General features: G+C 39.9%; 55 protein-coding genes and 5 tRNA genes (2 of these 60 running past the window's edge). 8 read left to right on the top strand and 52 right to left on the bottom strand.

Annotation, left to right across the window (positions count from 1 at the left end):
- Positions 1 to 65, bottom strand: partial view of an APC family permease gene (locus FF105_RS05290; RefSeq protein ID WP_010290819.1) — the 5' portion only. The gene continues 1,264 nt to the left of window position 1, outside the view; only the first 65 of its 1,329 coding nucleotides appear in the window; its start codon is at positions 63 to 65; the stop codon falls past the left edge of the window.
- A 138-nt stretch (positions 66 to 203) separates the two neighbouring features.
- Positions 204 to 1,220: a tryptophan--tRNA ligase gene (gene trpS, locus FF105_RS05285; protein ID WP_010290818.1), complete on the bottom strand. Its 1,017-nt coding sequence runs from the start codon at positions 1,218 to 1,220 to the stop codon at positions 204 to 206.
- Positions 1,221 to 1,493: 273 nt separating this feature from the next.
- Here trpS and hflX point away from each other — a divergent pair, with 273 nt between their 5' ends.
- Positions 1,494 to 2,774: a GTPase HflX gene (hflX, locus tag FF105_RS05280; protein WP_010290817.1), complete on the top strand. Its 1,281-nt coding sequence runs from the start codon at positions 1,494 to 1,496 to the stop codon at positions 2,772 to 2,774.
- A gap of 54 nt (positions 2,775 to 2,828) precedes the next feature.
- Here hflX and FF105_RS05275 read toward each other — a convergent pair.
- The 6 genes from FF105_RS05275 to FF105_RS05250 all read right to left on the bottom strand — a co-directional run bounded on the left by FF105_RS05275 (position 2,829) and on the right by FF105_RS05250 (position 8,312).
- Positions 2,829 to 2,902, bottom strand: a tRNA-Pro gene (locus tag FF105_RS05275).
- 46 nt (positions 2,903 to 2,948) lie between these two features.
- Positions 2,949 to 4,142 carry an MBL fold metallo-hydrolase gene (locus tag FF105_RS05270; RefSeq protein ID WP_010290816.1) on the bottom strand — a complete coding sequence of 398 codons (1,194 nt, stop codon included), beginning with the start codon at positions 4,140 to 4,142 and terminating at the stop codon, positions 2,949 to 2,951.
- Positions 4,142 to 5,431, bottom strand: a complete 1,290-nt coding sequence (locus tag FF105_RS05265) for an ABC transporter substrate-binding protein (protein WP_290046395.1) — start codon at positions 5,429 to 5,431, stop codon at positions 4,142 to 4,144. The genes FF105_RS05270 and FF105_RS05265 overlap by 1 nt, the downstream gene beginning before the upstream one ends.
- Before the next feature lie 113 nt (positions 5,432 to 5,544).
- Positions 5,545 to 6,366, bottom strand: a complete 822-nt coding sequence (locus FF105_RS05260; protein WP_010290812.1) for a carbohydrate ABC transporter permease — start codon at positions 6,364 to 6,366, stop codon at positions 5,545 to 5,547.
- A gap of 12 nt (positions 6,367 to 6,378) precedes the next feature.
- Positions 6,379 to 7,272 carry a carbohydrate ABC transporter permease gene (locus FF105_RS05255; protein WP_010290811.1) on the bottom strand — a complete coding sequence of 298 codons (894 nt, stop codon included), beginning with the start codon at positions 7,270 to 7,272 and terminating at the stop codon, positions 6,379 to 6,381.
- On the bottom strand, positions 7,272 to 8,312 hold the full coding sequence (locus tag FF105_RS05250) for an ABC transporter ATP-binding protein (protein WP_290046394.1): 1,041 nt from the start codon (positions 8,310 to 8,312) through the stop codon (positions 7,272 to 7,274). The genes FF105_RS05255 and FF105_RS05250 overlap by 1 nt, the downstream gene beginning before the upstream one ends.
- Before the next feature lie 355 nt (positions 8,313 to 8,667).
- Here FF105_RS05250 and FF105_RS05245 point away from each other — a divergent pair, with 355 nt between their 5' ends.
- Positions 8,668 to 11,163: a BspA family leucine-rich repeat surface protein gene (locus tag FF105_RS05245; RefSeq protein WP_290046393.1), complete on the top strand. Its 2,496-nt coding sequence runs from the start codon at positions 8,668 to 8,670 to the stop codon at positions 11,161 to 11,163.
- A gap of 477 nt (positions 11,164 to 11,640) precedes the next feature.
- On the opposite strand, the gene FF105_RS05240 is transcribed toward FF105_RS05245, so the two are convergent.
- Positions 11,641 to 11,713, bottom strand: a tRNA-Thr gene (locus tag FF105_RS05240).
- A 74-nt stretch (positions 11,714 to 11,787) separates the two neighbouring features.
- Positions 11,788 to 11,869: transfer RNA gene (locus tag FF105_RS05235), tRNA-Leu, on the bottom strand.
- Positions 11,870 to 11,979: 110 nt separating this feature from the next.
- Between FF105_RS05235 and FF105_RS05230 the strand changes: the two genes are divergently transcribed.
- Positions 11,980 to 12,330, top strand: a complete 351-nt coding sequence (locus tag FF105_RS05230; protein WP_031941234.1) for a bacteriocin immunity protein — start codon at positions 11,980 to 11,982, stop codon at positions 12,328 to 12,330.
- 83 nt (positions 12,331 to 12,413) lie between these two features.
- Here the strand turns inward: FF105_RS05230 and FF105_RS05225 are convergent, their stop codons facing one another.
- From FF105_RS05225 to mutY, 5 genes are all read right to left on the bottom strand, one after another.
- Positions 12,414 to 12,962 (bottom strand): hypothetical protein, encoded by a 549-nt coding sequence (locus FF105_RS05225; protein WP_290046392.1) that lies wholly within the window; start codon positions 12,960 to 12,962, stop codon positions 12,414 to 12,416.
- A gap of 130 nt (positions 12,963 to 13,092) precedes the next feature.
- Complete coding sequence (locus tag FF105_RS05220; protein ID WP_010290803.1) at positions 13,093 to 13,872, bottom strand: hypothetical protein; 780 nt, start codon at positions 13,870 to 13,872, stop codon at positions 13,093 to 13,095.
- A 204-nt stretch (positions 13,873 to 14,076) separates the two neighbouring features.
- On the bottom strand, positions 14,077 to 14,451 hold the full coding sequence (locus FF105_RS05215) for a DUF6508 domain-containing protein (RefSeq protein WP_010290801.1): 375 nt from the start codon (positions 14,449 to 14,451) through the stop codon (positions 14,077 to 14,079).
- Positions 14,452 to 14,481: 30 nt separating this feature from the next.
- The gene (locus FF105_RS05210) at positions 14,482 to 15,585 is read right to left on the bottom strand and encodes an AI-2E family transporter (RefSeq protein WP_010290798.1); all 1,104 of its coding nucleotides are present in this window, start codon (positions 15,583 to 15,585) and stop codon (positions 14,482 to 14,484) included.
- The gene (gene mutY, locus FF105_RS05205) at positions 15,563 to 16,597 is read right to left on the bottom strand and encodes an A/G-specific adenine glycosylase (RefSeq protein ID WP_010290796.1); all 1,035 of its coding nucleotides are present in this window, start codon (positions 16,595 to 16,597) and stop codon (positions 15,563 to 15,565) included. Before mutY ends, FF105_RS05210 begins: the two co-directional genes overlap by 23 nt.
- Before the next feature lie 90 nt (positions 16,598 to 16,687).
- Here mutY and FF105_RS05200 point away from each other — a divergent pair, with 90 nt between their 5' ends.
- The 3 genes from FF105_RS05200 (at position 16,688) to proC (ending at position 19,166) form a co-directional block, all read left to right on the top strand.
- The gene (locus FF105_RS05200) at positions 16,688 to 16,831 is read left to right on the top strand and encodes a hypothetical protein (protein ID WP_004913936.1); all 144 of its coding nucleotides are present in this window, start codon (positions 16,688 to 16,690) and stop codon (positions 16,829 to 16,831) included.
- Between the two features lie 104 nt (positions 16,832 to 16,935).
- Complete coding sequence (locus tag FF105_RS05195) at positions 16,936 to 18,339, top strand: MDR family MFS transporter (protein ID WP_290046391.1); 1,404 nt, start codon at positions 16,936 to 16,938, stop codon at positions 18,337 to 18,339.
- A gap of 59 nt (positions 18,340 to 18,398) precedes the next feature.
- The gene (gene proC, locus FF105_RS05190; RefSeq protein WP_010296072.1) at positions 18,399 to 19,166 is read left to right on the top strand and encodes a pyrroline-5-carboxylate reductase; all 768 of its coding nucleotides are present in this window, start codon (positions 18,399 to 18,401) and stop codon (positions 19,164 to 19,166) included.
- 106 nt (positions 19,167 to 19,272) lie between these two features.
- Here the strand turns inward: proC and FF105_RS05185 are convergent, their stop codons facing one another.
- The 30 genes from FF105_RS05185 to FF105_RS05040 all read right to left on the bottom strand — a co-directional run bounded on the left by FF105_RS05185 (position 19,273) and on the right by FF105_RS05040 (position 51,010).
- Positions 19,273 to 19,560 carry a bacteriocin immunity protein gene (locus FF105_RS05185; RefSeq protein WP_290046390.1) on the bottom strand — a complete coding sequence of 96 codons (288 nt, stop codon included), beginning with the start codon at positions 19,558 to 19,560 and terminating at the stop codon, positions 19,273 to 19,275.
- A gap of 178 nt (positions 19,561 to 19,738) precedes the next feature.
- Positions 19,739 to 19,810 (bottom strand) — tRNA-Glu (locus tag FF105_RS05180).
- Positions 19,811 to 19,874: 64 nt separating this feature from the next.
- Entirely contained in the window at positions 19,875 to 21,110 is a 1,236-nt protein-coding gene (locus FF105_RS05175; RefSeq protein WP_290046389.1) for an NADH-dependent flavin oxidoreductase, read from the bottom strand.
- 22 nt (positions 21,111 to 21,132) lie between these two features.
- Positions 21,133 to 21,822 carry a hypothetical protein gene (locus FF105_RS05170; protein WP_010291609.1) on the bottom strand — a complete coding sequence of 230 codons (690 nt, stop codon included), beginning with the start codon at positions 21,820 to 21,822 and terminating at the stop codon, positions 21,133 to 21,135.
- 55 nt (positions 21,823 to 21,877) lie between these two features.
- The gene (locus tag FF105_RS05165) at positions 21,878 to 22,477 is read right to left on the bottom strand and encodes a LysM peptidoglycan-binding domain-containing protein (RefSeq protein ID WP_010291611.1); all 600 of its coding nucleotides are present in this window, start codon (positions 22,475 to 22,477) and stop codon (positions 21,878 to 21,880) included.
- A gap of 205 nt (positions 22,478 to 22,682) precedes the next feature.
- The gene (locus FF105_RS05160) at positions 22,683 to 24,188 is read right to left on the bottom strand and encodes a bifunctional metallophosphatase/5'-nucleotidase (RefSeq protein ID WP_010291612.1); all 1,506 of its coding nucleotides are present in this window, start codon (positions 24,186 to 24,188) and stop codon (positions 22,683 to 22,685) included.
- Between the two features lie 48 nt (positions 24,189 to 24,236).
- Entirely contained in the window at positions 24,237 to 25,046 is an 810-nt protein-coding gene (phnE, locus tag FF105_RS05155; protein ID WP_010291613.1) for a phosphonate ABC transporter, permease protein PhnE, read from the bottom strand.
- A 10-nt stretch (positions 25,047 to 25,056) separates the two neighbouring features.
- Entirely contained in the window at positions 25,057 to 25,878 is an 822-nt protein-coding gene (gene phnE / locus FF105_RS05150; RefSeq protein ID WP_010291614.1) for a phosphonate ABC transporter, permease protein PhnE, read from the bottom strand.
- Positions 25,878 to 26,624, bottom strand: a complete 747-nt coding sequence (gene phnC / locus FF105_RS05145; protein WP_010291615.1) for a phosphonate ABC transporter ATP-binding protein — start codon at positions 26,622 to 26,624, stop codon at positions 25,878 to 25,880. Before phnC ends, phnE (FF105_RS05150) begins: the two co-directional genes overlap by 1 nt.
- A 95-nt stretch (positions 26,625 to 26,719) precedes the next feature.
- Positions 26,720 to 27,763: a phosphate/phosphite/phosphonate ABC transporter substrate-binding protein gene (locus FF105_RS05140; RefSeq protein WP_010291617.1), complete on the bottom strand. Its 1,044-nt coding sequence runs from the start codon at positions 27,761 to 27,763 to the stop codon at positions 26,720 to 26,722.
- Positions 27,764 to 28,095: 332 nt separating this feature from the next.
- Positions 28,096 to 28,539, bottom strand: coding sequence for a F0F1 ATP synthase subunit epsilon (locus FF105_RS05135; RefSeq protein ID WP_290046388.1), 444 nt, complete (start codon positions 28,537 to 28,539; stop codon positions 28,096 to 28,098).
- Positions 28,540 to 28,553: 14 nt separating this feature from the next.
- The gene (gene atpD / locus FF105_RS05130) at positions 28,554 to 29,954 is read right to left on the bottom strand and encodes a F0F1 ATP synthase subunit beta (RefSeq protein ID WP_010291619.1); all 1,401 of its coding nucleotides are present in this window, start codon (positions 29,952 to 29,954) and stop codon (positions 28,554 to 28,556) included.
- Between the two features lie 147 nt (positions 29,955 to 30,101).
- Entirely contained in the window at positions 30,102 to 31,010 is a 909-nt protein-coding gene (locus tag FF105_RS05125) for a F0F1 ATP synthase subunit gamma (protein WP_010291621.1), read from the bottom strand.
- Between the two features lie 14 nt (positions 31,011 to 31,024).
- Complete coding sequence (atpA, locus tag FF105_RS05120) at positions 31,025 to 32,542, bottom strand: F0F1 ATP synthase subunit alpha (protein WP_147651161.1); 1,518 nt, start codon at positions 32,540 to 32,542, stop codon at positions 31,025 to 31,027.
- Positions 32,543 to 32,554: 12 nt separating this feature from the next.
- A complete protein-coding gene (gene atpH / locus FF105_RS05115) occupies positions 32,555 to 33,097 on the bottom strand; it encodes an ATP synthase F1 subunit delta (RefSeq protein ID WP_010291631.1) in 543 nt (180 codons plus the stop codon).
- A gap of 11 nt (positions 33,098 to 33,108) precedes the next feature.
- On the bottom strand, positions 33,109 to 33,612 hold the full coding sequence (gene atpF, locus FF105_RS05110) for a F0F1 ATP synthase subunit B (protein WP_010291629.1): 504 nt from the start codon (positions 33,610 to 33,612) through the stop codon (positions 33,109 to 33,111).
- A 26-nt stretch (positions 33,613 to 33,638) separates the two neighbouring features.
- Entirely contained in the window at positions 33,639 to 33,866 is a 228-nt protein-coding gene (gene atpE, locus FF105_RS05105; protein ID WP_004902064.1) for a F0F1 ATP synthase subunit C, read from the bottom strand.
- A 170-nt stretch (positions 33,867 to 34,036) separates the two neighbouring features.
- Complete coding sequence (atpB, locus tag FF105_RS05100) at positions 34,037 to 34,762, bottom strand: F0F1 ATP synthase subunit A (RefSeq protein ID WP_010291627.1); 726 nt, start codon at positions 34,760 to 34,762, stop codon at positions 34,037 to 34,039.
- A 304-nt stretch (positions 34,763 to 35,066) separates the two neighbouring features.
- Positions 35,067 to 36,341, bottom strand: coding sequence for a uracil-xanthine permease family protein (locus FF105_RS05095; protein ID WP_004911737.1), 1,275 nt, complete (start codon positions 36,339 to 36,341; stop codon positions 35,067 to 35,069).
- A gap of 453 nt (positions 36,342 to 36,794) precedes the next feature.
- Positions 36,795 to 38,792, bottom strand: coding sequence for an N-acetylglucosamine-specific PTS transporter subunit IIBC (gene nagE / locus FF105_RS05090; RefSeq protein ID WP_290046387.1), 1,998 nt, complete (start codon positions 38,790 to 38,792; stop codon positions 36,795 to 36,797).
- 242 nt (positions 38,793 to 39,034) lie between these two features.
- Complete coding sequence (gpmA, locus tag FF105_RS05085; protein ID WP_004912306.1) at positions 39,035 to 39,748, bottom strand: 2,3-diphosphoglycerate-dependent phosphoglycerate mutase; 714 nt, start codon at positions 39,746 to 39,748, stop codon at positions 39,035 to 39,037.
- Between the two features lie 108 nt (positions 39,749 to 39,856).
- Positions 39,857 to 40,057 carry a cold-shock protein gene (locus FF105_RS05080; RefSeq protein ID WP_004912309.1) on the bottom strand — a complete coding sequence of 67 codons (201 nt, stop codon included), beginning with the start codon at positions 40,055 to 40,057 and terminating at the stop codon, positions 39,857 to 39,859.
- A 275-nt stretch (positions 40,058 to 40,332) separates the two neighbouring features.
- Complete coding sequence (locus FF105_RS05075; RefSeq protein ID WP_010295847.1) at positions 40,333 to 41,010, bottom strand: DUF4811 domain-containing protein; 678 nt, start codon at positions 41,008 to 41,010, stop codon at positions 40,333 to 40,335.
- Positions 41,010 to 42,521 carry an MDR family MFS transporter gene (locus tag FF105_RS05070; protein WP_290046386.1) on the bottom strand — a complete coding sequence of 504 codons (1,512 nt, stop codon included), beginning with the start codon at positions 42,519 to 42,521 and terminating at the stop codon, positions 41,010 to 41,012. Before FF105_RS05070 ends, FF105_RS05075 begins: the two co-directional genes overlap by 1 nt.
- Before the next feature lie 118 nt (positions 42,522 to 42,639).
- Positions 42,640 to 43,332 (bottom strand): type I pantothenate kinase, encoded by a 693-nt coding sequence (locus FF105_RS05065; protein ID WP_010295852.1) that lies wholly within the window; start codon positions 43,330 to 43,332, stop codon positions 42,640 to 42,642.
- Positions 43,329 to 45,695: an RNA polymerase recycling motor HelD gene (gene helD, locus FF105_RS05060; protein ID WP_010295855.1), complete on the bottom strand. Its 2,367-nt coding sequence runs from the start codon at positions 45,693 to 45,695 to the stop codon at positions 43,329 to 43,331. Before helD ends, FF105_RS05065 begins: the two co-directional genes overlap by 4 nt.
- Before the next feature lie 166 nt (positions 45,696 to 45,861).
- Positions 45,862 to 48,822 carry a BspA family leucine-rich repeat surface protein gene (locus FF105_RS05055; protein ID WP_010295857.1) on the bottom strand — a complete coding sequence of 987 codons (2,961 nt, stop codon included), beginning with the start codon at positions 48,820 to 48,822 and terminating at the stop codon, positions 45,862 to 45,864.
- Positions 48,823 to 48,949: 127 nt separating this feature from the next.
- A complete protein-coding gene (locus tag FF105_RS05050) occupies positions 48,950 to 49,384 on the bottom strand; it encodes a hypothetical protein (RefSeq protein WP_010295859.1) in 435 nt (144 codons plus the stop codon).
- Between the two features lie 413 nt (positions 49,385 to 49,797).
- Positions 49,798 to 50,100, bottom strand: a complete 303-nt coding sequence (locus FF105_RS05045) for a hypothetical protein (RefSeq protein ID WP_010295861.1) — start codon at positions 50,098 to 50,100, stop codon at positions 49,798 to 49,800.
- A gap of 142 nt (positions 50,101 to 50,242) precedes the next feature.
- The gene (locus tag FF105_RS05040; protein ID WP_010295864.1) at positions 50,243 to 51,010 is read right to left on the bottom strand and encodes a helix-turn-helix transcriptional regulator; all 768 of its coding nucleotides are present in this window, start codon (positions 51,008 to 51,010) and stop codon (positions 50,243 to 50,245) included.
- A 190-nt stretch (positions 51,011 to 51,200) separates the two neighbouring features.
- On the opposite strand from FF105_RS05040, the gene FF105_RS05035 reads away from it, so the two are divergent.
- Positions 51,201 to 51,524, top strand: a complete 324-nt coding sequence (locus FF105_RS05035; protein ID WP_010295866.1) for a hypothetical protein — start codon at positions 51,201 to 51,203, stop codon at positions 51,522 to 51,524.
- 145 nt (positions 51,525 to 51,669) lie between these two features.
- Here the strand turns inward: FF105_RS05035 and FF105_RS05030 are convergent, their stop codons facing one another.
- The 7 genes from FF105_RS05030 to FF105_RS05000 all read right to left on the bottom strand — a co-directional run bounded on the left by FF105_RS05030 (position 51,670) and on the right by FF105_RS05000 (position 57,174).
- Positions 51,670 to 52,095 carry an iron chaperone gene (locus tag FF105_RS05030; protein ID WP_228934858.1) on the bottom strand — a complete coding sequence of 142 codons (426 nt, stop codon included), beginning with the start codon at positions 52,093 to 52,095 and terminating at the stop codon, positions 51,670 to 51,672.
- A gap of 176 nt (positions 52,096 to 52,271) precedes the next feature.
- Positions 52,272 to 52,359: transfer RNA gene (locus tag FF105_RS05025), tRNA-Ser, on the bottom strand.
- A 54-nt stretch (positions 52,360 to 52,413) separates the two neighbouring features.
- A complete protein-coding gene (locus FF105_RS05020) occupies positions 52,414 to 52,950 on the bottom strand; it encodes a biotin transporter BioY (RefSeq protein WP_010295872.1) in 537 nt (178 codons plus the stop codon).
- On the bottom strand, positions 52,947 to 53,693 hold the full coding sequence (locus FF105_RS05015; RefSeq protein ID WP_010295875.1) for a biotin--[acetyl-CoA-carboxylase] ligase: 747 nt from the start codon (positions 53,691 to 53,693) through the stop codon (positions 52,947 to 52,949). The genes FF105_RS05020 and FF105_RS05015 overlap by 4 nt, the downstream gene beginning before the upstream one ends.
- Positions 53,694 to 55,250 carry an ABC-F family ATP-binding cassette domain-containing protein gene (locus FF105_RS05010; protein ID WP_010295879.1) on the bottom strand — a complete coding sequence of 519 codons (1,557 nt, stop codon included), beginning with the start codon at positions 55,248 to 55,250 and terminating at the stop codon, positions 53,694 to 53,696.
- A gap of 20 nt (positions 55,251 to 55,270) precedes the next feature.
- Positions 55,271 to 56,221: an Rgg/GadR/MutR family transcriptional regulator gene (locus tag FF105_RS05005; protein ID WP_290046385.1), complete on the bottom strand. Its 951-nt coding sequence runs from the start codon at positions 56,219 to 56,221 to the stop codon at positions 55,271 to 55,273.
- 8 nt (positions 56,222 to 56,229) lie between these two features.
- On the bottom strand, positions 56,230 to 57,174 hold the full coding sequence (locus FF105_RS05000) for a helix-turn-helix domain-containing protein (protein WP_010295885.1): 945 nt from the start codon (positions 57,172 to 57,174) through the stop codon (positions 56,230 to 56,232).
- A gap of 187 nt (positions 57,175 to 57,361) precedes the next feature.
- On the opposite strand from FF105_RS05000, the gene FF105_RS04995 reads away from it, so the two are divergent.
- Positions 57,362 to 57,671 carry the 5' portion of an MFS transporter gene (locus tag FF105_RS04995; protein WP_010295888.1) on the top strand. 971 nt of this gene lie beyond the right edge of the window, so the window shows 310 of its 1,281 coding nt (coding positions 1-310); the start codon lies at positions 57,362 to 57,364; the stop codon falls past the right edge of the window.

The following is a 57,671-nucleotide window of genomic DNA, read 5'->3' as shown; positions in this document are numbered from 1 at the left end:
CCAACCACTAACGCCAGTGAGGCAGTCAGGCCGAAGCCGCGGTTGAGTTGTGCTTTATTGTCCATATCGTCCCCTGATTTTGTATCTATCTTGCCATTATATACTATTTTGTTTTATCACATTTTAACAATTTGTGTCTTTTTTGTGTCCATAAACATATTTTGGCACTAAAAAAGCAACCTTTTCAGATTGCAGTGATTTTTTTAGTCGAAATAATCAATACCCATTGCATGGCGTACGTCTTTCATTGTTGACTCTGCTACTTCATTAGCATGATCAGAGCCAGCCTTTAACATAGCCATCACAGCTGGAATATCTTGGGCAAATGTTTCACGTCGTTGACGAATGGGTGCCATTTCAGCTTCCATCACTTCAATCAAGTGCTTTTTGATTTTCATGTCACCAAGACCACCAGCAGTATATTGCTCTTTTAGTGCCTGTACACGTTGCTTGTCGGGATCAAAAATATCCAAGTAAGTAAAGACGACATTGCCTTCAACATGACCGGGGTCATCAATATTGATATGCAATGGATCAGTGTACATCGACTTGACTTTTTTAGCTAATGTATCTGCATTATCACTAATATAAATCCCGTTGTTCAGTGATTTTGACATTTTAGCATTACCATCAATACCCGGAAGACGTCCTTGCCCTTTGGGCGGAAAGACACCGACAGGCTCAACCAATACTTCTGATTGATAAGCATTGTTGAATGAACGAACTAGCTCGCGCGTCTGTTCAATCATGGGTTCTTGATCGTCACCAACTGGCACTTTTGTAGCTCTAAAAATTGTAATATCGGCCGCTTGAGACACCGGATAAGTCAAAAATCCCGCTGGAATACCCTCTCCAAAACCTTTTTGTTGAATTTCTGATTTAACAGTCGGGTTGCGTTGCAGACGTGCCACACTGACCAAATTCATAAAATATTCAGTTAATTCTGGCAACCCTGTAATTTGTGATTGTACAAAAATCGTTGATTTAGCAGGATCAATACCAACTGCCAAATAATCCAATGCGACTTCTGTTAGCGAACGGCGAATTTTTTCAGGATTACGAGCGTTGTCTGTAAAAGCTTGAGTATCAGCAATCATAATAAATGGATCAAATTCACCGGAATCTTGCATTACCACACGATTTTTTAGTGAACCAATATAATGTCCAATATGCAATTTGCCAGTTGGTCGATCACCTGTTAAATAAATTTCTTTTGCCATGTTTAACCTCGATTTAATTGATTAGCTTATTTCATTATACTTGAAAACGTACACGTCGTGACAAGAAATATCGTTTCAGTTTGACATTGGGTTTGAAAACTTATACACTATCACTATTAAGAAAAAGAGGTACGGGAACTTGTTGAGCGAATTTTAAGATGTAGTGACAACAAACAGGCAACTGTTTTGGTGCGCTTTTCTTGAGATTGGTCTGCAATTTTCGTCAACACGTTAAATTCCCCAGTCTCGTAGTTTGATTGGAGGCATTTTTTGATGCAAGAAACACCCCGAAAAGTATTTTTAGTTGGCTTGACAACGAGTCAGGCAAATTTAACTTATGAATTAGAAGAATTAGGTAACCTAGCAAGAGCAAACAACTTAGACCCAGTTGAGACTTTTACCCAAAAATTAGAACGCCCTAATCCAGCAACTTATTTTGGTAAAGGCAAAGTCGAGGAAATTAGCGCGGCAGTAACCACTTATGACGTCGACATGATCGTTGCTAACGACGAGTTGACGCCCTCGCAAATCCGTAATTTGGAAAAAGCGACCAACGCGACTGTGGTGGATCGCACTGGTTTGATTTTAGATATTTTTGCGCAACGTGCACAAACAAAAGTAGCCCAATTACAAGTTCAATTGGCGCGCTTGCAATATCAGTTACCAAGATTACGTACAAGTATGTCAATCACGCTGGATCAGCAAACTGGTGCTGGTGGTGGTGGCTTTACATCTCGAGGCGCTGGAGAAACAAAACTCGAACAATCTCGTCGTCGTATTACAGCTCAAATGGTTCATATTCGTCAAGAATTAGCAGACCTTGAGAAAGGCGAGACAACACGATCAGCACAACGCCAAAATAATGATCTGCCAAACGTAGCCTTGGTCGGCTACACTAACGCCGGTAAATCAACACTAATGAACCGGCTGTTAGCGCGTTTTGGTATTGGTGCTAGTAACGATGATAGCAAACAAGTTTTTGAAAAAGATATGCTTTTTGCCACTTTGAACACAACCGTGCGCCAATTGACATTACCAGATAAAAAACAATTTTTGCTCAGTGATACCGTTGGCTTTGTCTCTAAGCTACCTCACAGCTTAGTCGCTGCTTTTAAATCGACATTGCAAGAAGCGGCCAGTGCGGATCTACTGTTACACGTCGTTGATGTCTCTGACCCTCACTATCAAGACATGATGACAACCACTAACAAAACATTACAAGAAATTGGTGTTAGCGGTCGCCCAACCATCACAGTTTATAATAAAGCTGACCGTACCGAGCTCGTTTTTCCAGAAGTAACTGGTGAAAATGCCATCACCATTTCTGCATTAGATATTGCTTCCCAAGATGCATTAATTGACCTTATCAAACAACATGTGTTCAAAGACGTCGCAGTCGTTAACTTGCACATACCTTTTGACAAAGGTAATATTCAGGCTCAGCTCGCCGCAAAACATACATTTTTACAGGAAGATTATGACGATACTGGCACCCTCATAACCGTTGAACTCTCCACTAATGAACGCGAGACTTTCAAAGATTATATCGTTTAAAAAAAGGGCAGCAAACCAATTATGGTTTGCTGCCCTTTTAATATTTCTCGCTCATCGGGATGACGAGATTTGAACTCACGACCCCCACGTCCCGAACGTGGTGCTCTACCAAGCTGAGCTACATCCCGTTGATACGAGAATAATTTTAACGCAATCAATGCGCCAATTCAAATTTTAATACACTAACGTTTCACCTTTTGTTGGTAAATAGACATTCAAACCTACTTTGCGCAAGGCTTCTGCTTCTTTTTCTGGCTTGAACGAATGCCAAGTAACAGTCTTTTGAGCATTGACATGTTGTGCTAATGACACCAAATCTTCTGGCTTGGCGTGACCACTTGCACCCAAGCGTTGGAGCTCGACATGATTGGCATCTAAGTATGCCTGTAATTCGGCAAAGCGAGGATCATACTCGCCTAAAGGTTCACCGTTCATGTGTAGATATACAAATTGACCATCAAATTGATCTAAATCATGTAATTGATTAAAGTGATTTTGAACAACGTAATGATTGGGATCTGCCACAACGGCTTCCCAATCAATTTCTTTAACATCCGCAACACCCATGGCCCGCATGATTGTTGCAAATTGCTTATCCCAAAGGATTTCACGACCATGCAGCCGTGCTGTATTTTGCAGAGCCTCTAAGCGATCAATGTTACGTTCATAGGGATTAATGACAACTAATTGATGATGTTCATCTAAAATTTGTCCAAAATCTTGTTGCACTGACATCTCAGTATGGCGCACATGTTCCGTTTCGTCATCGGCATCAAAGCTAAATTCCGTACCTTCTAACAAAAATAAATCAATGTGTGCTTCACGTAAGATATCTGCCCAATGATTGACACGTTCGGGGTGAGGACCATCAAGTCGCACATCCCCACTATGAACAAACGTGTGTACGCCGTCACGGACACGAATTGCAGCAGCGCCACGTGCATCATGGTCAGTTTCGAAAAATGTAACTTCAAAATCACCAAACATCATTGGCGTCTCAAATGGGATCACTTTAATAGTCGCATTAGGCGCAGATTCTGTCCCTAATTCAGTCAAGACCTGATATAAATCAGCCGAAGCTTGACTCATGTAAACATCGGTTGGCTTGGTTAAATACTTCAACGCGCCCATATGATCCAGATGTAAATGAGAAACAAAAATTGTTGTCGCCATATCACTGTCAACATCAGTGAATAAATCAGGTAGTGCTGGTAATGTTCCGTCTGCTAATAAATCACCAGTCGGCGTTTCAGCCGGGGCAAAATTAACGCCAAAGTCCATTACAAGTCGGGTGTTTCCCTGTGTGAACGAGACCACATTGCCACCAATTGTATTCAGTCCATTTAAAAATTGTACTTGCGTACTCATTATTTATTCTCTTTCAAAGTCTTCTTTGTTTGGTCAGATAATGTTTTCAAAGCGTCTGCAGCAGGTGTTTTCTTCGTCAACATTGAATCAACAGCATTCAGCAAGTTCGTACGGTAATCTTGGTAACCCAAGAATGCAGTGTCTGAGAAGGCACCTGGCAATGAGTCTGACGCTGCTTTAGCTAATGGGTTCTTCTTTAGATATGCTTTATAAGCAGATGACTTCGTTGCTTTCTTAGTAATTGGCAAGTAACCTGTTGCTTCTGCCCACTTTTCAGTTTGCTTATCAGACATCAAATATTTCATGAATGCCCAAGCGCCTGCTTGTTGCCTCTTAGTGGCTGTTGCCGTAACTACTAAGCTATTACCAGCCAAAACAGTTGCTGATTTGCCTTTGTAAGATGGTAATGGTGCAGTACCCCAATCAAAGTCTTTAGCTGCAGCTGCCTGCGTTGCTGTAATTCCTGCAGATGATGAGAAAGTCAAAGCTGTCTTACCATTGACAAAGTTTGTTGTGCCGTAGATATCAGAACCAGCCGTTTTAGCAGTGCCATCAGCGACCATATCAGTAATCAACTTAGCAGCAGTCACAGCCTTCTTTGAGTCAACATTAACTTTGTCTTTGCTAGTTACCAATGATACACCAGCTGAACGGACCATTGAATCCCATTCCATGTCAAATGACTTATCGAATCCTACTGTTGCAATGCCATCTTTCTTCAAAACGTCAGACATCTTTGCAATATCATCCCAGGTTTTTGGTACTGATAAATTGTATTTTTTCAGAAGCGTTTTATTATAGAACATTTCTCGTACAGAGGCTGAGAAAGGTGTTGAGTAGAATTCGCCCTTATACTTAGATTGTTGCAAGAAACCAGAATAAATATTGTTTAATTGCTTCTTTGACAAGCCATTCTTACCATCAACCTGTGATTGAAGTGACGTTACAATACCGTCTTTGACGTAATCAGGCACTTGTGTGTAAGTTGCTTGTGCCATAACCGGCAAAGTTTTTGACTTCGCACCAGCCATGATTCTTTGGTTCAAAGTCGTATAGTCACCTTGCGCAGTTGCGACAACCTTATACTTACTTTGTGATTTGTTGAAGGCGTCAATACGCTTTTGCAAAGCGTCTTTGTATGGGCCAGCCATGGCGTGCCAAAATGTGACTTTAACTGGTTTAGTTGCTGCACTCACTGTCTCTGTGTGCACAGCCGACAAACCTGCAAAAGATGAACTTGCCATAATCGTGATAGCAGCCAAAGCTGCAACTTTCTTCCCAGTACTCATGTGTACATGTTTCCTTTCGTGTTCCCAAAAAAATTTAGCTGCTTTTTATAAGCAGTAAAGAGATACCATGTCTCATCACATCTCTTTACCGCCCACAAAACGTGGACAGTAGCTTAACCCTTAATGCCACCACCAGAAATACCAGCAACAACATATTTATTCAAGAATAAGTACAAGATAACCATAGGTAGAATCACAAACGTAGATGCCGCCATCAATTCCGGATAATTGACACCCGAATCTGAACTGAACGCTTGCAATCCAACAGGCAAGGTACGCATCTTGTCTGTGTTTGTGACAATTAATGGCCACATAAATGAGTTCCATGAGCCAATAATTTGTAACAAGCCAATTGCCGTAATGGACGACTTAGCATTTGGTACCAAAATTTGCCACAGAAACTTCCAATCAGAAGCCCCATCAAGCTTGGCGGCGTAGTAAAGCTGGTCTGGTACACTAGCAAAAGACTGGCGCAAAGTGAATACCGCAAAGAAACTAGCTAACCATGGAATAATCAAAGCGCCATAAGTATTCACCAGATGCATTTGTGATAGTGTCACAAAGTTTGGGATAATCAACATTTCACCCGGTACCATCATTGTTGCTAACAAAATAGTGAAAAGCGTCTTCTTACCAAAAAAATTCATTTTAGCAAACGCAAACGCTGCCATGATGGCTGTGATAATCTGTCCTATCGTGGTCACAAATGATACAACCACTGAATTCAGAAGATACGTTGCAAAAGGTGCTGCTTTCCATGCTGAAATCCAATTAGTGATTTGCAACTTTTTTGGCAACCAAGTTGGTGGTGTTTGCAATGCTTCAAAACCAGTTTTAAATGATGTTGATACCATCCAGAAGAATGGCAATAACATTGTCAGTGCACCAACCACTAACAGTAAGTAAACGATTGTTTTTGATATTGTCTTTCTCATCGTCAACTCCTCTTAGTAATGAACATGTTTTTTGCTAAACCATGTCTGCAATAATGTCACAATTAAAATCATAAAGAATAATACGACACCTGCGGCCGCAGCGATACCGTATTTGTTTTGCTCATAAAACATACGATATAAGTAAAATACAACTGTCATTGCAGCATTTCCAGGTCCTGCCTGTCCACCAAACAATGAGAATATTTCATCAAAGACTTTAAACGATCCAATCACAGCATTAACGGCAATCAAAAACGTCATCGGACTAATCATTGGCACTGTAACATGCAAAAAGCGTTCCCAAGCGTTGGCACCATCTAAGGTCGCCGCGCTATACAGTCGTTTGTCAACATTATTGAGAGCAACCAAGAAGAGCATAATATTGAAGCCCAAGCTCTTCCAAATAGCCAAAATAATCAACGCTGGCAATGCCCATGTTGGATCATTCAACCAGTCAATTGGATGGATACCTACAAAGCTCAAAAAATAATTCAATAAGCCCGCATCTTTATTATAAATCCACTTCCAAACCATTGATATTGCAACAATACTGGTCACAAATGGTAGAAAATAGATGGTACGGAAGAACCCAGCCAACACTTTGATCTGGTTTAAAAGTACGGCCACTGTCAACGAAATGACAATTTCTAATGGGACAACACCAACAACGAAAATTAAAGTGTTCGCCACAGCAGAATGAAACAGCGGATCTTCCCATAAATATTTAAAATTATCAAAACCAAGCGCCATTACTTGATTCGTGAAAAAGTTGTACTGCGTATAAAAGCTCATCGCCAAACTTGAGACAATCGGGTATAAACTAAAAATCGCGACAATGATTAGCATTGGCAAGACATAAAGCCACCCTTTTAATGTCTGTTTCCAAGTAGGCTTTTGATTGTTCATCATGCGTGATCACCCCTTAGTGGCAATCGCTGACCACTTTGATCGAAGGCGTAAACGCCACTAAGTGCGGCAAAGAGTGTTGTTTCTTGTTCCAAAGGTGCTGCCGTTGTGACTTCTGTTGCAACTAGTTGATGTGATCCAACTGAAATCGCCGCTTGCCGATCACGTCCAAATGACAATACTTCATGGACAACCGCTTGCATTTTGATGGCAGGTGCTTTCACCTCATTTGTTAATGCTTCAGCACGAATACCAATTGTGGCAACGTCACCATCAAATAATTGTCTCACCTCGTCATCAAACTGGTCTGCTGGTACCACATTTAACGCAGGTTCTCCGATAAAGTTAGCGACAAATTGATTATTTGGATTTTCATATAGTGATTGTGGTGCATCATATTGTTGAATGCGACCATCGTTTAATAGCATAATTTTATCAGCAACATGCATTGCTTCACTCTGATCATGCGTAACAAAGACTGTTGTGACGCCTGTTTCCTTTTGAATACGTCGAATTTCTTCGCGCATTTCAACTCTGAGACGTGCATCAAGATTTGAGAGAGGCTCATCAAGTAACAAAATGTTAGGTGATTTTGCTAACGCGCGGGCAATGGCAACACGTTGTTGCTGACCACCAGACAAATCACTTGGTTTTTTGTTAATTTGATCAGAGACACGAACCAGTTGTGCTAATTCTAAAGCACGCTGTTTACGTGTGGATTTATCCACCTTAGCCATTTTCATTGGGAAAATAATGTTATCTAAAACGGTCATATGAGGGTACAAGGCATAGTTTTGGAAAACCATCCCAACACCACGTCCCAACGCATCTTGCTTTGTAACATCTTTGTCACCAAAGTATATATTGCCACTAGTTGCTGATAATAGACCCGAGATCAAATTCAGCGTGGTAGATTTACCACCACCTGAGGGTCCTAAGAGTGCAACGAGTTGTCCGTCGGTGATATCAAAATCCATGTCATGTAAGACTTCGACGCCTTTTGGATAGGTCAAAGTCACGTGATTAAATTTAACTTCCACTGTGTTTCTCTCTTCTTTTTTGTTATAAAGTTAGTATAGATGAAATCATCTGTCCTGTGCAAATGATATGTGGATAAGGACAATTTTTGTCTATGGTTCAAATATAGCAGAGTTCTGTCATGATTATGTAAATATCAGATAAAGATTTCATCATCATTATAATATTAACTGAATATACACAATCCTGTAATTAACTATGTCAAGTTTGATTACACAAAAAAATAGTATTTCAATTCAAATTACTCGCTTGATAAGAGTCATAATTTTGTGCAGTTCACACTTTGTTCACCAATAATTCGTCTAGTCTTCTTCCCCCCTAGTAGAATGGAGCAAAAGGGTACTTTGGAGTAAAATTATGAGACGAAAACAAGCAGGCTACTTACCAATATTAATTGCAGTATTAACGCTCGCCGGCCCTGCACAAACCGTAACGGCTGCAGAATTGACGACCACCGATGACGTTAAAACGGATAAAAAGCTACGTCTAAAAAATGACGGTCGTTCTGACCTACAGGAATTAACCCAACGGATTGCTACTGGCGATACGGGTGATGGTCAGCCAGCGGCGGCGGAACCTAATAAGCCCGACACTCTCGAAACCCCCGAAGTAACAGAACCTGAACAGCCTAATGAAACAGACCCACCAGCTGAACAACCAGCACTGCCAACAACAGACAACAAGCCGCCTACGTCTGGTAAGGCACCTCGATCAATAACAACGAACACTAATGGCAGCAGTACTTGGACATTTGATTCAGATACTGGTTTGTTAGTTTTTTCAGCGGGGCAATTATCGCAGAGAATTGATACAAATCTAGCAGAAAATAGCTTAACTGCCTCACAAGTTAAAAAAATTCAATTTAATGGTGATGAGGGTAAGGTCACAGTAGACCCAAGCGTCCCCCATTTATTTGATAACCTAGATCAACTCACTGATTTTATTGATTTACAAAATTTTGATACGACCAATGCGACGTCAATGTCATATTGGTTTACTAATACTAAAGGGCTTACCAATCCTGACTTGAGCTCATTAAATACCAGTAATGTACTTTATATGACTGAAATGTTTCATGATAGTGGTGTTACTAATTTGGACCTAAGTAATTGGAATGTCAATCAAGTGACAACATTTCAGGACATGTTTTTCTGGGCAGATAAGTTAACGACTTTAAATCTATCCACTTGGGGGGCTGATCGTACAGTTGACTCCGTTAATATGGGTGCAATGTTTTCTAACGCGTCTGCCTTGACCAACTTAGACTTGACGAATTTTAAGACAAAAAATGTCACGAATATGTCTTCTATGTTTCGTAATACGGGATTAATCAGTCTTAATCTCAGTACCTGGGACGTCACAAAAGTGAAAGAATTTCAATACATGTTTTATAGCTCAGCTGCCTTGGCCAACTTGAATTTATCTGATTGGGGCATTGCCCGTATAGCTGATTCAATTTATATGAATTATATGTTTTATAACACGTCCGCCTTGACCAACTTAAACTTGATGAATTTTAAGACAAAAAATGTCACAGGCATGTCTTATATGTTTTACGGTAGTGGTATCACTAATTTGGACTTAAGCAATTGGAATGTTGATCAAGTGACAACATTTAATTGCATGTTTGCTGAGGCAAAACACCTAACAACCTTAGATCTATCTAATTGGGGTGTTGCCCGCACCGCTGATTCTGTTAATATGACTTATATGTTCTCTAATACAAGTGCGCTAACTACTTTAAAACTGACAAATTTTAAAACCACCAATGTCACGACTATGGCTTATATGTTTCGCGGAACCGGTATCACTCATTTGGACTTAAGCGATTGGAATGTTAATCAAGTAACAACATTTGATAACATGTTCGCGGAGGCAAAGAACCTAACGACCTTGAATTTATCTAATTGGGGTGTTGGCCGCACGGCTGATACAATTATTATGCGCTATATGTTCTTTAATGCCAGTGCGCTAACTACCTTAAACTTGACAGATTTTAAAACCACCAATGTCACGAATATGGCTCGTATGTTTGTAGGAACTGGCTTAGCTGAATTAGATTTAAGCCACTGGGATGTTTCAAAAGGGACCAAATTTTTTAACATGTTCTATAATGCGTCTAAACTGAAGACATTGGACTTATCAGGGTGGTATACTTCCGGTGCTGATGTGACCGCGATGTTTGGCAAGACTACCAGCCTCTGGAAAATCACCCTCAGTGCAAATATGAAGTTTACCGGTAGTCCTATGTTCTGGTCAGCTCCGGCTATTGGCACAACAATTAGCGATAACGGACAAAATTATAAAACTACAGCCGCGTCTTGGCAAATTGTTGGTAACGGCACTGATCATAATCCAGCAGGAAACATGGTAACAACCGACCAAATGTACGCTGACCGATCTGAAACAATCACCTACGTTTGGGCGCAAGCGCCTACTTTTGATGGCGTTGCTAACCTTACCTTTGACACACTTGGCGCTGGTGCTTTCCGTAATGGTAACAAGCCATTGGCAAGTAATATGTCAACTGGCGCAGTTAGTCTTATCAACTTGGATGCCAGCAAATCGTACAAAGTGTCCGTAGCGCAAACAAGTGATTGGAACACATCTGGTCAATCCGCAAAAATTTCAAAGAATGATTTGAGCATTCAATATGGTCAATCTAGTTTAGAAAGTAGTGTTGACTTTTGGACTGGGACTTCCGCCAGTAGTCAAAACAATATTATGTTCAATCATAACACCAGCAACTCATTTAGCATTTGGTTAAATCCTAACACGGTGATTGATACAAAACTATTGGGGAAACAATTAGCATCTGAACTCACTTGGACGTTAAGTGAAACACCCCAGTAAAAAAAACAGTAGATTTTCAATTATTTTTCTAAAAGTTGTCAAGTGAAGGACACGACTTATTTTAGAGAATGTTGCAACACCATTTTAATACACAAATAGGCTAACCACTTTGTGGGTCAGCCTATTTTGATTATCATAAGTTTCTACTTACTGTTGCAACATGTTTTATCAATACTTTGAGTCTCATTGCACATTGCTTCCAAGTTGGCTCAAATATCCAAGACAAATCAAAGTGATGCCATTCGAATCTGATTAAGGATTTATAGGTGAGTACGACTCTTGATTTTCGCGAAATCACATAAGCTCTGCATAGAAGCAACCACGCTATAATTCTCAAACGCTTTTGAAACTAAAAATTTATGAATCAGTGCACAATACACGCAGTTGGTTCAAAAAATATTTTCTCCATTGCGATTTCTATCCATGAGAAAATAAAAAAGCTTTGAATGAATAATCATTCAAAGCTTTCATAAATTATGCCGACCGCCGGGCTCAAACCGGCGACCCCCTCATTACTAGTGAGGTGCTCTATCAACTGAGCTAGGTCGGCAGATCAAAGTACTCAAGTATTATATCAAATAATACCAGATACCTCAATATAATAATATGGCGGCGACCATATTATACGGGTGACAGGAATCGAACCTGCACGGATTTCTCCACTGGAACCTAAATCCAGCGCGTCTGCCAGTTCCGCCACACCCGCATGTCTAACACAACCCTTTAATTTTACTGGAAAAATGATTGTACGTCAAGCATTTATTTACCTTTGATCGCAAATAGGCGTAACATGGAGTTAGCGAGGTGACACAACAAATGACAAAAAGAAACGTTGCAACAGTATTCGAAGCAAAACACAATATTGAATTATTATACTTATCGCTACAATCTAAGCTTATTGCCCCAGGGATTCGTGATATCACTGATGTTTTACTACAAGTTAACAAACAAATAGACACCAGTAAAAACCCTGAAGCCTTAGTGAACAGAATGGTTAATTATATTCGTATCACAGCCTCGTCTGAAAAGCTTCATTTTTCAAAAGCTGACGAAAAATTGATTATTGATTTAGGCGTGATTGGTCAACAAGCTGGTCTGAATGGTCAATATATGGCTGATTTTTCTGATAAATCACAATTCTATAGTTATACCGACGCAAATAAATAGATTGGAATTAGCAGCTCTAATCATTCATCAACAAAAAAGGTTCGATACACTATTCTCTGTATCGAACCTTTTAATCGCAATAACTACTTATAACCCTTGCCAATACCTAACCAAGCAGCGCCCTTGGCTACATTGGCGTAATCACAAGACCAACCACCATAAAATGCAGAGGTTATATTCCCTAATTCCGACCAATATTTAACTGTTTTCTTCCCACTATTTTTTTTAGTAGCATAGTGCCATACATCTGGCGCAATTTTTTGATTAACAGCTCTTTGCCGATTAGGAAATGAGTCATTACACCAAAAATTGGTTTTCAATCGATTGATATTTTCAAACCCGGCAACACTGATTTGTAACCCAAAACCGTTAGTAATTGCATACTTAAATAACGCTTTTAGCGTCGTATTATTATGACTATATTGTGTCGTAATACCATTTCTGGCGGTTAATTTAACATCTCGATCTAACACACTGTTTAAGAATTTATACGCCGCCACACTATTGTGATAGCTCCATGCTAAAGTATTTTTATACTTAACATCTGCTTTTGGAAAGTCACTCTGTCTAGTAACAGCACTTTTAGTAGCTAAGTGAACAATTTCATTATGATGAGTAATGTTGGCTTTCACAGATTGAAAGTTTGTTATTATGAGTGCGATAAACACACTTAAACTAACAGTACCAACGCGGATTAGTATATTTTTTTATACATGTCATTTCTCCAACCAAGTATAAACTATTGCTAATTATGTTTAGCGCCTATTTGTGTCCCTGACCAACGCCTGCCCAAGCAGCACCTCTTGCTACTCCTGCATAATCACAAGACCAACCACCATAAAAAGCTGTGGGGATTGCTCCCAACTCAGACCAATTTTTTACAGTAACTTTTCCCTTGTTACCACTATTCGCAGTATCCCACACATCTGGAGCTGAAGCAATGTGGACCGCAGATGTTCGGTTAGGATACGAATCATTACACCACCAACTTGTTGAACCAGATGTTGGGTTGATAAAACAACCATTACTTATTTGTAATCCAAAACCGTTATCTGTGACCCAATCAAAATACGCTCTGACAACAGTATTCTGCGCTGGAGTTAAAGAAACCGAAAGACCACTTCCTAAACTAAAGGAAACAGTAGAGGCGGTATTATTACTTAAATAATTAAAGGCCCTCACTGAATTTTGATAACTCCACGCTAACGTACCCTTTATCTGACTATCGGCGAGTGGCATAACAGCAGCACTACTAGCACCACCAACATCATCGGTCAAGTCCTGTTTCGCCTCTTCCTTGCCTTCAATTACAACACTTCCATCGACTTTTTTAACTTTTTGTAGTCCCAACGCCTCTTGGCTTTTTAGACTATTTAAATATGTCTGTACGCCCCGTTCCCTGAGAATCTCTTCCCCAACCGTGCCATTATTTTTTACAGTCAATGTATCATCAGCTTTAATAAATGATGTACTTGAAAAGCCCATTAATACTATAACCACTCCTGCAAAAACAGAAAATTTAACCTTCTTATGCTTTTTCATGACTAAAATACTCCTTTTGTATTAACTTAATTCATACTATAATCATAAAGATAACATTTTTCACATATAATACACAAATATTCACAAAGAATCACATATAGTTCACACTAAATTCAAAATAAATTATTTCAAAATCAACAAAAAAGGTTCGATACACTATTTTCTGTATCGAACCCTTTAATCACCCTATTTTAGTCGCAATTATTATGCTTTTTGTTTTAAGTCACGTTCTCTTACTAACAAATCAAGTAAAATTCCATTTTGCACCAACGCTTGCCACATCCCCGGCGTGTACTTTTCACCACGAATAATCGCTGATACAATCGCTCTGATCAAGCTATAATCCTGAGAAGTATTCGCCAGTTGTGCCACATCTTCTTCTGCCAAACCTTCATGAAATTGGTGCTGGCGTAGCGTACGATCAAAATTTCTATCATATTCATCAGACTTAAAATAACTCTGCGCTAACGTCAAAATATCGGCTGTATAAGACGGATATGTCGTCTCATGCCATGGAATAGCCTGCCCTTTTGCCTGCCGTAAAATACTAATATTTTTGTCAAAATCAAATGCTTGCATTGCGATACCTCTTTCCGTGGTATCATTGTATCACTTATCTTTAGTAAGTTCACGCATTTGTGTTCCAAATTTGATAACAGTTCTAACCACAGCATAGACTGGCACTACCAAAATCATACCAACGATACCTTTCAAGTTACCCGCTACCATCAGTAAAATCATAATTGTCAGCGGATGAATCTGTAATGATTTACCAATCACATTTGGATAAATAAAGTTGCCATCCAATTGCTGAACAACTGTCATAACAACTAATACCAAAATCATTTGCTTCCAAGATTGCGTTCCTGCCACTATTAAGGAAGGAATGACACCAATCCAAGGGCCTACATAAGGGACAATATTAGTAATACCGGCGATGACGCCTAAAAGCCAAGCATAAGGTTGACCGATGATTAGGTAGCCAATCGCCATCGCCACCCCGACAAACAGCATTTCAATCGCTTGACCAGAAATATACTTTTCAATCGTGTGATCCATCTTATTCGTCAAATCTGCGACATTATCAGCAAAGCGATCAGGAAAAAGACGTTGTAAAGCTGGCAAGAGACGGTTACCATCACTTAACATATAGAATAAAACAACCGGTATTGTCACTAAGTTAATGGTCACTGACGTGATTGTTGAAATCACATTGCCTAGCGTCCCAGCCGTAATAGTCAAAAATGACGCCGCATATTTACCAACGGCACTTTTCACCTCATCAACATCAATCGACAAATGCAAACTGTTAAACCATTTACTTTGCAATGTATCATTGACATACGTTTGAACCGTCTTTGCAAATCCCGGCAAAGCATTGATCAAATTGGTCATTTCACGAACCAAGGTTGGCACCAGCAATATTAAAGCCCCAACAATCACCGTTAAAAACAGCACAAACGTTATAATCACGGCCAGTTGATGTGGCATTTTGTGATTTTTAATGGTGATTTTTTCAAGTAAGGTCAAGATAGGTTTCAAGACATAGTACAAAAAACCGGCCACAATTAACGGTACGAATACCGTTGAAATGAAAACTGATATTGGCTGCATCAAAAAATCAAACCGTGACACAATCCAAATTAGTGCCGACAGTGCTAATAATTCTATTGTCCAAAAAAACAAATTTTTATATTTCAGATTCGGAAACATGTAATTTCTCCAACAATTTATATTGTAATTTTGGCAGACTTAAGGCTGCCAATTCTTCTTGACTAAAGTATTGTTGCCGTGAATCCGGTGTAATTGGTGTCGATTTGACCAACCAAATTTCCCAACGGCGATGTGTGAAAATATGAACCACGGGCTTAATATTAAGCATGTTGCCTTGAATATCTTCCACACTATTAATTGGTGTTAGTGGAAACGTCCAAAAATTAGCTAACAATCCTGTTTCTGGTCTCTGTTCTAAAAGTAAGTCACCGTTTTTCTCATAAACATGAGCCATAAACAATTGCTTGACTGGTTTCGGCTTGGGTGTTTTAACCGGATAATGACTTTCAACACCATCACGATAGGCAGCATTAAAAGATTTTACTGGTGAATGTTGCGTATCAGGGTTTTTAGCGGACATATAACTAGCACCTAAGTCCATAATTGCCTGATTAAAGTCACCCGGCCGTTTAGAATCAACAATTGGCAAAATGGCATCATAAAATATTTGGCGTGACTTAGACTGTGCAATGTCTGCATCAATCTTTAATAAACGACTAAACACACGATATTGATTACCATCAACCGCTGGTACCACTTCGCCAAAACTGATTGAAGCAATCGCAGCAGCTGTGTAGGGTCCCACACCCGGCAAAGTCTGTAAATCTTTGCTGGTCGTTGGCCACTCACCATTATATTCCCGAACAACATATTGCGCTGCTTTTTGCAAATTACGCGCACGCGAATAATAGCCAAGTCCTTCCCACAATTTTAACACAACTTCCTCAGGTGCCTGTGCTAGGGCGCTCACTGTCGGTAACTGTTGCATAAATCGTTCAAAATAAGGAATAACTGTGGCAACTTGCGTTTGCTGTAACATTATTTCTGAGACCATTACGCGGTAAGGATCGTGATTTTGCCGCCAAGGTAAGGTTTTACGCCCCTCGTCATCATACCAACGAAGTAATGTATCCCGAAAAGATTCAATTGTTTGTTCAGACCATTTTTCCATAATATCTATTGTAGCACTTGTAATTGCTATTTTTTTAAAGTATAATAGTTATTTGTATGGAAAACATTGGATAAAAAAAGGAGCACTATCATGGCATTAAAGAAGCCTCTTAACTCATTCGCCCGTGCCCGCAAAGTTAGTCACAGCGCTGCGAAGAAGCAACGCCAAGCTGCTATTGCAAAGTTGCAACAATGGGCCAAAGGTAAGTCAGAAGAATTACCTACGACAAAGTAAGTTTGACTTAAAAAACAAAACCAGTATGTGTACTGGTTTTTTGTTTGTTTTTTTAACAGTAGCTCTTCTATCACTAAAACTTCCAAAAGAAAGGACGTTATTACTTGAATATATCTCAAAAGAATCGCACAATTTTAATCATTTTGGTGATTGGCACTTTCCTGGGTTTCTTAAATCAAACACTGATGAACGTTGCGCTACCAGATATTATGCGTGAATTTCACATTTCAACCGCATTAGGACAGTGGTTAACCAATGGTTATATGCTAGTCAACGGCATTATGGTTCCTTTAACTGCCTTCCTCATTCAGCGCCTAACAACGCGTACACTTTATCTGACAGCGGTTGGGTTATTTGCTGTTGGCACGATCACTGCTGGCTTTGCACCTAATTTTGAAATTTTGATCACGGGTCGTATGATTCAAGCAATGGGAGCCGGTGTTTTTGGTCCGCTAATGAATGTCGTGGTTATGAATTTATTTGCCCCTGATCGTCGTGGATCGGCAATGGGAACTATTGGGTTGGCGCTAAACTTCGCACCAGCCTTGGGCCCAAGTCTGTCTGGATTTATTGTAACCAACCTGAATTGGCGCTTTCTATTTTACATTGTTGCTCCGCTCATTATCGCCAATTTTATTCTGGCTTATTTTCTTCTAAACAACATTGGCACACCAAAACAATTAAAGTTTGATGTACTTGGTGTCATTCTATCAAGTATCGGTTTAGGCGCACTACTTTATGGGTTTTCCAACGCTGGTGGTACACCCTGGCATGACTTTACCGTTTGGGGATTTATCGTAATTGGTTTAGTTGTCACAACATTGTTCGTTCTTCATCAATTACATACGTCAACGCCATTGCTTAACATGAGCGTTTTTTCTAATCGAGAGTTCAATGTTGCTGTTTTGATTAACATCGTTTTGATGATGGCTATGTACGGTGGTGCGTTAATGTTACCACTTTATATGCAAAATGTCCGTGGTGCTTCTGCCTTTATTTCTGGTTTGGTTTTATTCCCTGGGGCTTTGGTTACAGCATTTTTGTCACCATGGAGTGGTCGCTTATATGATCGTTATGGTGCCAAATATCTCACCCTCACCGGAATCTTAATTACTGCTATTGGTACTTTTATTCTCGCTTCATTGACACTAACAACACCACTTTGGTTTGCTGTGATTGGACAATTTGTACGTCAATTAGGCTTAGTTTTGGTTTTGATGCCGATCCAAACTGAAGCATTTAACGCCTTACCACTTACTATCATCCCTGATGGTTCGGCCATGTTTACAACCATTCGTCAGCTAGCTGCCTCGTTTGGTACGGCCGCATTAGTAACAATTATGACAAAAAGCGCCGCCAATTATCAGCTACACCACCAACATGCTAGCAGTTCACTAGTCAATTTGCATGGCGTCCACATTACCTTTTTAACTGCTGCGTTGTTAATGCTCGTTGCAGCAGCGATGACTCGTTTACTGAAACCCAAAACAGCTATTGCAAAAAAGTAGCGAGTATCTAAACTATTTCAGTTATAATAGAGATAACTTAATTAATTGGAGGTATTGTTATGACTTACGGGTTTATTGGTGCCGGCAACATGGCGACCGCAATGATGAAAGGTCTACTGCACGCAAATGTTGATCCAGCAGATATTTACGTGTCTTCACCACACCGTGCCAAGTCGTTGGCAGAGGAACTTCACATCAATGCTGCCGATTCACAAACAGTTATTGACCATAGTGACATCGTCGTTTTAGCATTTTTGCCTAATCAATTAACAGAAATTGGCGCAACGCTTAATTTCACTAATAAAATCGTCGTCTCTGTGTTAGCACAAATCACCATTGCTGACCTAAATCAAGCTATTCCAAATGCGTTCAATGTTCGCGCTTTACCCAACATCAACTCAGCTATCGGGCAAGGTAATACCGCGTTAGCTTTTGCCGATAACATAGACGCAGCACAAAATAAAATCGTCACTCATTTTTGGCAGTTGTTGGGCAACAGTGTCACACTCGAGGAAGAGCAATTCGCTATATTTTCTGCCATTGCTGGTTCTGGTCCTGCCTATGTCTTCAAGTTCATTGACGCATTGACTAAAGCAGGTGTCGCGAATGGCTTGGAAGAAACGCAAGCCGCAAGTATTGCAACACAAACTGTTTTAGGCTCTGCCAGCACCCTAAATCAGTCGGACAGCGACGCCGTCACACTCATGAACAGCGTTGCATCACCCGGTGGCTCAACCCGCGCTGGCCTAGATAATTTTGAAGCTAACCAATTTGATGATGTTGTCGCCAAAGCGATTTTAGCGACCGTCAATCATAAACACGCCTAATCATTAGCACTTCAATCTTGAAGTGCTTTTTTAGTGGGCAATACAAATAAAAAAGCCGCAACCAACGTTGCGACTAATAAGCTGCTATCTCAGCAAAATTATTAAATCAAATACTGAACAAAACATCACGACCGCCCATATCATTTGCGCCAATATAGCGCTGAGATAATTCTACAAGAAACTTTGTCGATGCAGATGTCAACTGTCGCTCAACTGCAAGTAAAGATAAACTATCTTTGAGCGACGCAGCCACAGCGCGATCATTTTGGCTTTTTTCTAGTTGGGTTTTATTGCTAACAAATATGTCGCGTTCATTACTTGTAGTGGTTTCATCTAAAATTAAATCAACCAAATTTTCTAGCAACCAATTTTTATCTGGTATCTGCCATGTCATCACGATACGCCTCCCATTTTGCTCAATGAACAGCACGATACGCTATTCTTATCGTTTTAATTAACAATGATTATTTATATCATACTACTTTTTATCAGTGACAGATTATTAAAAAAAGAAAAATGTATATCATATTTAACAGCACACAAAAAGCCGCAACCGAAGTTGCGACTTTTAGTAGCTCGTGAGAGAATCGAACTCTCGATTCCGCCGTGAAAGGGCAGCGTCTTAGCCACTTGACCAACGAGCCATGGTCAGTTGTTGTTCGCTCTCGCTAAACAACTATATTAGTATACCAAGAATTCAAATACTCGTCAACCCTTTTTCTTCAAAGTCATCAGTTTTGTTGGATCAATTGGTTGTGGCACTTTGACTGGTGTACTTTTGTAATAACGCCAGGGCTTGTTCGGATCAAATTCCAAATCTGTCGTTACCGGCAAACCATTCTTAAAGCGTGTCAACAACCATTGTTCTAATGGTTTGGGGACACCCAACAAGTCGAAATCTGCCGGTGAAATGGCATACCGAATTGCCCGTTCATCATTCATCTTCACCTTTTGTACCCAGTTAGGTTCAACAATCAATTCACGTCCCATCGCAGCAAAGGTCACGCCGGTATCCATCAATTCTTCAACTTGCGCAGGTTGTTTTACTAAGCCAGCAACCATCAGCGGAAAGTCGTCTGGTAGTGCCTGTCGATAATAATCAACAATTTTTGTCTGATCATCCTTATCTTTAAACGGTGTTTGAAGGGCGTCTTTCAATGACAAATGTACATAATCAACTGGCAAGTCAATTAATTTGTTGACAAAAGCTAACGAGTCTTGCAATGTAATCCCTGGTGTCATTGGTTCTTCGGGTGATTGACGATAGCCAAGTAAAAATGGTCGATCAGCGTACTGCTCAATAGTCTGCGCGACTTTAGCCGTCACCGCTAAACCAAAACGCATCCGTTTTGCCAATGTCCCACCCCAAATATCATCACGTTGATTACTGTCAGGCGAAAAAAACTGTTGCATTAAATATAAATTAGCACCATGGAGTTCAACCCCATCAAACCCAGCCAAAATAGCTCTTTTTGTAGCAGCAGCAAAATCATCAATTGTTTGTGCAATTTCTTGATGCGTTAGCGCCCGTGGCGTTTCAAAGTCACCACGTGGATACGCAACGGCTGACGCCGATACTGGTTGTTCCCCACGCAATATTGCAGTAGTCGTTTTCCGACCAGCAGAAAATAGTTGCAGTATCGCTTTTGCCCCGCCTGATTGTATGGCACTGGCTAAACGTGATAACCCTGGAATTTTGTCATCATCAGCAGCCGAAATACCACCTTCCCAGCCTTTACCTAAATGATTCACATGCGCTACTTCACTCACAATAATTCCTGGACCACCGCTGCGCATTTGGTAATAGCGCAATTCATTATCCGTTACACTACCATCTTCAAAAGACGCACGTAAGGTTGTAGGCGCCATTACGACGTGATTACGCACTGTCATTTGCTTATTTTTAAATGTATATGAGTCTAAAAAATCGTAATTTATTTGCATATCAATATTGTAACACGATATGTTAGTGTGTCACGAATTGACCGGTGGCAAGATTCGGTGTGCCACCGTGAAGATCATTTTTGCTAGTACCCACTTGGTGTAAATAATAGGCATACTTTAATTTCAAATCGCTAATGATATTCTGATTCAGTTTTGTTGGTTTAACAGCCTTTTTTTCCATTTTATATAGATGAGCGGCAATTAAAAGATCGCTGTCAGTTAATTTTTTTGATTTAATTTGTGAATCTGACAAAATCACATCATACTTTTTCGCCTTCAGCAGCATATGTTTGACCACGACAGTCTGATAAGTTAACGCTTTTCTCGTTGAAAAAGAACGATTGGTAAAATTAATTGTGTCATTATAATCGCCATTCCCTAGATATTTTGCAACGTAAAGTTCCCAAGTAGTGCCATTTGTCAATGAAAATTGATATTTGTTAGCAGAAACATTGACTTTCTGCGTTTCTGTACCGATAAAATTTTCAGTAGTTGCAATCGTGACATCTTGTGGCGCATTACTGGATGTTACACGAACAATAGGCGCATGAAAACTATGATTAACCACGATAACTTTTTTTGGTTCAAAGCCAAACAGTAGTACGTTAACTAATAATACGGCAAAATACATTAGCATGACAAAGACCGACATGGCAATGATCATTTGATATTTATTTGATAATAGTCTCATCTCATCTCTTTTCTCAAACATAAAAAATCATCCCCGCAAACGGAGGATGATTTAATATCACTTTTTGATTAATAAATTAATACCAACCAGTTGCTTGTGAGTGGGCCCAAGCATTTTCAGCAGTACCGTAACGTGCTGCAATATAAGCCTTCATAGCATTTAATTGATCGTTATAATCGGCTGAGTTTCCACCATAGATAGCACGTGCTTGTGCTGAAAGTTGACCTAAACCATAATATTGACCATTAGTAGCATTAACGTTACCACCTGATTCACGTGCAATCAAAGCATTCAATGCAGCAGAGTTAGAGCCGGTAGTTGAAGTTGTTGTTGCAGATGAAGTAGTAGTGGTGGTAGTTGTTGTTGTTGTCGTTGTGCTGGTTGCCGCTGCTTCAGTTGTTGTTGACTGTGCAGGCGTTGCTGCCGCTTTTGTTGCTGTGGCAAATGACAAGTGTTGACCAACAATAATCAAGTTAACATTTGAAATGTTGTTATTAGTAGCAATTGTGTCAACTGAAACACCATACTTTGCTGACAACTTGTTCAATGTGTCACCAGATTGCACAACATAATCTGATGGGGCTGTTGTTGTATCGGCACTAGCATGTGCACCACCAAAGGCAAAGGCACCTGCAACACCAGCAGCAATGGTCAAAGTCTTCTTAATATTAAACATTATATATTTGTACTCCTAAATTATCTGTTCGAAGATGACAACATCCGAATTGATGAAGTCATGTAATTAACTTACGAGTATTAGTTTAGTCGCTGAATATAATAAGCAAACATCTGTTTCATATCAAGAACATTACATACTATTATTTATTATACATTTACCGTGTTAGTTGTCTTATAAAAATCTTAAGATTTAAAATAAAGCCTTAATATAGAACTTTTAATATTAATTGTGGCGTCTTTGGTAATTGATCATGATCCTCAAAATATGCAACTAACATATCTTGAATAGCCTTATCCCCAGTATAAATTGTCTCAGAATTAGCATAACTTTGGTAATCACCACCGCCGACAGCGCGATAATTATTCATCGCAATGCTAAAGTAATCAGTGTCTTGAATATCTTTTCCCTGATACTTTAATTTTGTAATACGGTTCCCTACTGGTTTACGGACATCAATTTCATAATCAATGCCAAAGGCCAAGTCGTAGTTATAATGTTCCACTTTTGGTTTCAACCAATCAGGATTAACAGCTAATTTCTGATTTTCAATAACAAAATAATTTGCTGTATGCTCCAATCCAACGCGTAAATCAGCACCCGAAATACGTTTTGTGACCAATGTATTATCAAATGGGTAATTTTGCAAAATTGATCTGAGTGTCAACTGTTTTGGCAAACTCGACGGGTTGTTATTTAGGCCTTGCAATGTGATTTGCGCACCAGTCGCAGCCATTTGTACTGCCGCCACCCAGCGCAAAACATCATTACCATATTGTGCCAAAATTAACGGTTCTTCAACCGCAACAGATGTTGTCAAATTAGCGATTGGCTGATCCAACCACGCTTCAACTTTGTCATTAAGTGGTTGTAAGGCTTTAAGCATGTCAGGTTGGCTAGTCGTACCAGCAGCATTTGTTGATGAGGTGAATAACCATTTTCCGTCTCTTAACTCGCCATCAATTTGCGCAAAAAACTTAGCTTGGTTAGGTAATTGTAGCGTTAATGTGTCGTTCATTAACTGGGCCGGCACTTGACCATGCTGATGTGCTGTCAATAAAATATCCAAATCCAGTTCTGCGGTGAGTTGCCAAGCAATATTTTCAGATGTTGTACTAATTACCTTGCCCGAATCCAAGTCACGCTCATAACCACCATGATAAATGCCAATCACAACATCAGCTGATTGGCGCAGACGCGCGATAGTCTGCGCCGCTTTAATCAAAGGTGATTCAATTTTAATGCCTGCGAGATGTTCCGGCTTTTCCCAAATGTTAATATAATCAGTCACTAAACCAATTAAACCAACTTTTGTGCCATCAGCTAGGGTCTTAATTTCTGCTGGATATAAGGTCTGTCCGTTTTCATCCGTAACATTTTCGGCTAACACAGTCGCATTCAAATTTGCCAAATGTTTCTTGAGTTCGTCATAACCCGCATTAAAGTCATGATTACCAAGCGTAACATAGTCATATCCTGCCATGTTCATCATGTCTGATACTGCGTCAATATCGTCATACTTCTTGAGATATTGTAATAGTGGTGAACCTTGATACATGTCACCGCCATCAATTACTAGGGTGTTGCCATCTTTTTGATAGTTCGCGGCTACATTGATAAGGCCTTGAGGTTGTGAACCGCTTTGAATGTAGTCAGTTGGCCATAAGTAACCATGAACATCCGAAGTGTAATATAACTTGAAATGCTTCATTAAATTCCTTCTTTCAAAAACAAGGCAGCCAATGAGGCCGCCCATCTTCTAACCATGGAGTAAGTGTTGACGTAATTTATCTGATAAGTATTCAATGACAAAAATTAGCACAAACAAACCAATTAGAATGGCACCAACTTTATGCCACTCATACCCACTCATTGCAAAAATCATCGGTGCACCAATACCACCAGCACCAACTAATCCTAAAATAGTGGCTTCACGTAGATTCATATCAAATCGGTACGCAAGAATTGAAATGAAATCGGAACTAAGTTGTGGCAAAACACCATAACGAATTTTTTGGAAAAATGTGCTACCGGCTGCATCTAATGATTCCAAGATGCCCGAATCCAAGTCTTCAATTGTCTCAATAAATAGTTTTGAAATCATACCGATAGAGACAACTGCCAGTGTCATCACACCGGCAAACGGTCCTGGCCCAGTGACGCGAATAAACATCAAACCATATACCAATGACGGTACTGTACGAATCGCCATAATCACAAACCGTGTTACCACGACAACTGGTTTTGGCACTATATTTGTAGCTGAAATAAATGACAATGGTACTGCAATAATTGCCCCAACTAGTGTCCCAAGAAAAGCAATTGCAATTGTTTGCAAAATCAAATAGGCAACGCCACTATCCCCACCACCGAATAATAGGTCTTTATCGGGTGTCACAATTCCTTCTAAGATATTCCAACCAATTCGCCAACCTTTATCGGTTAAAGTCATTTGATTGACAGCAGATGATGACCAAATTAAAGCAATCAATACGATGATAGCAGCGGTGATATAATATTTAGCACGTTTAGGTTGCGTCAGCAGAACAGCTTCTAGTTTTTTATTCATGTTGTTCTCCTTAACTCAAGAATTTCCGTAGTTGTTGACTCAATGTTTCAATCAGCACCACGGCAACAAATAATGAAACCAATATCATGCCAACACTTTGAAATTCGCGCCAACCAATTTTTTGGTTCAAAATCATACCAATACCACCAGCCCCAACGTAACCTAGAATGGCAGCATAGCGAACATTACCTTCAAAAGCAAATAACGATGTCGACAAATAAGTCGGCAAAATTTGCGGCATAATAGCGGTAACGAAAGCTCGCGGTGCATTTGCACCTGTTGCAATCAAGGCTTCATACGCTCCCATATCGACTGTTTCAATATACTCAAACAGTTGTTTACCAACGAATGATAAACTAAACATAAAGATAGCAACCGTACCGGCAAATGTGCCTAATCCAAAAATATAAGTCGCAATTAAGGCAGCAACTAATGTTGGCAAGGTCCGTAACACTGTCAATGAAAACCGCACAATAAGATTGACGAATCGATTATTAGTCACATTATTAGCAGCCAATATTGCCAATGGTAAGGCCACCACTGCCCCAAAGAAAGATCCAAAGAGTGACATTTTAATTGTATCAATTAGAGGTTGCCAAACTGATGGAAAATAAGACCACTTTGGTGGAAATAAATCGCCAAAGACAACCCAAAACTGCTGAAAATTAGCAAACAAAGTTGGCAAACTAAAACCAGTCACAACAACTGAAATAATTAAAATAATTAACAGTATCAACAAAATAAGTGGCGTTCTCGTAAACTTCTGGCTGACTGTTTTACCGTTGGCTAACGTATATTTCTTAGCTTTAAATAATTTATCATACCACCACATTATTCGGCCTCATCTTTTGAATAGATATTATCTAAAATTTCTTGTGTCACACCAGAAACTGGTCCGTCATATACCACACGTCCAGAACGAATACCAATAATGCGTTTGGCATAGTCAAGTGCCAAGTCCACATGGTGAATATTGATCAAAACGGTTTGACCAAGTTCGTCATTAATACGTTTAAAATCGTCCATAACTTCATGCGCTGTCACAGGATCAAGTGCCGCTACTGGTTCATCCGCCAAGAGCACAGATGGATTTTGTGCCAAAGTTCTCGCCAATGATACGCGCTGCTGTTGTCCACCAGACAATTGATCGGTTCTAACAAAAGCCTTATCTAACATTGAAACACGATCTAATGCCTCTAACGCGCGCATTTTATCATTCTTTGAGAATAGCCCCAAAATGACGCGCCATAATGGCATGTCTGGAACCAATGAACTCATAACATTGCGAATAACCGTAATACGGGGCACCAAGTTATATGACTGAAAAATCATACCCACCTTGCGACGAAAACGGCGTAATGCTTTTCCTTTTAAGTTTGAAATTTCAACGCCATCGACCGTCAATTTACCCTCTGTGATATTATTTAATCGGTTAATGGTTCGAATAAATGTAGATTTTCCAGCGCCAGACATACCGATAATGCCCACAAATTCACCATCTTCAATTTCTAAATTGATATCTTGTAAACCCTTCACACCGTTGGGATACGTTTTTGAAACATGCTCAAATTTAATCATCTTTTCTTCCTAAACTATAATATGTATTGGCGCCATTTAAGGCACCAAACGCAATAAAAAGCAGCTCAGGAGCCGCTTATTAATGTCGTTGATTTTTACTTAGTTGACTCTTTCAACACTTTTTGTGCTGCACGTTCACCGTCATAGTTAGATGACTTTGCCTTAACATAACCTTCGTGTGAATAGATTGCAATCACTTTTTTACCTTCTTTAGTCTTAGCCAATTTGATAAATGACTTTGACAAAGCTGACTTAAAATTCTTTGTCATAATCTTTGACTTCTTTGAAACTGAAATTGTGTCGTTGTAAATTGGTTGTGAAACACCGATAACGTTTGTTTCAGCCCAAATTGACTTTGATTGCTTGTAATCTTTTGTCCAAGCATCTGCAAAATCACGACGGGCATCTGCATAAACTGGCAAAATATCAATTTGTCCAGAAGCTAAACGTGCCATCCCTGAACCATATGAGTCAACTTGTACTGTATTTGACAAATCAGTCACTGTCTTCTTGTAGTTTTTGTTCAACCACAATGATGGATAAATGTAACCAGCTGACGAAGTAGTTGATGACAATCCCCACTTAGCAGAGTTCAAATCTTTCCATGTCAACTTCTTGCCCGCGTTGATTTTCTTAGCCAATTCTTGTCCCTTAGCAGAAGGACCAGCGATAAATAATGAACGGTATGTCGCTGCTTGCTTTTTAGTAGGTTCAGTTGCCTTGCCATCATTCCACTTTGCAGCAGAAGTGAAGTCTTTATTTAAACCGGCACGCGTTGCAGTTAACAAAACTTGAACGCCGTCTTCATACATCACATAAGTACCACCAGGAATAAAACCAACATCAGCAGTGCCTGATGTTAGCGCTTCTCCGGCAGCTTCATAACTGGTACCTACTTTGATATCAACATTCTTAACGTTGTAACCTTGCTTTTTTAATTGTGCTTTCAGCAAGCCTTTCAATGGCTTAGTTGCTGTTACAATTTGGTCAGGTTGTTTTGAAGGAACAAAATAAATTTTCAATTCCTTGATTGTCTTTGTTGCTGCACTTGCGCTCTGCACGCTCAATGTTGCAAAAGCAATCAATGCAACAGCAAAAACCATACTCAAACGGACGATCTGCTTAGCAGTCTGTTTCATGATTCAGTTCTCCTGTGACCTTAACGGTCTCTCTCGTTTTAGTAACCATTGCGTTACCAGTTTATTCTACACAAGCATTGTCAAATTTTCGTCAAACTTTTGTCAAGAAAAATTCAATGTTTGTCCAGATACTACTTTACCAAAAAAATCATCATCATAGCGAAAAAATAATTAAGTATTTCCTCATTTTTAAAAACAACGTACGGTACGTACTGAACATTCGTTATAATTTTTAATAAAAATACGAACGTTTAGTTTGTAAGCGCTTTTCATACAAACTAATGTCATCATAAAAACCCCAAAACAGTTGTTTTGGGGTTTTACAAATTGATTTAACGTCCAGATTTGAGAGCAGCAACGTGAATTCGGTTAACGGCCCGCATCAAAGCAATACGAGCACGCTTTAGTTCTTCATCATTGTTGTCATCTTGGGCATGAGCTAAACGCGCTTCCGCACGTTCTTTAGCACTTTCAGCACGCGATACATCAATTGTATCAGATGTTTCAGCACTATCAGCAATCACTGTCAAAATGTTATTAGAAAATTCAGCAATACCACCATTTACGGCTAATGATTCTTTATCATCACCACGCTTAACAATTAATTCATCAATCGTCAATGCAGCTAAGATAGGAACGTGTTTTGCCATAATTCCAATTTGACCACCTTGCGTATTTACAATCGCGATATCAATACCACTTTCATTGTAAACATCACCAGCTGGCGTAACAATTTGAACTTGGATACCATGTGTTGCAGTTGTTTCATCTTCCATATGTCAATACCCCCTTATTGGGCCATTGTCTTGGCTTTTTCAACAACCTGTTCAATAGCACCAACGTTACGGAATGCATCTTCAGGCAAATCATCATATTTGCCATCCAAAATTTCCTTGAATGAACGTACAGTTTCAGCAACTGGCACATATTCACCATTGATACCGGTAAACGTCTCAGCAACTGAGAATGGTTGTGACAAGAAGAATTGAATACGACGCGCACGGTTAACAGTCGTTTTCTCTTCGTCTGACAATTCATCCATACCCAAAATTGAGATAATGTCTTGCAATTCACGATAACGTTGCAACGTGCGTTGCACTTCAGTAGCAATTTCATAGTGCTCTTGACCAACGATTTGTGGATCCAAAGCTGATGAAGTTGATGCCAAAGGATCAACCGCAGGATAAATACCTTGTTGTGTCAATGAACGCTCCAAGTTGGTTGTTGCATCCAAGTGCGCAAATGTTGTGGCAGGTGCCGGATCAGTGTAATCATCGGCAGGCACATAAACGGCTTGAATTGAGGTAACTGAACCCTTCTTCGTTGAAGTAATTCGTTCCTGCAATTGTCCCATTTCTGTTGCCAACGTTGGTTGGTAACCAACGGCTGATGGAATACGACCCAACAAAGCTGACACTTCAGAACCAGCTTGAGTGAAACGGAAAATGTTATCAATAAACAACAACACATCCTTACCTTCATTATCACGGAAGTTTTCAGCCATTGTCAAACCAGTTAAGGCAACACGCATACGTGCACCTGGTGGTTCGTTCATTTGACCATAAACCATGGCTGTCTGTTTCAAGACACCTGATTCTTCCATTTCGTGGTACATATCATTACCTTCACGGGTACGTTCTCCGACACCTGTGAAGACTGAAATACCATTGTGGCCTTGCGCAATGTTGTGAATCAATTCTTGAATTAGAACTGTTTTACCAACACCGGCACCACCAAACAAACCAATTTTTCCACCACGAACGTAAGGCGCCAATAAATCAATCACCTTAATACCCGTTTCCAAAATTTCGGTTGAGTTTGTTAATTCGTCATATTTAGGCGCTTCACGATGGATTGAACTACGTGGGACATCATTGGCAATTTCGCCATTGTTGTCGACAGGTTCTCCCAAAACGTTGAACACGCGTCCTAATGTCGCTTCACCAACTGGGACTTGGATTGGCTTACCAGTATCAGTGACTGACATACCGCGTTGAAGTCCATCTGTTGAATCCATGGCAATACTACGGACAATTCCGTCACCTAATGCCAAAGATACTTCAACTGTTAATGTTTGGCCTTCGCCTTTGTCAATGACAAGCGCATTGTTAATGTCTGGCACTTGTTGACCAGCTTCAAACGCAACATCAACGACCGGACCAATCACTTGTACGACTTTTCCAGTACTCATTGTCGTTTCCTTTCATGATAAACATCAATAATCGAATTACCTTTATCGTCTGTCCAGATGTGTCACCACAAATAGTTCTGATATCGGGTAATTATTGATGCATGCTACACAAACAGTAGTTGTGTTTTATTTAATGTGACAGTCGACTTACTCTAGAGCAGCCATACCACCAGTAATTTCTGTAATTTCAGTCGTAATCGCTGCCTGACGTGCTCGGTTAAACTGTAACTCTAAACGACCTATTAAGTCCTTAGCGTTATCCGTAGCGCCCTTCATCGCAGTTGATGAAGCCGCATGTTCAGCCGTTTTTGCGTCAAGCACCGCTTCATACACTAAGCTTTGTGCAAATTGTGGTAAGACAACATTTAGCACCGCCGTTGTGTCTGGTTCGATTTCATACGTGGATTGAACGTCTAGTTCAGCTTTTTGTGCTTCTGTTCCACCCATTGCTTCCAACGTATCTGTTGTTAGTGGCAATAACTGGACATCACGGTACTCACTAGTCAATCGGTTAACAAAGTGATTATACACAACGTGTAAGGCATCAAATACACCCGTCTCATACAAACTCGTTACTGTTTTGACAACAGAACGAATTTCGTTAAATGACGGCACATCCGACACACCACGATGTTCTAAAATCACTTCAAACCCACGCTTTTTGTAGAAATCGGCACCATTTCCACCTACAGCAAGAATAGCTGTGTTAGTGGTATCCAAATTCAATTTTTCTAACAGTGCGTTAGTTTGCTTAATAACGTTAGCGTTGTATGAACCAACCAAACCGCGGTCTGATGTTACCACCAAGATACCCGTTTTTTGGATTGGACGTTGCGCAATCAACGGAATATGATCAGCATCCGCATTATCGAACAGATGAGCAGAGACAAGATGCTCAACCACCGTCTCTAAACGAGCAGCATAGGCACCATATCCAGCACTGTATTTTTGAATTTGACTCAACTTGGCCGTTGAAACCATTTGCATGGCACTCGTAATTTGGCGCGTCTTCTTAGTTGATGAAATACGACGCTGAATATCTTGCAAAGAAGCCATTGCAGCGCCTCCTTTTATTCTGCTGATTCAGATCCAGCAAATCCAGCCTTAAAGGCCTCAATTGCTGCATTCAAATCAGCCTCTTCAGGTAAGTTCTTGGTTTCAACAATTGTCTTAAACAAATCAGACGCATTGGCGTCAACATAAGCAATTAATTCATCTTGGAAACGTTGAATATCTTCGACAGCAACATCATCCAAGTAACCATGTGTCAAAGCGTACAGAACAACAACTTGATGCTGTACTGGCATTGGCTTGTGTAATGGTTGCTTCAACACTTCAACTGTACGACGACCACGAGCCAACTTTGCTTGTGTTGCTGAATCCAAATCAGATCCGAATTGGGCGAAACTTTCCAATTCACGGAAAGAAGCCAAATCCAAACGCAACGTACCAGCAACCTTCTTCATAGCTTTAATTTGCGCATCACCACCAACACGAGAAACAGAAGTTCCGGCATCAATAGCAGGACGAACACCAGCATAGAATTGATCAGCATCCAAGAACACTTGACCATCGGTAATTGAGATAACGTTGGTTGGAATATAAGCTGAAACATCACCAGCTTGTGTCTCAATGAATGGCAAAGCAGTCATTGAACCACCACCTAATTCATCACTCAACTTAGCAGCACGTTCTAGCAAACGTGAATGCAAGTAGAAAACATCACCTGGATAAGCTTCACGTCCGGGTGGACGACGAAGAATCAATGACAACTCACGGTAAGCCGTAGCCTGCTTTGACAAATCATCGTACACGATCAACACGTGTTTGCCATTGTACATAAATTCTTCACCCATTGCTGCACCGACATAAGGCGCCAAATACAACATAGGAGCTGGTTCAGAAGGACCAGCATTAACAACGATTGTGTAATCCATAGCACCCATTTGGCGCAAAGTTTCAACTTGTGTACGCACAGTTGAATCCTTTTGACCAATAGCCACATAGATAACAATCATGTTTTGATCTTTTTGGTTCAAAATTGTATCGATAGCCAAAGACGTTTTACCAGTCTTACGGTCACCAATAATCAATTCACGTTGTCCTCGTCCGATAGGCACAAGGGCATCGATTGCTTTAATTCCAGTTTGCAACGGTTCAAAAACTGATTTACGTTGCATAACACCGGGTGCTTTTACTTCAACAGGGCGTGTCTTGTCAGTTTTGATATCACCCAATCCATCAATTGGTTGACCCAAAGCATTTACAACGCGTCCGATTAATTGTTCGCCAACTGGCACTTCCATGATACGGCCAGTACGCTTTACTGTGTCACCTTCACGAATGTCATCAAAACCACCAAGAATGATGATACCGACTTCGTTTGATTCGAGGTTTTGGGCCATGCCGTAAGTGCCATTAGCAAATTCGACAAGTTCACCAGCCAAGGCGTTAGCCAAGCCGGTTGCACGGGCCACACCATCACCAACATAGGTAATGGTTCCCACTTCTTCTACAGTTAGCGTTGTGTCGAACTTTTCGAGCTGTTGCTTAATTAAAGCAGATATTTCTTCAGCTTGAATAGCCATTATTCTTCCTCACTAACCTAATAATTGTGCCTTCATTTTGGCAATTTTTGTTTGTAAGCTACCATCAATCAGAATTGATTGTGATTGCAAGATAACACCACCAAGAATGCTGTTATCAACGACGTTTTCAATATTAACTTGTTTTGCGCCAGTCTTGGCTGCAAATACGTTAGCTAATTTATCTAAACGTTGGTCATCCAAAGCAACAGCCGTTGTTGCTTTGACGTCAACGATGCCCTTGGCCTCATTATAATGACTGACAAATTGATCAATAACCATTGACAAAATGTCTAAACGATCATTGCGCGCCAGCAGCTGAATCAAATTTTGAATTGACTCAGCTGCGCCCTTTGTGAGCGTCTGCAACAATTGATCACGATCTGTTATCGCTAAATCCGAAGCAGTCACAACAGTTACAAAACTTGGATTCTCAGTAATTAACTTTTGAATCGTTTCTAAGTCATGCAAGACATCATCAAGCTGATCTCGTTCACTTGCTAGCTCAAAAATTGCTTTGGCGTATTGGTCAGCAATATCTTTAATATTTTTTGCCATCCCAATACTCCTTATTTAGTTTCTAAATCTGAAATGTAAGCATCAATTAATGCTTGTTGATCATTCAACGACAATTCCTTTTGCATTAACTTTGATGCAATAGCCACTGAAAGGGCTGCTACATCGTCTTTTGCACCTGAAATTGCGTCTTCCTTGAGCTTTTGTGCATCCGTCTGAGCTTGTTGATTGATTGACGTTGCGCGATCAGTTGCAGCAGCAATCAAAGAATCACTTTGCTTTTGAGCACTTGCCTTGGCATCTGCTACCACTTTTGTGGCATTTTGACGTGTCTCAGCTAGCTCAGATTGACGTTGTGATGCTAATTGTTCTGCCTCTTGACGCGCTGACTCAGCACCGTCAATATCAGAAGAAATTTTATCTGCACGTTCGTCAAGAATTTTTGTCAATGGTCCGTAGGCCACCTTCTTCAAAATGAGCATCAACAAGAGGAAGGCAATGATAATAAACAGCATATTTCCCAATGGAAGTGCTGCTAATGTTGTTAATCCCAACATGATTTTCCTCCGCTACTATTGTGTGATTACTTGCCCATCAACATGAAGGCGAAGACGATTGACAAAATTGGCATAACTTCGACCAACGCGACACCCAAGAACATACGTGACAACAAACGACTTTCAAGTTCAGGTTGGCGGCTCATACCTGCCAAGAACTGTGAGATCAAAACACCGTTACCAATACCACCACCAACGGCAGCTCCAGCAGCTGCAAGACCTGCTGCGATTACACCAAGATTGTGCAAATCCATTAGATTTCTCCTTATTGTACCGTGTTGCATGGGTCTTCCCATACCACACACTTTATACTATATAGATGATACGCTCTCGCGTTCTTTTGGCAAACCAACTCGTGTCATAACCCCATTAAACGTCTAAGTTTAGTGCGATTGTGGCACAAATCCCATTTGCTCCAACAACACTATTCATTACCTGACAATTGTGAAATAAACACGCCAGTCAAAATAACAAATACGTATGCCTGAATGGCACCAATAAAGAGTGAAAATCCTTGCCAAACCATTTCGATTGGCAATGACAACACTGACCAAAGACCATTAAAATGTCCTGGCCATGCCAAACTGTTAGCTACGAGTGTCAGCAACATTTCACCAGCGAAGATGTTACCGAACAAACGCAGTGACAACGTCAAGAAATTGGCTAATTGTTCAATAATATTCAACGGCAACATCCATGCATACGGGGTGAAGAACATATTCTTGATATAGCCTTTAAAGCCAAGTTCTTGCACACCCATACCATGAGCTACCATTAACGACATAATTGCCAAGGTCATTGTTACAATTGGGTTGGCCGTTGGTGACTTAATATAAGTCACACCATCACCAAGCTTAATTTGTAACAGCAAGCCCATTTCGTTTGACACAATTACAAAGAAAAACAATGTAAATGCGAACAAACCAAATTGACGTGCTTGTTTTTTTGATAGTTGTCCACCAACGATACCGTTCGTGAAATCTAGCAAATATTCAATCACATTTTGCCGCTTGTTAGGTTTTACACTAAGATTGCGGGTCAATACAACTGAGACAATGACAACAATTGCCATAGCCAGCAACGTTGAAATAATTGTGGTCCAATCAAAGGTCAAACCAAGAAACTTAAACGTTGCCGTTGGGTCATCCATGCGCCTTCTCCTTTCTCAAATATTTGGCGAAGTGGTCGTAAGTATTTCGGCTATTCGTCATAATATAAATCTATGATACGCCTTTCAGTTTGAATTTCAACTACTTAGCGAACCTTTTTCACAAACTTTTTATTATCTTGACTTTGTAAGGTTGTCAACTTAGTTATCAACGCCCATAAATTAAAATTTTAACCGATTAATTTCGATCGACAACAAGATTATTTCATCACAATTTCGATCAAAAAAGTGCTGCGTTTCAGCCTTTACAGGCTAACGCAGCACCTCCTAACAAGGTTTATTAAAATTACTTTTCACTGGCAGCCACTTTTGGCAAAACCAGATTCAACACAATACCCAAAACGGTAGCGATAGCGACACCTGAAAAATCGACTTGCGAACTCAACTGTAAATGGAAATTACCAATACCAACCACAAGAATCGGTGCAGCAATCATCAAATTACGCTTTTTGCTATAGTCAACCTTATTGTCCACAATGACCTGCAAACCCGCCGCCGCAATGACGCCGTAAAGCATGAAGCCAACACCCCCAGTAACCGCACCAGGAATAGTTGAAATCAACGCAGATAATTTACCAATGAAACTAAAGACAACAGCGAAGAATGCCGCACCACCAATAACCCATACAGAGTATACACGACTCAACTGCATCACACCTATATTTTCACCGTAAGACGTTACCGCTGGTCCACCAACTAATCCAGCGACTACTGAAGCCGTACCATCACCAGTTAACGTACGCTTCAAGCCAGGATTAGCGAAAAAATCATGTCCAGTAATTTTAGACAATACCATCAAATGACCTAAATGTTCTGATAGGGTTACTAACGCCAAAGGCGCCATGCTCAGCACCGCTGCCGGATAAAAGACAAATCCATTCTTACCAATGAACGTTTCAAAGTTAGGTAATTGGAACCAGTGCGCTGAAGCAACTGGGCTTAGGTCAACTAAACCAACCATTAACGCGACAATATAACCAAATATAATCCCTAACAACACGGGAAGTAGTCCCAAGAAACCTTTTAAGAACATATTAAACGCAATTGTCGCAAGGAGTGTAACCAAAGCAACAACAAAGACGCGCCAATCATATTTATTGTTCAGCATTGTCGCAGAGCTAGCAGCCGATCCTGCCAAACTCAGACCAATAACCATAATAATCGGACCAACAACTTCTGCTGGAAAAATGTATTCAATCCAACCAGTTCCTGTAAATGTCACAACAAGAGCAACAATTAAGTAGACTAGACCAACGGAAATAATACCTTGCGCGACCGCTGGATAGCCAATTGTTTTCAAAAGCGAAGCCATCGGTATAATAAAGGCAAAACTTGAGCCCATGTACGCTGGTACTTTACCACGTGTAATCAGTAGGTGTAATAGTGTGCCGACTCCCGAAGTAAACAAGGCCACACCGGGATTTAACCCAACTAGCAACGGCACTAAGACTGTTGCGCCAAACATTGAAAACAAGTGCTGAAGTGATAATCCAAGCCACACTAAAAATGGTGGTTTGTCATGAAGATCATAGATAGCATTGCTATTGGTATTTTCTGACATAATTACTCTCCTGAACGTATTGAATCTATTATATACAAAAAACCTGACTTCATGCACGATGATGTCAGGTTTTTTGTTATATGATTTTGTCAAATATGCGCGGCAAACGCATAGTGTTGCTGAAACATCCACTGTCACGCAACACCTCGCTTCTTGACAGTACACAACGTCATCCCACTATTATTGGGGTGGTCAGACAAAATTTGTCTGCTACATATATATCATTTGGATAACTTGTGTACTTTTGCGACGTCAGTTGATTGCGCTTTATCATTAGCATTTGTTTATTCACATTGGAATAATTAATTAATCTCAACCTTAGTCTGCGAGGCGTTGCCTTGAACTGCTTCAATTTCTGTCAAATTGTTTTGCGACATTCATGGCCTCCTCTTATTTGATTAACTATAGTATATCACCATTTGTAAGCGCTTTCAACTATTTTTTATCCTTATTTTAGTACACTATTTGACCGACATAGTCCCCACCATGACCATCAAAATCCAATTCTTCATCAATTTTAACGGTGGCGGTTTCCGGTAATTCGAGGCAAATCACCATAATCGTTGCCATTTTGTCAGCTTCATGAATTGCTTTAATGTTCATATCTGCCAGCTTATCGCCATGTTTAACATGATCACCGACGGTAATTTTGAGATTAAATGGTGCACCATTCATAGCGACTGTGTCAATGCCCATGTGAACCAACACATCTGTACCACGCTCTGTTTTAATACCAATAGCATGTTGTGTTGGTGCAATCATTGTAATTTCACCATCAATCGGCGCTAAAACATTGCCGTTAGCAGGTTCAATTGCAAAACCATCACCCATCACTTTGCTAGCAAAGGTATCATCTTTGACATGTTCTAAATGTAAAAGTTGCCCATCAGCTACCGCAAAAAGTGATTCAACTACTGTATCCTTGATCGGTGTTGTCGTTTCCGAGGGTATCATTTCGCTTGATTTTAATGGTACCGTCAGCGTCGGTGACAAGTTGCCGTCATAAATGTTTTGAATATTATCTGCCACAAATTGCACATCTGGTCCAATCACAATATGAATTTGATGTTGATCTAAAACATTAACGCCCATAACACCCGGTGCATGTTTTAAAGCATTAACATCAGCCAATGCCGTATCCGTCATTTTGTAACGTAAACGCGTCGTACAATTATATAAATAAGTTAAATTGTCTTTTGCCTTATCTCCACCCAAAGCTTGCCAAATCACACGTGCAGTGCGTAAATACTTGTCTTCTGTTGACGAACTGAGCACGACATCACTTTCTGCCGAATTATTTTCTTTTGGATCACGACCCGGTGTCATCAAATTGAATTTTTGAATTGCAAAATTAAAAATCACATAATACAAAATCGCGAATACAATCCCTTGTAGTAACAACATATATGGCTTGTTAGCCAAAGGCATTTTGAACGCTAATACGTAGTCGACCAGCCCGGCTGAAAACCCAAAGCCAGATGTCCAATGGAAAAAAGCAGCAATTGCCAAGCTCAAACCAGTTAGAGCTGCGTGAATCAAATACAGTGGCCACGCAACAAACATGAATGAGAACTCTAAAGGCTCTGTTACACCTGTAAAGAATGAGGCAACGCCTGCTGCCAACATTAACGAACCAATCCGTTTCTTTTGCTCTGGTAACGCATTACGATATATGGCATACGCCCCTGCCGGCAAACCAAACATCATAATTGGGAAAAATCCTGCCTGATAACGACCGGTAATGCCCAAAACACCATGGGAATCCCAAAAATTACCAATATCATTAATCCCCGCCACTTTAAACCAAAAAACCGAATTCAAGGCATGATGTAGGCCAGTTGGAATCAGTAATCGGTTAAAGAAACCATACAATCCTGCCCCAATCCAACCAAGATTAGAAATAGTTGTTGCAAAAGCAACTAATGCCGCATAAACAAACGGCCACACCACAATCATCACAATACTAAATATCAGCATCGCCAAGGCCGTTAAAATAGGTACTAATCGCTTACCACTAAAAAAAGACAACGCTTGAGGCAATTTTGTTTGTCCAAACTTATCAAAAAGCGCGGCTGCGACTAAACCAGATACAATACCAAATAAGACATTGTTGTGCGTTGGTGTACCAAAGGCGGCGTTAACCGCTGTTATTTTTTGACCAAACAACGTCGCAATATTTTCTGGACGCAGTACATAGTCTGTCAGCGCGTACCCAACGACTGCTGCCAAAGCAACCGCCCCATCCTTTTTATTGGACATTCCCAAAGCTAAGCCTACTGCAAATAAAAGTGCCAAGATATCAAGTATCGAGCCACCCGCAAGCTTCAAAACGCCACTTACAAACCAAGTAGCTGGTAACCAATTACCAATACCTGTCAAAATCGCAGCAGCTGGTAACACTGCCACTGGCAGCATCAATGAGCGTCCTATTCTTTGAAAATAATCTTTCATAACCTCACCCACCAATTTGTGCTAATTTAAGCACAAATGCAGCGATTCCTTTCCCTATATGACATAACACTACTGATAATAACGCTTTTTAGGACAAATAAGTTTTTTCATGTAAACTTTCATAACACATCAAAACCATTTTCACAACATATACCAATGTACACTTTTCCACTAGAAAAAGCAATAAATTGCAATAAAAAAAGGTATACCAATTTTGGTACACCTAAGAATGATAATTAGCTTTATTTTGTTAATGTTGTCTTTGATACAACTTCCAAATTGTCATCCAAGTCGTAAACTAGAGGTTGTCCATTCGCAATTTCAAGATTCAAAATATCATCATCTGAAATATGTTCGATATGCTTAGCCAAGGCACGGAGTGAATTACCATGAGCGGCGATGACAACATTTTTGCCAGCTTTCAAGTCCTTTGAAATGTTTGATTCCCAGAAAGGTAATACACGTTCCAAAGTAATCTTCAAATTTTCACCTAATGGCAATTCACCTTCAGGTACATCGGCGTAACGACGATCAAACGCAGGATATGTCTTACCTTGAACTGTCATTGTTTCATCGTATGAATCCAACAATGGTGGCAAAACATCGTATGAACGACGCCAAATATGAACTTGTTCGTCGCCCCACTTTTCAGCAGCTTCAGCCTTATTTTGACCTTGCAAAGCGCCATAGTGACGTTCGTTAAGGCGCCATGACTTCTCTTCAGGAATAAACAATTGACCAGCCTCTTCCAAAGCATAGTGCAACGTTGTAATCGCACGTGTCAAAACTGATGTATAAGCCTGATCAAATTGGATACCTTCAGCCGCCAACAATTCGCCAGCTTCCTTTGCTTGTTCAACACCCTTGTCTGACAACTTTGTGTCAATCCAACCATTGAATAAGTTCAATGCGTTCCATTCACTTTGACCATGACGGATTAGTACTAATTTAGCCATTTGTTCCAAACTCCTTAGTTTATGTTTGTGTTAATCGTAACGATATCATTATACCACGAAATCACGACACAAAAAAACTCGCCGAAGCGAGTTCTTTCTAATTGGTTATTAGCCCTTAACGATGTTAACAGCTTGCAAACCACGGTCACCACTTTCAACTTCGAAAGTAACTGCTTGACCTTCGTCAAGAGTCTTGAAGCCGTCGCCTTGGATTGCTGAGAAGTGTGCAAATACATCTTCGCCGTTTTCGCGTGTGATGAATCCGTAACCCTTTTCGCCGTTAAACCACTTTACTGTGCCTTTTTCCATGATATGTTTCTCCTTTGGTGTGCTCACCAAGTAATATTGTGCGTAATCTAAAATAATTGGTACTGAGCGCCTTCCGAAAAAAACAAATCAAAATCAAAAACTTTTATTACCCCATTAGTGTAACACATTCACAGAAATTAGCAAGTAATACACTAATAACTGTAATTCTTTTTCATTCCCAATTATTGGATTATTTTTTTCACCGATTAAAAGCAACTTCAATAGTATCAAAAAAACGTTTCCAACCTGTTTAAGGCGAAAACGTTGATGACATATTATTTAATATTTAACGCTTTTTTGACTGCTGCAACTTGTAACTGTGCTGCTTTGTCTGGATCTGTTTTTGCCAAGGTAGCTAACTGTGCTTGCTGTTGGGCTAGTGCTTGCTTTTCAGCATCCGTTTTTGGCGTCATTTTCGATTGCAATGACTTAGCTTGAGTCGTCGTCAAAGCAACCCAAGTGCTTGGCACTTGATAAACAACATGCTTATTTTTAAGTTGGTGATTATTGCCACCAATACCAAACATCAACCGCATTGTGGCATTTTTATAAACATAACGCGTTGTTTTCGTAATTTTGTAGGCTTTATTGCCAGAAATATTAGACATACGAGAACTGGTATTCAAGTTAGGCTTTGCAATCGTTGTTTTTTTAGCATTGTCTGTAGCACGGTAAACATAGACATTTTCAGCGCCGTTTGTACCAACACCTTGATAAAGCAATAGACCAAATCCCTGTGACGCTGTTCCGGCTGTGTAGATTTGTTTTTTGGTTGTGGTGGTGACTTCCTTCATACCGTAGTGTGAATTCATGTTAGCCGCAACGCCAGCAACACTTAAAACCAAACCTACAAACATAATCACTGTCGTTACAATACGTACGCCACGATTAGTAATCATCATATTTGCCACAAAGGCCAAAATAGCAAATAACGCTATCAACAAAATAATCATTAGGCTGCGTCCTCCTTGTGTGCTGGTGTGTTAATTTTGCCACTGTGTAGTAAGAATGTAATTAACAATGCAACAAGAGCAAATCCTGCGGCCAACAAAAATGAAGCATGGAAGCCGTTCAATGTTGCATCTATTAACTTATTAGCATATGACAATGGATCTTGACCTTTAAGTGAAGCAGCTGGCTTATTGTTATCAGTAACAGACTGCATGACTGATGCCAAAATTGCCGTTCCCAATGAAGAAGCAATTTGACGCATCGTGTTGTTGGCAGCTGTTCCTTGAGCAGCCGTTTCAGGTGACAAAGCACCCATAGCAGAAGCTGTCAATGGCATCATTGTCATCGCAATACCAAACATACGCAATGTATATAGCGCAGTGATGAAGTGTTGTGACGTATCAGCTGTCATATAAAATAGTGGTACAGTACCAATCAACAAAATAGAAAATCCAGCAACGGCTAAGCGCTTAGCCCCATGCTTATCGTAGAAAGCACCAGCAATTGGTGACATAATTCCCATCATCAACGCACCTGGAAGCAATGTTAATCCTGAATCCAAAGGCGTTAATCCGCGAATATTTTGCATATAAATTGGCAAAACCATTTCAACACCAATCATAGCCATCATTGCTAAGGACACTAATATTGTCGTAATGGTAAATTGTCTAGACTTGAAGACAGACATATCCAAGAATGGCTTTTCCATACGAGATTGATGCCACATAAACTCAATTGTGATTAGCAATCCGGCAATTAATGGCAAAATAACCCAACCAAAATCACCCCATCCGTGATCTGAAACCATGGCAAATCCAAACAAAATCAGACCAAATCCAAACGTTGATTCAATCAAAGAACGCACATTTAGCGTCACTTTTTTCGTTGGTAAAATGTTACGGAAATATACGAACGAAGCAATCATCACCACAATAACCACTGGTAGGACAACGCCAAAGATTGAGCGCCATGAATTTTCAAGTGTGAAGCCCAAAATTGTGTGGTCTTTTTCCAAAATCCAACCTGACAGCGTTGGTCCGATGGCAGGTGCCATTCCAATAACCAAACCACCAAGTCCCATCGCTTTACCGCGGGATTCTGCATCAAATAAATTCAACGAAATCACTTGCATCAATGGCATCAAAACACCAACAGCCATAGCTTGCAAAACACGTGCCACCATGAGCATCCAGAAAGCACTAGTTGGTGTCACAAACGCCAGTAAAGTACCAGCCGTAAACAAACCAAGCGCTGATAAATACAACGTTTTTGTTTGAATTCGTGTTGTTAAGAAAGCTGAAACCGGAACCATAATTCCGTTAGCCATTAAGAAAATGGTTGTCAACCATTGCACTGTTGAGGCATTAACATCAAACGCTTTCATCAATGCAGGTAATGCTGTCCCCAAAGCTGTTTGCATCAGCATTACAGAGAACACACCGACCAACAACACAATCATCATGGCAACGCGGTTGACTGGTTTCCCCTTTGTGTCTACTATTTTATCAGACATATCAAAATCCTTTCATTCATTTTCTGTCATTTACAGAAAACACTTTAGTTCTTCATTAGCTTCAAAAATGTATTTTACGCTTAAATAAAAAATTGTCAACTAAGTTGACAATTAATTATCATTTATTATATGTGATTTTTTGCACATCATGCTGCCCATTCAGCGTAACAATCACATCTGCTAATGATTTCGTAGGTAAAATATAGTGATCTAAATTAGTTTGATTCGTTGTATCCCACACTTTCATGACCAGATCACTCAACTCGTCTAACGGCATTTTGGCATATTGATAGCGCCAGCTAGACGGATCATTCTTGGCTAAGGCTGTTTCTTGTAGCGTTCTTGACAAATACCATGACTTAATATCAACCAAATCTGCGGTAACAAAAATTTTGAAATCTAACACATCCTCTGGCAATCGCAGGGCTGTTACACCCTCAACAATTAAAATGTTGGGTCGCATAATTGTTTGCAATTGGGTGGGGTGAATATCAGCCAGTTCTTGCGTATAAAGGGGTATCTCGATTCGCTCACGACCAGCCTTGAAATCTCTAATCACTGTTGCCATACGGTTCAAATCGTATGTCTGTGGGAACCCTTTTTGTTCAAAAATGCCGGCGGCCAATAATGTGTCATTAGACATCATAAAATCATCTGTACTAATCACACTAGCCGTCAAATTTTCCTGATGCAATAAAGATGCCAAATTATTAGCAAATGTACTTTTGCCAACTGAAACTGAACCGGTAACACCAATTACCATGAAAGGTGGCTGATAGCGTTTCAAAATTTCATTGACTAATTCGTTCATTTTTCAACCTCATAACGTTCGGCACCGACATGGTCCAACAACGGTGTCACTGACTTTTCAGCCAGCAATGTCAAACGATGCATCGCGCGTGACGCAACTGTATACAACAGACGGCGTTCGTCTTCTGCCGCATATCGTGTCCAATCCGCGTGCCAAATGACGACTGCGTCAAATTCCAGTCCCTTAGCCAAATACGATGGTACTATGATAGTGCCCAACGCCAAACGTTGATTTTCTGATTGAATCAGTGTCACATTTTTATCCGCCAATTGTTGCGCCAATAACTTCGCATCAGCGAGTGTTTTAGTAATAATAGCTGTCGAATCTTGGTCTTTAGCATTTTGTTGTAACTGCTGACGTAACTTATTCAGCAATTCGGTTTCATTGTCAGCAATTTTCACAGTTGGCTTCTCGCCATTACGATTAAACGCTTCAATATCTTGCCCACCCAATAAAATGTCTTTAGTGAAATCAGTAATTTGTTGCGTCGAACGATAAGTTTGCGTGAGCTTAACCGTGTCTACCCGTTCTGAGTCAAACAAGCTAGCCAAATCTTCCTGCAAATTAGCCGCATTATCCTTGGTGAAAATGGCTTGGTTAAGGTCGCCAAGCACCGTGAATTTTGCCAATGGGAAGCTAAACTTTAAGAAAGCTAATTGGAACGGCGTATAATCTTGCACTTCATCAATGAATAGGAAGCGAATATCACGTTCGCCATGCTTACCAGTCATTAAATCATATAAATACAAATATAACGTTGTGTCAGCAAGGGACATTTGATGATTCTTGAGATTAGCCACAACGTGTTCAACATGCGTCTGCCACTCTGCTTCTGATAGTTGATAAGCCGCTAAGTCAAAAAATCTTGGTAACTCATGCAAAAACTCAATAAATTGCGCATTGATATTAAGGAAACTGGCACGTCTCACTTGTCTTGCCAAAGGCTTCAAAGCTCGTGTCGTGATTTGCTTAGCCAAGAACTTTCGCTCAGCTTTTTCACTGGAAAATTCTCGCTCCTGTTCCCCAGCACCTAATTGCGTGCGGCGCGTCACTGCCGCCGCATCATTTTCTTCATTGTCGCCCATACGGACACGCCCAGCGCCAACAAGCTCATCATATTCTTCCTTAGATAGATTTTCAATTTCTAAATCTACCCAATCTTTACGCATTTCCGTACCAATGCGGCTGCTTAGCATACGCATAAGTGTGTCGCGAGTTGCGTCCAAACGTTGACTTAACTTGTAATTTTCGTTGTACTGATAATAAATTTCTGCCATGCGTTCTTTGGCGATAAATGGCTCGCCTCTAAACATAATGCTGCGGAACTTCATCCCCTGACGCGTCAAAGAGTTGGCATAATTAGTGACCGCGTTGAACATGTCAACACTACCTTTGGCCAATGCCAAGCGATTATTCACATGATCCAATTCAAAGCGTTCTTGCAACGTTTCTACAGACATTTTGGGTAAACGCCGTGAGGCGTATTGGTAAAATGTCATTTGAATCATATTCTGTTCACCCAATTCAGGCAAAACTTGATCAATATAATCATTAAATAGTTGGTTAGGACTAAATAGCACCACTTGACCGCTGGTTAATTTACCACGATAGCGATAAAGCAAGTAAGCCACACGTTGCAAAACTGCCGCCGTCTTACCAGAACCGGCTGCACCTTGAACAAATAGAAGATCCGCCGAAGTATTACGTATAATCTTATTTTGCTCTTTTTGAATGGTTGTCACAATTGACTTCATCTTGGTTGATGATTCGCCACTCAAGGCATTCATCAACATAGCATCCCCAATTGCCTCTTCCGTGTCAAATAACGTCACAATCACGCCATCTTCAATTTGAAATTGACGTTTCAGCGTGACATTAGCTTTTTGAGTGCCATCCGGTGTCAAATATTCAACCGGTCCAATGCCACCGTCATAATAAATAGAAGCTACCGGCGCACGCCAATCATAGACAAAATAGCGATTGTCGTCATCACTAAATGACCCTAAACCAATGTAGATGGTTTCTGGTTCACCGCTTTCTGACACGGATTCGCTAAAATCAATACGTGCAAAATACGGATTATGAATCTGTTTATTCAACACTTCATAGCGACGCTCTGCCCGTGACTTAGAATTTTCACGTTCAGCCAACATTTGTTGTTGCTGGCGGACAGACATGGCTGTTTCAACAATACCGGAATAGGTATCGGTTTTGAGACGCACATCTCCCCAACTTTTGGAAACGTCAGAGATGTTCTTGTTTGTCCGCTTAATTTCTAGCTCGGTATCAGTCAAAGATTGGTTCATGGCTGATAGTGTTGTCTTCAAATATTGCTCTTCAACTTGCTTAATTTTTTCGTCCAAAAACGCGTCCCACTCTCTTAAATTTCAATGATATAATTATACGCTTAGATTGGATAAATGAAAAGAAAAAACATTTCAATTTTAATTTGGCATAAAGAAAATCCTCCTAATCTGCTATGAATCAAATTAGGGGGGGCTACTTGATGAACAATTAACGGACAAAACATTATGGTGTGTCATTGAATGACCATGTAACCGTGGATTCAAGCAACTTACCAATCAATGATGAATTCATGGTGATATTTTTGTTCATTTGTAAGTTAAATCGCTTCTCATTGTCATGATCAAACGGAATGTTGACTTGGCTATTTTGGGCTTCCTCTTGCCAAAAAATGACTGGCCCGTTTGACATATCGTCATCGCCATAATACATACTAAGATCCGAGTCAGAAATTTTTTTCGACGTTTCATGATTTGTCCAATCACTTGTTTGTTCAATAGTGATTTGATACGGTTGATTAACCTCTAAGTTACTCAAATTAAACGAACAAGAAGATGCACCAACAGCTGTTGGCACCTTACTGCCACGAAAATCACTCGCTTTTACCTGACCAAATCCAAAAGATGAAACGCTATTGACAAACGGTGCTTGCGTCCAAACATAGGTGGCTGATTGCAGTTCGTTTTGCCACATATCACTTGTCGTGACAATGTCCCCCTTAGGATTATGGTCTGTACCAGAACCAACCACTTGCCAACTTGCCGCCGTGGTAATGTAGTTATGACCATTGTCATTGAGTGTTGTGCCAATTGACGGTGCTGCAGTAAACGTCATTGTCGTCTCATTTCCTGTACCTAATTGAACATTTGGGCCCAACTTAACTTTCCAGAGCTTAGTCATTTGGGTAAACATGTTTGTTCTTCCTGTCAGACTGCTGGTATTCCATTTACTTAAGTCAAGCGTAGTAACTCGACTATCATAAAACATGTTACTCATATAGGTTACTTTAGAAACGTCCCAATCACTTACATCTAATTGAGAAGCCCCATTTTTATTAAACATGCTGGTCATAGCCGTTACATTGGTTGTTTTAAATCCCGTCAACGTCAATTGATTTAATTGACTCATATTAGCAAACATACTAGTCATGCCAACACTTGCAACATTTTCACCAACATTCCAGTGGCTCACATCAAGCGTTTTTAATTGAGAAAAGTTAAACATGTTCATAAAATTTGCTACTTGTGAAACATCCCACCAGCTAAGATCTAATTCGCCTATACCCGAATAACTAAACATATCCATCATTGTTGCAACACCCGTGGTCATAAAGTTAGTTAATATCAGTTGCTTCAAGTCCTCTGTATAAGCAAACATACTACGCATATTAACACCATCGATCTCTCGGTTACTTCCCCAACTACTCAAATTGATCACTTCAAGTTTTGACTTATTAAACATGAACTGAAACTCGGTCACTTGGTCAACATTAAAATGACTTAAATCTAACGCGTTCAGATTTATGCTTTCAAACATTCGAGTCATGTCAGTGACGTTGATAGTATCAAAATTGTTTAATGTCAGCCCTTCTACATTTGTGCTCCGAAACATATCTTCCATCGTTACGTTTTCAGCCGTTCGATTGACACCCCAACCACTTAAATCAATTGTCTTCGCCTCTGTGCCATTAAACATACCCACAAAAGTCGTCACTTTTGATACGTTCCAAGAACTCAAATCTAAATATTCTTTGCTAAAACTCTGAAACATATAGGACATATCCGTTACCCTGTCGGTCGTAAAATCACTCTGTATTAGATTTTCTAGTCCCACCATCCATTGAAACATATGCGACATATTGATATTTTCCGCAGTTCCATTTTTACACCAATTACTTACGTTCAAAGTCACCAAGGAAGAAGAAGCAAACATGTACGAAAAATTGGTGACTTCTGAAACATCCCACTGACTCAAGTCCAAAACCGTCATTTTTTTCGTATATCCAAACATATAAGCCATATTAGTAACATGGTTAGTTTTAAAATCAGTCAACACAAGATTCTCCAAAAATTGTGTGTTATAAAACATGTCTGCCATGTTAACATTTTCTGCTGTTCGGTTCTCGCCCCAATGACTAAGGTCCAAATTTACAATTTTGGAACCATTGAACATATACGAAAAATCAGCGACTTTAGTAATGTCCCACATACTTAAATCTAAATTCGTCAAACCCGTGCTCTGAAACATATAAGTCATGTTATTAACGTTGGTGGTATTAAAATCAGTTAAATTAAAGTTGTCATTCTGCAACGCTGCCGTATTATAAAACATATGGGCCATTGAAACGACGTCTGCTGTTCGATGCGCACCCCAACTTGATAAATTCAAAGTGGTCAAAGCCGTCGCGCCAGAAAACATGTAGGCAAACGTTGTTACTTTATCGACGTTCCACGCACTCAAGTCTAAACTGGTCGCGAGAGTACCATAAAACATATTAGACATATTCGTCACATTACTGGTATTCAACGCACTCAAATCAGGATTAGTCAGGCCTTTACTGTTGTAAAACCAATAAGACATCGAGGTTACATTACTCGTATCAAAATTTTGCAAATCAATAAATTCAGTGAGTTGTCCTAGATTAGCAAATAAATAAGGCACGTTGGGGTCTACTGTGACAGTCCCTTCAAATTTAATTTTTTTGACGTCGTTACGATACAATTCAGCAGCTTCTATGTTTGAGTAGATGTTCTGTGATAATCGTCCCTGCTCAAAAACCAACAAACCAGTATCCGAATCAAATGTCCAAGTGCTAGTTCCGTTCAGATTCTCCGTAATTGTTCTCGGTGCTTTTCCAGACGAAGCTGGCTTACTATCTGTCTTCGCCAAAGGTTGTTCAACTTGTGGGTCTGCTTCAACTTTAGGCTGTTCCGGTTCGGCTACTTCAGGTGTCTCGAGCTCATCAGATTCCGCCCCTGCTGACTGACCGTCACCCGTATCGTCAGTAGCGACGCGCTGAATCAATTCTTGCAAGTCAGAGCGACCGTCATTTGGTAGACGTAGCTTTTTATCCGTTTTGACGTCATCAGCTGTCATCACTTCGGCAGCTGTCACGGACTGTATTGGACCTGTGAAGGTTAGTAATGTAATTAATATTGGTAAGTAGAATTGTTTGTTCAAACGCATGATTTTTCTCCATTAGTAGCCTAGACCCTCATTCTACTAGGGGGGGAAGACCAGACGAATTTTTGGTGAACAAATTGTGAACGTTAACCTAAAAAGCGGAGACGACATGATGTCGTCTCCGCTAATTTTATTTATCTGTTACAATCACAGTGGCGTTATCTCCAATGTAGATTGACGTTTTCTTACCTGTCTTATTATCAACCAGATTAACACCATGTCCGCTTCGATCAAAGCTAAATGAGCCAGTATATTGATAAATGACCTTACCTTGATAATCTTTGATGACAATTTCACGTTTTTGATTGTTGTTATATTCCAACTGGTAAGTCTTTTTGGACTTAATGTAACTTGATGAGTGGATATAATTATAATATTTTGACGACGCTGCTAGTCCGAATACAACCAGTGCTGCGATAATACCGATGACACCAATCGTGTTGCCTAAACGCTTCTTACCACCAAAGAAATAGGCATAGACACCTAGCAAAATAATGACAACAGGTACGGCAAACATGGCCGCCCACAGCACCCAAGAAATAGGCGTTGGCTGAATATGAAACATTTGATTCTCCCCAAATAATGAATTTTTTTGTTATTTCTTACTATATAATAACAAACATTTTATCAATTTTCACCTTGAGATGATGATAAGAAGATTATGGTATTTTTCAAATAAAGCAGGACGTATTACTTTGATTATAAATAGATGTCTGCTAGTATTAAATTAATTAGTCCCACGAAAGGAGAAGCTAATGTATACTACCATGCTTGTTACCATAGTATGTTGTGTCGTTGTCGGGGTATTTTCTTTAGCGATTGGTTTTAACATTCACCATCCTGTCGCAAAATATGTTTGTCAATTTATTGGATTTGCACTGTTAGTCTTTGCCATTATATTCTTCCTCACACGTTATTGGTGGTGGATATAATTGACAATTAAGTTATCTATTCTTTTCGCGTTCGCCAAGCGACCTGTCAACGATTAAGATAGCTAATAATGTTTTGAGCGATACAGGTATTCACAATCCCCATTGTGAATTCACCACCCTTGTCAATATTCAGTTCATTAGCCAAAATCTGATTTTGTAATTGTTTGTTATCTACCAAGAGTCGCAACAAGTCGTTCTTAGAAATTTTATTTTGGCTCGCATTGCCCTCGTGTTCCACATAAAAATAATAACGATGTGTCCCCACAGCAGCAATATTACCAATGTTTCGGAGGGTATCTTTAAAACTATGCTTTTCAGCAATGCCATAGTTCATCTGATTATCATTCATGATTTCGACCTCCCAATCGCTTCAATCAACCTAGTATATAACTCTCATTATAGTACAATCTAAAGGCTAAATTTTCCGAATTTTTTAATCTTTTTTCAATAAAAGCAAAAGAATCATCCCCAATAATGATTCTTTGTTTAACCTACTGCACAACAAGTTCTTGAATAACTTTATTAAAGTGCTTTTTATTTTGTAAATCCTTAACTGATCGGAAATTCATACTCAAATTATCGTGATCTTTTGAATACATCAATCTTGTGATAGCTGAAACATTGCTTTTCATGACGGTGCTAACTGATGATCCCGGTACAATTCTGGCAATTTTAACGTAGCTGCCTTTGTGATAAGCCATTACGTACGGATCTTTCACGCCGGGGTTGAGTCCCGTTGTTAGCGTTAGCTTCGTCCACTCCGTCCCCATGTCATTATCTGAAAACCATTTTGTCCAATAACCATGGTTTGCCTTATTATTGGGATTAGTGACTTTATCGCTAGGCATTTTTGTATAGGCAACTTTGTATTGCAAAAATGGATTCATGCGGTCAATTGTATCAATGCCTTTTTGGTAACCAACCAACAGCATGCCCAACCATAATACCAATAATACAAAAATGGACCCCAGTATCATCGTGAGTCGCTTATAGCGATGCTTCAATGACACATCTTGATCAATTGCTTCAGCAATGCTTTTTTGTTTGTTTGTCATGTCGATTTCTTCTCCGAACATTATTTTTTCGAAAGATACGTCAAACAAATCACTCAAACGCCTTAAGACATCCAAACTAGGATAATTTTTACCTGTTTCCCAAGTTGACACAGTTTGCCGACTGACATGAACTTCATCTGCCAGCTCCTGTTGTGTCATCTTTTTTTGTAGTCTTAGTTGTTTAATATCTTGTTCAAAACTCATAGCTTTCATCTCCTAATGTAACCGACTCACTAAGAACAATACTAGCAATTCCTGCTTGCTCTTGTAAAGCAAGCGTCACTAGCATGGCGTTATTTGGGGATTTGCGCGTAAAAAAATATCAAGGTTTAATTACTTCATCATGATAACAATTGCTTATGGTACAATAAGAAAAACTCGAAGGGCAACTACTATGGAAGAATTATTTGGCATGATTTTGGTATTCTCAGACACGTTATTTGATGTTGATGATGACAAACCATTTGGCTTCAGATTCTGGCTCGCACTCGTCGTCTGGGCTGTTGCGGTTTGTGCTTTTGTCATTTTCCTTTACATGTTCATCATGTTTGTGCCTAGCTTATTTAATCACCCTCTAACTCAGCTTTGGTGGGTGTGTGTTGGCATAGAAGTGTTATTTGGTGGGATGTCTTATTTTTTAGGACGGCGCACTGTCATTTGGGCTTTGCAAATTAAAAATAATATTCAAGCCCACAGTTCACATCAACACCACAACTAAACGGATACTTTAATTATGCCGGTAGACAATTTTTAAAATTAACCGTAGGACAAAAAAACCATGACTTGAATTACCTTCCAGTCGTGGTTTTTTTGAGATGTTAAATTGAATAAGTACCACACGTCATATCAACATGTTACTGTGCTCATGAAATATTGTTACCCGAGATACTGCGTTTAATGAGCACTGTCAATTTTGCAACGACGTCATTTGTCATAGCGCTAATGGCAAATGACGTCGTCCATAAGTTTCCTTCGTCAAGTGAAGCGGTATCATTGAAACCAATCGTCGAATACCTCGCTTTAAATTTCGTCGCCGCTTGGAAAAATATCACCACTTTCCCATCAGCATTTGCATAGGCAGGCATACCATACCACGTTTTAGCTTTTAACTCAGGTGCGACACGCTTTACGATATCATGAATTGTCATCGCAAAGCTAGCTTCTTCGTCAGTCATTTCTGCTATTTTCTCTAAAACATCTGCCTCCGTGTTTTTGGCTTTTTTAAGTTCTTTTGCTCTTTTCCGCATTGCTTGTCGTTCAAATTCCGAAAACGTTTCTTTTTGTGCCATCATTTTCTCCTTAAGAGTGTTTTTAATATTATATCATCTCACCTTCTAATCCCCGCGCCTTGCAACGATTGTGATCCATATACTTAGTATTATTAACATTTCAATCAATTTACTGCATGAAAAAAAGCGTCATATCAAGGTTTTTACAACTTGATACAACGCCATTCAATGGTTAGTGGAGAAGAAGGGATTCGAACCCTCGCACGCTTTAACACGTCTACACCCTTAGCAAGGGCGCCTCTTCAGCCGCTTGAGTACTTCTCCATAACAGATAATACTATACCAGAATTTCCCGATGATAGCAATACCCGTTAACACTTATACCGTCAAACGCATTTTTTGAGTAGCCTGACGGATCAACACTGTGGCTAATACCACAACAACTATTTTGATCAATCCTGATAATACGAACGGTGTCACACCAGCCGCAATTGCTGCTGTTGCACTCATGTGCGTACTGATAGACAACCAAATTGTACCAATCACCAAATTAACAACCACTGCTACAATGTTGGCAACAATCAATGCCAAAATGTTTGAGGTATGCTTAATTGTCAACCCAATGATTGGTGCATAAAGCAAGAATGACCACAAATAGCCGGCAGTTGGTCCAATCAAGACGGCAAAGCCACTAGAATATCCTGCAAAGACCGGCAAACCAAGTGCGCCAAGTACAATATAAAGTCCAATGGCTGTTAAACTAACCCGCGTTGACGCTACTGAAGCTACTAGTGCAACAATTAAAGTTTGTAGTGTCATTGGCACTGGTCCAACATTAATTGCTAGTGGTCCAATAATCAGTAATAGCGCGGTCAAAACCGCTGTAATCGCAATTCGTTGTGTATTATTTTTCATTTCTTCCCCTTAATGAACACCTTCGTTACGTCACCACTGATGAATGGTGTTAAGTTTTCATCATGTTTCAATAATAATTCACCCCATGTACCAATGTCAAGAACTTGTCCAGAAATTTCTTGGTTATTTGTCAGTAAAGTGACCATCTTATCCTTTAAATATGAATGCTGACGGTAATAATCAAGATGTTGACCTGCTTGATATCCAGATATATTTTGAACAATTCTTTCAAAAATCGCGGCAACTAACGTATTGCGATCCACGTCCACACCGAGTGTTGTTACAATATCTTCCAAATCAGATGGCACCGCCGTCGGTAAAATATTTAAACCAATACCGATAATCACCTGTGTTATTTTACCCGAAGTTAAAATACCTTCAACTAGGACACCACCCATTTTACGATCATGTAGGTAAAAATCGTTGACCCACTTCAATGACACTTGAATCCCAGTCATTTCAAAAAGAACCTCTGCCACAGAAACCGCAACCCCTGTTGTTAAGAGACCAGCGTCAAATTCGCCCGCAACATCAAAAACATAAGTTTGATAAACGCCTGCGCCTCGCGGTGAAAAGAAAAAGCGTCCCTTTTTACCATAACCAGCGCGCTGTTGATTGCTCACAATGCCAAAAGGTCGTGACACGCCCTGTTTGAGCATATCACGACCTATTGTCATTGTTGAATCAACCACATCAATCACAGTAATATCGTCATGCATACCTGTTTGAGTAAGTAAATTCATTTAATCTGATTCCTTTTTATAACTTAATGCTGCAACGTTCAATTCCTTGTCCCCAAGTCCTTGTGTAAAGCTGGTCTCGTGAGACACAATAATGACATTGCCTTGAAACTTGTCAATCGCTGCGCGCAAAGCATTCTTAGTACCTTCATCCAAATGGTTAGTTGGCTCATCTAAAATCAAGAAATTACTTGGTTTCATTTCCATGATTGCCAACTTAACTTTGGTTTGTTCACCACCTGAAAGTTGTTGCAATGGTTTTTGGGCATTTTCGGCATTGATGCCTGCTGCAGCTAAACGCGTACGCAAGGCTTTTGGTTCCAATGTTGGAAAACGATCTTGCATTTCCTGCAATGGTGTCTTGCTATCATTATCCCAAGCCAAATCTTGGTCAAAATAATTAACAACCGCTGATGGGGAAAATTCAGATTGACCAGCCAATGCCGGTATGACACCCAAAATTGATTTAATCAAAGTTGATTTACCAGCGCCGTTAAAACCTTTAAAGACAACTTTTTGCCCAGTGGTAATTGAAAAAGTCACGGGCTCTAGCACCGGTGTCACATAGCCCACAGACAAATCACTAACTGTCAACGCGTTAGCTGACTGTGAATTAACATAGGGAAAATTAAATTTAGCTTGCAAGGTTTCAGAAGGTGGATCAACACGGTCCATGCGCGCCAACATTTTTTCACGAGACTTTGCTTGCTTAGAAGTTGAAGCACGTGCCTTATTTTTGGCAATGAACTTTTGTGCCTTTTCAATTTCTGTTTGTTGCTTTTCGTACTGACGCAACTGTTGTTCGGCGCGTTCGTCTTTTTGACGCATAGCCTTTTTAAATGAACCACGGAATTTAGTGATTTTACCAAATGAAACATCAATGATTGCGTTAGTGACTTTGTCTAAGAAATCAAAATCATGGGAAATAATCATTGCTGCACCTTCAAAGGTTTGCAAAAAGTCTTCCAGCCATTCAATGTGTGCCACATCCAAATAGTTGGTTGGCTCATCCAAAATAATCACGTCGTCATTTTCCAACAAGAGCTTGGCCAAAATGACCTTGGCGCGCTGTCCACCAGACATAGCTTCCAACTCACGCTCACGTCCAATAGCCTCTAATCCCAAACCAGAAATCACACGCTCAATTTGCGTGTCGACATCATAAAAGCCTGCCGCATCAAGTTCTTCTTGCATGCGACCAGCGCGTTCGAGCAATTTATCAGACAACGTTTCGGCATACTCATTGTAAAGTGCCGTGATACGATCTTGTTTGTCATATAGGTCTTGATAAGCGGTATGCAAAAAATCAACCAGCGTCATGCCCTCTGGAATTTCTGCATACTGGTCCAAATAACCGATTTTCAAGCCTTTTTGCCAATCAATTTTGCCTGATAATGGAAGTTCTTGCCCAGTGACAATCTTAATGAGCGTTGATTTGCCGGCACCATTTTGTCCAACAATTCCCATGTGTTCGCCGCTTTGAAGCTCAAACTCTGCGTCTTCATATAAAGTTTTTTCTGCGTAGGCCATGGTTAGGCCGTTTACTTCTAATAATGCCATAACTATAAGTTTATCACATTTTAAATCAACATTGAGTATGTGTGTGGTATATTGTCAGGATTACCGGCCAATATTTCCTTGCGCGTTAATTTTGCTGCCTCTTGAACGAATTTTGCCGTCTGATTCATGCCAGCAATTTCGTATGCTGGGACAACAGACGTTGCTTGTGTGTAGCCACCTTCAACATTTCCCTGAAGCATTTGCAATATGCCTTTGCTATACACAAGCCTTAACCGTTGCGTGGTTAAATTCGTCATGAATTCGTCCATACGCTTTAATACCGATTCTTCTAAAGCTAACATTTCAGCGGCGCCATAAATATCTGTGTAAATCAAGCCAGTGAAAACAACGTCAATAATGTTAACTAAACGCATCTGTTCTGTTCGCAATTGTGAATAAAAATGTGCCCGTTTAATGGCTAAACGCCCCAGTGTCAACAAGTCTGTTGGTGACATCCCCGGATAGAACAAAGTAAAAATGTCTAGTTCAATTCGCCCCCAAGTTTCAGCTTGCTTGAGAAAATCAACAGCTGGTTTGACATGCTTTTTTACTTCAACACGATCATAGAACTGCTCATTCGTTTCTTTGTCTATGCCGTACTTCAGCATCAAACCAAATTCACGCATAAAACGAGCGCCAATCCCACCACGACCATGTTTTAAATCATTAGTTGATCGTGTAATCATCGCCTCAAGTTGTTGCATTTCTTTTGGTTCACCGGTTTGCACGCCCATTTCATGTAGTTTTGTATAAATATAATTATCACTACGATCACCACCAAGAAATAAGAATTCATCATGGCTAACACCCATGTCGGCTAATAATTTGTCTAAACGATCAGCCGACATCCGTGTTTGACCGCTTTCAAATTTACCAATCAATGATCGTGAAATATTGGGTTGCTCGAGGTCAACAATTTTCAAGCCCTTATCTTCTCGCAAGCGTTTAAATGTCGCGCCATAATCAATCATAGTTTACCTCACAATTCAAAACGCAGAATGCGTGTATGTTGTTGCCCGTGTTTCACTTGTTCCTCAAAAGCTAACCAGTCCTGTGCTGAGAAGCCAAAGAATGTATCAAATGTCAAACCAATTTGTTGGCTTACAGTTGTCAATTGTTCAAAATTTGCTCGACTTTTTGCAATTTGACCTTCAGCAAGCGCTTGTAACGCCTCAGCTAACCTGTATTTCAAATGATTATCAGCATTATTTCGAGCTGTCATTTCTCTGGACATAAGCGTCAGGATTTCAGCTGATAATTGCGTATCAGTGTACACAGTCGCAAAGAAAACTGAATTTAACAAACGAAACATATAATCTTCATACACAGCTTGCTGCTGATAAATGGCAATTTTTTGTACCGCTAACTGAACTAATGGTCGTAGCTCTGAGGCGCTAATCATTGAGGCAAATCGGGTCAATATTTTCATCTCAAATTCACCCCATGTATCAACTGACAATAAATAATTTTTTGCTCGGCGTCCACCTTGTAACAAACGTTGAGAAACATTTGTCATATTAGCATGTTGTGCTAAGTGTTGCACATCAAGTAATGTTTGAAAGAAATCTAGCGCCAACAACACCGGCAATCGCTGTGTCGTATGCGTTAATTTCTTAGCTAATAATGACACATATTGACCCACAACTGCGCTGTTACACGTTAAATCAATTGTTGCCTGTTCGGTTATTTGTGTAAATAAATCATCAAACATTTGCGCAGAAAACTTGTTGGCTAGCGCAAAAAATTCTAAGGGGCTGACATTTAACCGCTGCAATATCCTTGTGAAGTGTTCTAACGATATGTTGGTGTCACCTTTTTCAAAACGAGCCAAAAAGGAAGCAGATACAATATCCCCCGCTGTTTTTGCTAATGTCATCTGTTTGCCAACACGCAATTCATGCAAAACTTCGCCATAATTTGTCATTTTATACCTGCTTATTTTTAAAAGTTGTCATATATGTCACTTATATCGTGTTAACAACAAAATCAACTATGCTTATTTTACTAACTGTTGTGTACAGATGATTTAAAGTAGAATATATTCTCTTATTGTTCTTTAATTTATCTTACCGTGTACACTTAATTTATTCAAGTCAAAAGGAGTATTGCTAATGCAGGTTTTCAAAGTCAACAAAGCATTTCGCGTGATGATTATAGCGCAGTTCTTTAATAATATTGGGAGCAGTTTTTTTAACATTGTTTTTTTAATTTATGCCGCTATCCTACCCAATAAAACGCTCGCAGTAACATTAGTGGCATTCGCTGAGTTCTTCCCATCACTACTATCAGTTGTGATGGGAAATTTGGCAGATAAAACTAAAAATCATCTGCGCGCTTGGTCATTTGCCCGACTATCGCAAGCCGGTATATTCTTAATTGTGACTGTTATTCTAACTTTCTGGCATGGTCGGTTTGACAGTT

Origin of the sequence: Leuconostoc sp. UCMA20149 (genome assembly GCF_030400235.1) — a bacterium.
Classification (GTDB): Bacteria; Bacillota; Bacilli; order Lactobacillales; family Lactobacillaceae; genus Leuconostoc; species Leuconostoc pseudomesenteroides.
This window is presented reverse-complemented; position numbering and strand designations above follow the sequence as displayed.

What these genes read in the sequence shown, in the direction of transcription:
- trpS (WP_010290818.1), bottom strand. Translation starts at nt 1,220, where the DNA reads ATGGCAAAAGAAATTTATTTAACAGGTGATCGACCAACTGGCAAATTG.
- hflX (WP_010290817.1), top strand. Translation starts at nt 1,494, where the DNA reads ATGCAAGAAACACCCCGAAAAGTATTTTTAGTTGGCTTGACAACGAGT.
- FF105_RS05270 (WP_010290816.1), bottom strand. Translation starts at nt 4,142, where the DNA reads ATGAGTACGCAAGTACAATTTTTAAATGGACTGAATACAATTGGTGGC.
- FF105_RS05265 (WP_290046395.1), bottom strand. Translation starts at nt 5,431, where the DNA reads ATGAGTACTGGGAAGAAAGTTGCAGCTTTGGCTGCTATCACGATTATG.
- FF105_RS05260 (WP_010290812.1), bottom strand. Translation starts at nt 6,366, where the DNA reads ATGAGAAAGACAATATCAAAAACAATCGTTTACTTACTGTTAGTGGTT.
- FF105_RS05255 (WP_010290811.1), bottom strand. Translation starts at nt 7,272, where the DNA reads ATGAACAATCAAAAGCCTACTTGGAAACAGACATTAAAAGGGTGGCTT.
- FF105_RS05245 (WP_290046393.1), top strand. Translation starts at nt 8,668, where the DNA reads ATGAGACGAAAACAAGCAGGCTACTTACCAATATTAATTGCAGTATTA.
- FF105_RS05230 (WP_031941234.1), top strand. Translation starts at nt 11,980, where the DNA reads ATGACAAAAAGAAACGTTGCAACAGTATTCGAAGCAAAACACAATATT.
- FF105_RS05220 (WP_010290803.1), bottom strand. Translation starts at nt 13,872, where the DNA reads ATGAAAAAGCATAAGAAGGTTAAATTTTCTGTTTTTGCAGGAGTGGTT.
- FF105_RS05215 (WP_010290801.1), bottom strand. Translation starts at nt 14,451, where the DNA reads ATGCAAGCATTTGATTTTGACAAAAATATTAGTATTTTACGGCAGGCA.
- FF105_RS05210 (WP_010290798.1), bottom strand. Translation starts at nt 15,585, where the DNA reads ATGTTTCCGAATCTGAAATATAAAAATTTGTTTTTTTGGACAATAGAA.
- mutY (WP_010290796.1), bottom strand. Translation starts at nt 16,597, where the DNA reads ATGGAAAAATGGTCTGAACAAACAATTGAATCTTTTCGGGATACATTA.
- FF105_RS05200 (WP_004913936.1), top strand. Translation starts at nt 16,688, where the DNA reads ATGGCATTAAAGAAGCCTCTTAACTCATTCGCCCGTGCCCGCAAAGTT.
- proC (WP_010296072.1), top strand. Translation starts at nt 18,399, where the DNA reads ATGACTTACGGGTTTATTGGTGCCGGCAACATGGCGACCGCAATGATG.
- FF105_RS05185 (WP_290046390.1), bottom strand. Translation starts at nt 19,560, where the DNA reads ATGACATGGCAGATACCAGATAAAAATTGGTTGCTAGAAAATTTGGTT.
- FF105_RS05175 (WP_290046389.1), bottom strand. Translation starts at nt 21,110, where the DNA reads ATGCAAATAAATTACGATTTTTTAGACTCATATACATTTAAAAATAAG.
- FF105_RS05170 (WP_010291609.1), bottom strand. Translation starts at nt 21,822, where the DNA reads ATGTTTGAGAAAAGAGATGAGATGAGACTATTATCAAATAAATATCAA.
- FF105_RS05165 (WP_010291611.1), bottom strand. Translation starts at nt 22,477, where the DNA reads ATGTTTAATATTAAGAAGACTTTGACCATTGCTGCTGGTGTTGCAGGT.
- FF105_RS05160 (WP_010291612.1), bottom strand. Translation starts at nt 24,188, where the DNA reads ATGAAGCATTTCAAGTTATATTACACTTCGGATGTTCATGGTTACTTA.
- phnE (WP_010291613.1), bottom strand. Translation starts at nt 25,046, where the DNA reads ATGAATAAAAAACTAGAAGCTGTTCTGCTGACGCAACCTAAACGTGCT.
- phnE (WP_010291614.1), bottom strand. Translation starts at nt 25,878, where the DNA reads ATGTGGTGGTATGATAAATTATTTAAAGCTAAGAAATATACGTTAGCC.
- phnC (WP_010291615.1), bottom strand. Translation starts at nt 26,624, where the DNA reads ATGATTAAATTTGAGCATGTTTCAAAAACGTATCCCAACGGTGTGAAG.
- FF105_RS05140 (WP_010291617.1), bottom strand. Translation starts at nt 27,763, where the DNA reads ATGAAACAGACTGCTAAGCAGATCGTCCGTTTGAGTATGGTTTTTGCT.
- FF105_RS05135 (WP_290046388.1), bottom strand. Translation starts at nt 28,539, where the DNA reads ATGGAAGATGAAACAACTGCAACACATGGTATCCAAGTTCAAATTGTT.
- atpD (WP_010291619.1), bottom strand. Translation starts at nt 29,954, where the DNA reads ATGAGTACTGGAAAAGTCGTACAAGTGATTGGTCCGGTCGTTGATGTT.
- FF105_RS05125 (WP_010291621.1), bottom strand. Translation starts at nt 31,010, where the DNA reads ATGGCTTCTTTGCAAGATATTCAGCGTCGTATTTCATCAACTAAGAAG.
- atpA (WP_147651161.1), bottom strand. Translation starts at nt 32,542, where the DNA reads ATGGCTATTCAAGCTGAAGAAATATCTGCTTTAATTAAGCAACAGCTC.
- atpH (WP_010291631.1), bottom strand. Translation starts at nt 33,097, where the DNA reads ATGGCAAAAAATATTAAAGATATTGCTGACCAATACGCCAAAGCAATT.
- atpF (WP_010291629.1), bottom strand. Translation starts at nt 33,612, where the DNA reads ATGTTGGGATTAACAACATTAGCAGCACTTCCATTGGGAAATATGCTG.
- atpE (WP_004902064.1), bottom strand. Translation starts at nt 33,866, where the DNA reads ATGGATTTGCACAATCTTGGTGTAATCGCAGCAGGTCTTGCAGCTGCT.
- atpB (WP_010291627.1), bottom strand. Translation starts at nt 34,762, where the DNA reads ATGGATGACCCAACGGCAACGTTTAAGTTTCTTGGTTTGACCTTTGAT.
- FF105_RS05095 (WP_004911737.1), bottom strand. Translation starts at nt 36,341, where the DNA reads ATGTCAGAAAATACCAATAGCAATGCTATCTATGATCTTCATGACAAA.
- nagE (WP_290046387.1), bottom strand. Translation starts at nt 38,792, where the DNA reads ATGAAAGATTATTTTCAAAGAATAGGACGCTCATTGATGCTGCCAGTG.
- gpmA (WP_004912306.1), bottom strand. Translation starts at nt 39,748, where the DNA reads ATGGCTAAATTAGTACTAATCCGTCATGGTCAAAGTGAATGGAACGCA.
- FF105_RS05080 (WP_004912309.1), bottom strand. Translation starts at nt 40,057, where the DNA reads ATGGAAAAAGGCACAGTAAAGTGGTTTAACGGCGAAAAGGGTTACGGA.
- FF105_RS05075 (WP_010295847.1), bottom strand. Translation starts at nt 41,010, where the DNA reads ATGATTATTTTGTTGATAGCGTTATTTGCTATTTTGGCCTTTGTGGCA.
- FF105_RS05070 (WP_290046386.1), bottom strand. Translation starts at nt 42,521, where the DNA reads ATGTCTGATAAAATAGTAGACACAAAGGGGAAACCAGTCAACCGCGTT.
- FF105_RS05065 (WP_010295852.1), bottom strand. Translation starts at nt 43,332, where the DNA reads ATGAACGAATTAGTCAATGAAATTTTGAAACGCTATCAGCCACCTTTC.
- FF105_RS05055 (WP_010295857.1), bottom strand. Translation starts at nt 48,822, where the DNA reads ATGCGTTTGAACAAACAATTCTACTTACCAATATTAATTACATTACTA.
- FF105_RS05050 (WP_010295859.1), bottom strand. Translation starts at nt 49,384, where the DNA reads ATGTTTCATATTCAGCCAACGCCTATTTCTTGGGTGCTGTGGGCGGCC.
- FF105_RS05045 (WP_010295861.1), bottom strand. Translation starts at nt 50,100, where the DNA reads ATGAATGATAATCAGATGAACTATGGCATTGCTGAAAAGCATAGTTTT.
- FF105_RS05040 (WP_010295864.1), bottom strand. Translation starts at nt 51,010, where the DNA reads ATGAGTTTTGAACAAGATATTAAACAACTAAGACTACAAAAAAAGATG.
- FF105_RS05035 (WP_010295866.1), top strand. Translation starts at nt 51,201, where the DNA reads ATGGAAGAATTATTTGGCATGATTTTGGTATTCTCAGACACGTTATTT.
- FF105_RS05030 (WP_228934858.1), bottom strand. Translation starts at nt 52,095, where the DNA reads ATGGCACAAAAAGAAACGTTTTCGGAATTTGAACGACAAGCAATGCGG.
- FF105_RS05020 (WP_010295872.1), bottom strand. Translation starts at nt 52,950, where the DNA reads ATGAAAAATAATACACAACGAATTGCGATTACAGCGGTTTTGACCGCG.
- FF105_RS05015 (WP_010295875.1), bottom strand. Translation starts at nt 53,693, where the DNA reads ATGAATTTACTTACTCAAACAGGTATGCATGACGATATTACTGTGATT.
- FF105_RS05010 (WP_010295879.1), bottom strand. Translation starts at nt 55,250, where the DNA reads ATGGCATTATTAGAAGTAAACGGCCTAACCATGGCCTACGCAGAAAAA.
- FF105_RS05005 (WP_290046385.1), bottom strand. Translation starts at nt 56,221, where the DNA reads ATGATTGATTATGGCGCGACATTTAAACGCTTGCGAGAAGATAAGGGC.
- FF105_RS05000 (WP_010295885.1), bottom strand. Translation starts at nt 57,174, where the DNA reads ATGACAAATTATGGCGAAGTTTTGCATGAATTGCGTGTTGGCAAACAG.